The organism is Xylella taiwanensis, from assembly GCF_013177435.1.
Lineage (GTDB): Bacteria > Pseudomonadota > Gammaproteobacteria > Xanthomonadales > Xanthomonadaceae > Xylella > Xylella taiwanensis.
In genome coordinates this window covers 2,558,069-2,615,739 of sequence record NZ_CP053627.1, presented here as the reverse complement: position 1 = coordinate 2,615,739, position 57,671 = coordinate 2,558,069, and the positions used below count along the sequence as shown (strand labels likewise).

Below are 57,671 nucleotides of genomic sequence, written 5' to 3'. Positions count from 1 at the left end.
GCAGCTTTGGATTTCCGCCCGTGAGCGAGCGATCATCAATGGACGACAAATGCCAGCAACCATTCTTAACAAATTCGTACACCATTAAATCATCCTTGCCAGGTTTGGTTAAGATCGCTCTCCTGGTTTCATTTAAATATCTTGGACGAATCTTGGTAATATTCAGCGATTTCTTCTCCCGTTCGGCACGCAAAGGCAATACGGGGTGCTGAATTTGATTGCTTTCCAAGTATTTTATGATTTTCCTCACCTCTGGCGCGGCGGACAGATCCAGTGCCTGTTTTTTCAGCGGGTATTCGGTGAATTCCCGCTGGATGCTTGCATCATTGGAGAACTTTTCAAGAAACGCTGCAAAATCCTCTCCGGGGCAGGGCACTTCTATGGCTGTGGTATAAAACCGATCCTCTTCTGACTCCGGCGCCACCGCAGAGACGGATTGAGCCATAAACAACACAGACACCATGAATAATGTCCAGACTCTTTTCATTTTTAAATTCCATTTAAAACCTGATGGGATGCAACACATCGGCATTTCGACTCAGAAACAACGTAAACGATGTGAATCACATGTTTGGGATATTTGCCTCGAAACCTCAAAAAGATTCGCCGCTTGCCGCCGATGATGCGCCCGGCGATGCGGTGATCTTGAAAATACAACACCATCAAAGCGGGCTGGTTTCTCTGGACAACCATGCGTTGTTGCCGCGCCGCTTCCAGGCACGGCGCAATCACGATGCACCGCGCAGCACACCCGGGTCTGTGTTGTCAGCAGTAAGCCTGGTTTCATGCGAAGACCTCCCTTTCTGCAAAATGTGTCCTTGCCACGATGCACCACAGCCAAGCGCCTCATTACGACCGATGCAGCAAGCAATTTCATGGTGTGGAGTAATGTGATGCGTGTCGCATCTTAATGAGGCGATTTTGGCCATGCAATACCATCAACGTGTCGCTACCCAAGCGCTCGCGTCCGGAATCAATTGTCCCGTTGGCATCGTCGCCAGCTATACCAGAAGCGGCGCCACCCCCCACACCAGATCACCGCGTCGCTACAGCTAGGATCATCCCCGGCTGACGTATGATTTGCAGCGCTGCGTGCCGCCATTCAGTAACGCTTGCTGGCGCTGCTGCAAAACCTCGACGTAGCCGCCGCACGGAACGTCTCAAACGTCCAGGCCAAGGTATGGTTGCAGCCCCTGGCCGCCGCAGGCGTATTGGGAAACCCAAAGCAGCCGGTGCGCGACATCGTCAAACAACAGCGGTGATTCGAGTCACCGATGCAGACCAAACACACCCAGATGCCGCCGTACGCCGGCATTGCTAGAGGACCACCATGCCGGTGAGCGACCAGCACATCACCCTGAGCCAGCTAGAAAGTCACCTTTGGGAATCCGCCAACATCCTGCGCGGCCCGGTGGATGCAGCAGACTTCAAGACCTACATCTTCCCGTTGCTGTTCTTCAAGCGCATCTGCGATGTCTGGGACGAGGAGTACCAAGAGATCATCGATGAGACCGGCGATGAACAACTGTCCTGGTTCCCAGAGTCGCACCGCTTCCAGATTCCGGACGACTGCCACTGGAACGACGTGCGCACCAAGGCCACCGATGTCGGTACCGCACTACAGCGCGCCATGCGCGAAATCGAAAAGGCCAACCCGGAAACCCTGTATGGCGTTTTCGGCGATGCCCAATGGTCAAACAAAGAGCGCCTTTCCGATGCACTCCTCAAAGACCTGATCGAGCATTTCTCCACGTTGTCGTTTGGCAACAACAACATCCATTCCGACCTGCTTGGCGATGCCTATGAATACCTCATCAAAAAATTTGCCGACGCCACCAATAAAAAGGCCGGTGAGTTCTATACCCCCCGCAGCGTCGTGCGGTTGATGATCGATATCCTTGATCCCAAGGACACCGACACCATTTACGACCCGGCTTGCGGTACCGGCGGCATGCTCCTGGCGGCCATGCAGCACGTCCAACAACAGCAGGGCGATGTAAAAAGACTCTGGGGAAAACTCTACGGGCAAGAAAAGAACCTCACCACCTCATCCATTGCACGGATGAACCTGTTTCTGCATGGCATCGAAGACTTCCACATTGTCCGCGGCGACACCCTGCGCGCCCCGGCCTTCTTCGAAGGCGACCGCCTGGCCACCTTCGATTGCGTCATTGCCAATCCGCCGTTCTCCCTCAAAAAGTGGGGCGAAGAGCTGTGGTTGCACGACCCCTTTGGCCGCCATTTCGCCGGCCTGCCCCCCTCCAGCAGCGGCGACTTCGCCTGGGTGCAACACATGGTCACCTCAATGGCCGACGTCAGCGGCCGCATGGCCGTGGTCCTGCCCCAGGGGACCCTGTTTCGCAAAGGCGTCGAAGGCCGCATCCGCCAGACCCTGTTGCACATGGATCTGATTGAAGCGGTGATTGGCCTGGCCCCCAATCTGTTCTACGGCACCGGTCTGGCCGCCTGCATCCTGGTACTGCGCAAGCGCAAACCGGCCAAGCATAAAAACAAAGTATTGATTGCCGATGCATCACGGCTATTCCGCCGCGGGCGCGCTCAGAACTATCTAGAGCCCGCACACGCCGCCGAGATCCTCCGCTGGTATCGCGGCTATGCCGAGGTACAGGACGCGGTGCGCGTGGTTAGCCTCAATGAGATCAAAGCCGCAGATTGGACCCTGAATATTTCCCGCTATGTCCTGCCGCCCCTCCAAGAAGACATCCCCCCGCTGCCCGACGCCATTGCCGCCTTTAAGGACGCGCTCACCCGCTGCCGCGACGCCGAAGCGCGCCTCACCCAGATCATGACCCAAGGAGGATGGTTGCCATGAACCACCCCAGCACACGCCTCACCCCGCAAGCGCTGCAAAGCTACCTCTGGGGTGCCGCCGTCCTACTGCGTGGCCTGATCGACGCCGGCGACTACAAACAATTCATCTTCCCGCTGCTGTTCTACAAACGCCTCTCGGATGTCTGGGACGAGGAATACCAAGCCGCACTGCGTCACTCCAAGGGTGACCTCTCCTATGCCCAATTCGCCGAACACCATCGCTTCCAAATTCCCCCCGGCGCCCATTGGAACGACCTACGCCAGACCCCGAAACATGTCGGCGCCGTCATCCAAAAAGCCATGCGCGCCATCGAAACAGCCAACCCAGAGCGCCTCGATGGCATCTTCGGCGATGCCCCCTGGACCAACCACGAGCGCCTCCCCGACGCCACCCTAAAGAACCTGATCGAACACTTCTCCACCCAAACCCTGTCCCTGGCCAACGTCCCCGAAGACGAACTCGGCAACGCCTACGAATACCTCATCAAAAAATTTGCTGACGACTCCGGCCACACCGCCGCCGAGTTCTACACCAACCGCACCGTCGTCCACCTGATGACCCAACTACTCGCACCGCAGCCCGGCGAATCCATCTATGACCCCACCTGCGGCACCGGCGGCATGCTCATCTCCGCCCTGGACCAAGTGAAACGCTCCGGCGGCGAACACCGCACCCTCACCCTCTACGGACAAGAGCGCAACCTCATCACCTCCTCCATTGCCCGCATGAACTTATTCCTGCACGGCGTCGAAGACTTCGACATCATCCGGGGCGACACCCTCGCCGACCCCAAGCACATTGCCGGCGACCGCCTCCGCCAATTCGACGTCATCCTGGCCAACCCCCCGTATTCCATCAAACAGTGGAACCGCCAAGCCTGGAGCACCGACATCTGGGGCCGCAATGCCCTGGGGACCCCGCCCCAGGGCCGCGCCGATTACGCCTTTCAGCAACACATCCTCAGCAGCCTCAGCCCCCAGGGCCGCTGTGCCGTGCTCTGGCCACATGGCGTCTTATTCCGTAACGAAGAACAATCCATGCGCGCCAAGATGGTCGCCCAAGACTGGGTCGAAGCCGTCATCGGCCTGGGCCCCAACCTGTTCTACAACTCCCCGATGGAATCCTGCATCCTCATCTGCAACCGCAACAAAGCCGCCGCGCGTCAGGGCAACGTCATCTTCATCGACGCGGTCAACGAGGTCACCCGCGAGCGCACGCAGAGCTTCCTCACCCCCGAACACCAACAGCGCATCCTCACCGCGTACACCACCTGTGCCGATGTCCCCGGCTTCGCCAAGGTCGCCACCCTGGCCGACATCGCTGCCAATGCGGGCAACCTGTCGATCCCGCTGTATGTCAAACGGTTGACTGCTGCCCCGGCCACATCAAGCAATGGCGATGCCATGACATGGCGCGCGACGTGGGACCAATGGCAAAGCGACGCCTGCGCCTTCTGGCAACAGATGGATGCGTTGGTGGAGACGCTGGATGGATTGATCGCCGAGGACAACACGCGTGTTTGATCAGCACAGCACCCCTTTGAAGCCTGGTTGGCGTCGGGTGAGATTTGGCGATGTGGTGCGCCTCTCCAAGGGACGCAGCCAAGATCCGTTGGCCGATGGCTTGGAACGTTACGTCGGTCTGGAACATCTCCAACCAGAGGATGTGCGTATTCGCCGTTGGGGCCATGTCGCTGACGGCGTCACCTTTACCAGCGTGTTTCAGCCCGGGCAGGTGTTATTCGGTAAGCGCCGCGCCTATCAGCGCAAAGTGGCCGTGGCGGATTTCGCGGGGGTGTGTTCTGGTGACATCTACGTATTGGAATCCAAGGACGCCCAGGTGCTGCTGCCGGAGTTGTTGCCCTTCATTTGCCAGACCGACGCCTTTTTTGATCACGCGGTGAGTACCTCCGCTGGCTCGTTAAGCCCACGCACGCACTGGACGAGCTTGGCGAAGTTCGAGTTCGCGCTGCCGCCGATGGAGGAGCAACGGCGGATAGTAGGCTTATTCCTGGAGATTGAACGTAATTCTGACGATTTGATCTCTCTTGAAGGAAGGTCTTCGTTGCTGATAGAAGCGATTTTCCAGCATTACGTGTGGAGTGATGCGTCTTTAATTCAACAACCGATAAGTCAGATTGCTGAGATTAACCCAAAGGTTTCCTCGCTTTCCGAAGAAGATCCATTTATCCCGATGGAGGCAGTTGATCCTTGGACCCAAAAGATCAATCCATCCAAAATCGAAAAGAAAGGTAAAAGAGGCGGTATCAGAGCCCAAGGTGGAGATATTCTGATGGCAAGAATTACGCCTTGCCTTGAAAACGGGAAGATTGCGCAGGTTCCTGTTTCAATCGAGAAATCTGGTGGATCGACAGAATTCATCGTTTTCAGAGCGAAAGAGGGAACGGATCAACAGTATCTCTATCACCTAATTACGTCGCGCGTTTTCCATTCTCAAGCTGCCGGAATAATGTCTGGTTCAACCGGACGGCAGCGAGCATCAGCGAATGATGTTGGCAGGATTCGTGTTCCGATATTGCCACTGACAAAGCAGAGGGAAATCTGCTCTCTGATCAAGCAAATCAGAAAAATCAAAGAGGTCACCAACTTCAGGCTACAGCAGTTGAGCCAAATGAAGTTGGCGGTATTTACTGGAGTCTCAAGGGTATAGCTGTGTCATTTAACGAATCCAACACCATCGAAGCCTATATCCGCGACCTGCTCGCCGGCCCGATCAACGCAACCTCCGCTCACACCATTCAAGAACCCCAAGCCAGCGCTGGCTCCCGCCCCAAAGGCATCGGTTGGCGCTACGTCGCGGCGGCGGCGGTGCCGCGTCAGCTTCAGGAGGTGCTGGTGGAACCGTGGGTACGTGAAGCACTGATCCGCTTAAACCCCGACATCGCTGCTCAGCCCGATCACGCCGATGAAGTGCTCCACAAACTGCGTGCCATCGTGCTATCGGTGCGCTCCGACGGACTGATCCGCGCCAACGAGGAGATGACCGCCTGGATGCGCGGCGAGCGCTCCATGCCCTTCGGCCCCAACAACATGCATGTACCGGTGCGGCTGATCGACTTTGATGATGTGTCGCAGAACCAATACATCCTCACCCAGCAGTACAGCTACCGTGCTGCCGCCACCGAGCGCCGCGCCGATCTGGTGTTGCTGGTCAACGGGCTGCCGCTGGTGTTGATCGAAGCCAAAACCCCGGTCAAGGCGTGCATGAGCTGGTTCGATGCTGCCGTGCAGGTGCATGAAGATTACGAGAAGTGCGTGCCCGAGCTGTTTGTCTGCAACGTGTTCTCCGTGGCCACCGAAGGCAAAGCCTATCACTACGGTTCAATCGGTCTGCCTGTGAATCAATGGGGCCCGTGGCATCTGGAGGGCGCCGCCGCCGCGCGTTCAGATCACCCGTTGCAATCGATCGCCGCATCCGTCCACAGCATGTTGCGCCCCGCGGTGGTGTTGGACATCCTCGCCCATTTCACCCTGTTTGCCACCGACATCCAGAAGCGTCGCAGCAAACTCATCTGCCGCTATCAACAGTACGAGGCCGCTAACAAAATTGTCGAACGCGTGCTGGCGGGTTATCCCCGCAAGGGCCTGATCTGGCACTTCCAAGGATCGGGAAAATCATGGTTGATTGTGTTTGCCGCGCACAAGCTGCGCCTGCATCCCCGGCTGAAGAACCCCACCGTGCTGATTGTGGTGGACCGGGTCGATCTCGATACCCAGATCACCGACGACTTCACCAGCGCAGACATTCCCAATCTGGAAAAGGCCGCCACCTGCCAGACCTTGCAACACCTACTGGCGCAGGATGTCCGCAAAATCATCATCACTACCATCTTCAAATTCGGCGAGGTCAGCGGCGTGCTGAACGACCGCCACAACATCATCGCGCTGGTGGATGAAGCGCATCGCACCCAAGAAGGCGACTTGGGCCGCAAGATGCGCGACGCCCTGCCTAATGCGTTTTTGTTCGGCCTGACCGGCACTCCGATCAATCGCGCCGACCGCAACACCTTCTACGCGTTCGGCGCCGACGCAGATGCGCAGGGCTACATGAGCCGCTACAGCTTCGAAGAATCGCTCCGCGACCAAGCCACGCTGCAACTGCACTTCGAACCCCGGCGGATCGAGCTGCACCTCGACAAGGCGACACTGGACGCCGCTTACAAAGACTTGACCGGCGGCTTGTCAGATCTGGACAAAGACACACTTGCCAAGACCGCCGCCAAAATGGCGGTGCTGGTCAAGATGCCCGAGCGCATCCGTAAAGTGTGTGCGGACATCGTCGCGCACTTCAACACCAAGGTAGCGCCCAACGGATTCAAAGGGCAGATCGTGACCTTTGATCGGGAGTCGTGCCTGCTGTTCAAAGCTGAGTTGGACAAACACCTGCCGCCCGAGGCCACAGAGATCGTGATGTCGGTGCAAGCGGCTGAGAAAAAAGAGTACCCGGAGTACGCCCCCTACGACCGTGCCCGGGATAAAGAGAAAACCCTGCTAGACAACTTCCGCAATCCTACCCACCCACTGAAACTGCTCATCGTCACCGCCAAGCTGCTGACCGGCTTCGATGCGCCGATCTTGCAGGTGATGTACCTGGACAAACCACTGCGTGACCACACCTTGCTCCAGGCCATTTGCCGGGTGAACCGCTGCTACTCCCAGCAGAAGAAGCACGGCTTGATCGTGGATTACCTCGGCGTCTTTGATGATGTGGCGACAGCACTACAGTTCGACGATCAGAGCGTCAAGCAGGTCATCAGCAACATCCAAGACCTGAAGGACACCCTGCCTGAGGCGATGCACACATGTCTGGCGTTCTTTGCCGGTTGCGACCGCCGCTTGCAAGGCTACGAGGGCCTGATCGCCGCGCAGCAGTGCCTGCCCGACCACCAAGCGCGTGACCACTTTGCCGCCGCCTACAGCGTGCTTAACAAGATCTGGGAGGCGCTGTCCCCGGACAGCGTGCTGACCCCTTTCGAAAAGGATTACAAATGGCTGTCCCAGGTCTACCAATCGGTGCAGCCATCCAGCGGCTACGGCAAGCTGATCTGGCATTCCCTCGGCGCCAAGACCATCGCACTGATTCACCAAAACGTGCGCGTGGATGCGATCCGCGATGATCTGGACACCGTGGTGTTGGACGCCGATTTGCTGGAGGCTTTGCTGGCGCATCCTGACCCCAAGAAAACCCAGGACATCGAGATCAAGCTCAAGCGCCGCCTGCGCCGCCATGAGGGCGATCCCAGATTCAAGCCGCTTTCAGAACGGCTTGATGCGCTGAAGGATCGTTTTGAATCCGGACAGGTCAACAGCGTTGAGTTTCTAAAACAATTGCTGGACATCGCCAGGGAGACCCTGCAAGCCGAGCAACACACCCCACCCGAAGCGGACGAAGATCGCGGTAAAGCCGCGCTGACCGAGCTGTTCAACGAGATCAAGACGCCCGCGACCCCCATCATGATTGAACGAGTGGTGACGGACATCGACAACATCGTTCGCCTCGTTCGCTTCCCGGGCTGGCAAGACCGGCTAGCCGGCCAGAGAGAAGTCAAAAAGGCATTGCGCAAGACACTGTTGAAATACCAACTGCACCTGGATCAGGAACTGTTCGAAAAAGCCTACAGCTACATCCGTCAGTATTACTGAGCATTGTGAGCATCGCTGAGTGTTTCAGGATGCCCACGCGGCTCCAAGACAGCGCATCGCCTGCGGCGGGGCGCGTTGACACCCGCCACGCTGGTAGCGCTGCGTAGCGGTGCATCCGCAACGGGTTGAAAACCCCTACAGCGACATGGGTGAATATGGCTAGGCAGTCTCGGTATGACGCAGGGCGGCGGGATGCACACGTGGACAAAAGACAGTGCTTCCCATGCGATGAGGGGTGGCACCAGCAATCGTGTCACCAGCCACCATATTGATTACAGCAACGCTGCTCGGGTGTTCATCTCGAGATCGAACCACCCATATGGGTGGACGTCTTCCCAGAGCAGCGGCGTCAAGGCGGGAGAGCCGCCCAGTGTCCATGTCCCTTGCCAGTGTGGCGGCGCCAGTTTCACCAACGTTGGGGTGTGCACCGTCATCATGCGCCTCAGCATCAGCGGTGAGGCTGCCACAAAAGTGATGGATGGCTACGCCGAGTTCACCCAGGGGCACGTCGCAGTGCCGTGGCGCAACATGCGCAATCGCATGGCCCACGGCAACTGCGACATCAACCTTGAAGTCGTGTAGACAGCGCTGCCGGCGTGATGGCAACAACGGGCTGTCGTGCGGTGAGATATTGATGACGGTCATTTCACCGAACAATGGATGAGATAGCGCGCTGATATGACGTTGGAGCAGCAGATACAGGTGTGGAATGCAGTGGGAACTTGGCTAGCAAGTATCGCCACTTTTTTGGCTATTGTCGTGTCGCTTTACTTGGCTAAAAAATCAGCATCCATCAGCGTAAAAGTAGACGTTGGGATGAGAGTGACTGTGGTGGGGGATGGCGCTAGGGAAGCAACACAAGCGCGTTTGTATACAGCCGTTCAGGGGGCAATATACGCATCAGTGTCCGCAAAATATCGCTCATGGAGAGCAGGCGTTATTCCTGATCTCTTTTAACGAAATGCTAACGTGGCCGGCCTTGTTTACATCTGGGTTTGTTCAAGACACCAGTGATAAAAACCTCAAGACGCTGCGCGCACTCATCTATACATCGGTTGGAAAAACAATCGAAGCAGTTCCAGAAAAGAATCTCTTGAAGAGACTTCAAGCAATCAATACACAGCAGGTCTCGGTAACGTCAGCGTGAGCAGCACATGATGTTGATCGGCGCTGGGCGCGTCTCGACGCAGGATCAGGACCTGGAGCTGCAACGCCAAGCCCTGAGAAGGCTAGATGTAAAAAAGTCTTTGAGGACAACGGCAATGGCACGCCGCCAGACCGTCCAGGCTTGACCAAGATGCTCGACAGGCTCCGCGGGGATGCCCCCTGGGGTGTCTGGAAGTTCGACCGGTTGCGCCGGTCGGTGCAGCCACGGGTTGATCTGCTCGGCGACCTGCCACAAGCAAGGCATCCAATGCAGCCGCGTGACCACACATGACCGCCAGCAACATCAAGTCAGCCCAGCCGCGGTGCGCCAGCGCTGCCCCGTCCCAAGACGTCGCCAAGCAGCGCCGCGTGTCCATGCCGACGTGGGACCGCTGGTGGCCAGCCGCTGCGTGCACGTAGCATGTTTTATTTTCCGTGATCTGAGACGACCCCAACCATGACGCAGCGCTTGCCAACATTCTTCATCTCACACGGCGGCGGCCCTTGGCCCTGGCTGGATGGGATGCTCGCAGGTCCTTACTCGAAGCTGACCACGTCATTGCGACGCATGGCGTCGGATGCGGGCGGGCGGCCGCGCGCCATCTTGATGGTGTCTGCGCATTGGGAGGAACCCGTGTTCACGGTGCAATCCAATCCACATCCACCCATGCGGTATGACTACTCCGGGTTCCCGGAACATACCTACCAGATTCAGTATGCGTCAGCGGGTGATCCCACCTTGGCCGCTCGCGTAGCGGACCTGCTGCGCGAAGCCGGTCTTGGGGTGCGCCTGGACGCTGACCGAGGCTACGACCATGGCATGTATGCCCCTATGGCCATTGCCTATCCGAATCAGGAGATGCCCACCGTGCAACTTTCCCTATTGACCGGACTGGATCCCAAAACACACCTCGCACTGGGACAGGCACTGACCCCGTTGCGCGATGCAGGTGTCCTGCTGGTGGGTAGCGGCTTGAGTTACCACAACCTGCGTGCCTTTGGAGCGGCGGCGCAACATGCCTCCACAGCATTCGATGCTTGGCTACACCACGCCATGGCGTTACCGCCGGCAGAACGGATCCACGCATTGCTTGACTGGGAGCGCGCCCCCGCCGCGCGCCTGGCGCATCCGCGTGAAGAACACCTGCTCCCATTGATGGTCGCTGTGGGGGCTGCCGAACAGGAGACCGCGCGCGCCGTCTATCACGAGCCAGGCTTCATGGGGGGCGTGACAGTGTCTAGCTTTCAGTTCGGTGGCACCGCCCAATGAGCCCCTGCAACGCGGCGTCATGCTGCATCCGTATTGAGTAGCGTTGCGGTGATCGCCATGATGGCCGCTGCCCCCACGGCTTGTGCTCCCCCGGCGTGGTGTGTTGGTACCCGCGAGGCGGTACCGATGATCACAGGTCGAACGGTTGGCCTGCAGGCATCAGCACGCAGATGGCACGTGGCTGCATCGGATGCGTGCCATATGTCCAGCAGCGCGGATCGCGATTGAGTCGTCATCCCTGCGCAGGTATCTGGTTCCCTGCAATCGCTGCGGTGAAGCGGTCTCGGTCATCAGTATCACCGTGATCCGCACGACCACGGAAAACATGAATGACGCGCAGCGGGGCAAGGTGGACGCGGCCAAAGTCAAAGCGGTACGCACGTAGTACTTCTACACGCATCGGGTCATGATCTGGCGTGTGCTGCTTGGCGAATGGAGGCGTGATGCTCCGATCGCGTTCGCGTGCGAAGCCAAGCCGCAGGAGGTGAATGGCGTTCACCATGCCCCCTTGTGGCGAGCGCCTGATGGGATGATGTCTCCAGAAAAGCAGCGCGTCCCGGGGACGGACAGGACATCTACGCGGCACTCGCCTCGCATGTGCCGGGGCGGGATGATGTCCAGCACACGATGGCCGATGCGCCGCCGTGGTCCGCTGTGGGACACAAGACAGGTGTGTGAAAGGATGTGTGACACAGCGACACCGCTTGACCATGGCAGTTGCCGTGCTTTGTTGCTTAGCAACGGTATCAACATCGCCATCCATCGCGCGCGTTTCTCGATCGTTACACCGCATGGCTGATATTCAATGGAGGCTTGTCACGGCGGCGCCCCCATGCGGAACGAGCGCTACCGCGCCTGTTGTGCCCGTGTGCGGGTATGGCGAGCGCGTCAACGTGGTGTCAGGGACCGCCTTGGCCGCGATGGTGTTGGCGTATCCACATCTGCGTACCGCACCGATCCAAGTGCTGCATAACGTAGCTGCGGTACCGGCTGATGATGTGGTCGGCCTGCAACGGGTGGCTGCCTTTGCGCACTTGTTTTTTCGCGCGCCTGTTTCCAAGGGGCGTCGTTTTGAACAGCGCTTTTACTTGCGCACCACTCGGTCATGACGATGGCCTGCTCGGTTTCTTGGTCATGGCGTCAACATCGCGATCCATCACGCGCGTATCTGTCGATCGTTGCACCGCATGGCTGACACCCAAGCGGTGCTCACGGCGCCGATGCCCAGGTTCAGCCCATGCGGAACGAGCGCTACCGCGCCCGTTGTGCCCGTGTGCGGGTATGGCGAGTGGGTCAACGTGGTGTCAGGGACCGCCTTGGCCGCGATGGTGTTGGCGTATCCACATCTGCGTACCGCACCGATCTAAGTGCTGCAAAACGTAGCTGCGGTACCGGCTGATGATGTGGTCGGCCTGCAATAGATGGTTGCCTGCGTGAGCACGTCTCCCGTGAGCGTGTGTCCAATCGTCATCCGCTGCAACGGTAGCCTGGCCTGGTGCCGGCTCATGCGGCGGTGCGATGCAACAAACGGTTGCTGGGTTCGCGGAGACATTTCATCGCGATGGGTTCCAGACACACAGAAAAAAACGGTGCATGCCATATGCAGATGTGACGGGAGTACCCGCTGTTGTTCTATCCATCGCCCAGGGTTCTCCGAGGCGGCGTCATCGAAGCTAGGTGCGCATCGCAGCCGAGGCGCTGTCCCAGTGTATTGATTCATGCTTTAGGGGGATGGTGTTGCTCATGCATCTATCAGCACACGCCGAGGCCGCGTCATCCAAGACAGGCTTGAAGTGCGGCCCACGCAATGTCCCAGGGGATCCGCTCCTGCTCCAGGCGGATGTTGTTGATCAAGGTATTGTGGGTGAAGCCCCCTGTCTTGATCGATTGATAGAGCTGTTGTTCGGTGGCGGTGAGGGATGCAAAGCCGTCGGCAGGGTGCGGTTTTTCTTCTTCCACCCATGCATCGCGATGATTCAGCAGCGTGGCCGCATCCATCAGCACACTGGTGATGTGGGGCAGCTATGTTCTGGCGCGATGCAGCATGGCAAAGCCATGTGTATCGATGTCGCCCCAGTAGAAGCATTGCGCCTGTTGCAGCCATGCCAGCTCACCCAGTACATCAAGCGCATACCCCTGCGCCATGAGCACCACTGCCCCTGCCAGGTCATCGAACGCAAGCCCGGGTTGCAGGTTTTTCACAATAAAGACATGGGTGGGCTGGATGTTGAGCGTGGCGATGTCCGCGTAGGGTGCACAGAGATCGCCAACGCCACCCACAGCGGCGCGCAGCGTTGCGTCCAGAACACGCAAGCGCAGTCGCTTTGGGAGTGGCCGTAAGCCGCAACGCTGCAAAAAGTCGCGCTCGCCTGCCGGGTCGCCCTGGAGCGCGGCCACCAGCGCAGAGAGCAGTCCTTGACGCGATTCCAGCCATTTGGTGTCGACACCGCCACACTGCAACACCGCCGCCGGTACTGCCGTGCGAACATCACCCCGCGGCTGGACACGGCCAAGAGGCTATCGCCCTCCGATTTGAGCACGCTGTGGAAGGATTTCCGCCAACGCTGGCGCGCTGCTGGTCAGCTTCATATCCGATCTCAAAGCCATGTGATGCCGCTGCGCGGTGCTCACCAATCGGGAGCGCGATGACCGGCACGCTGCAACACTGCCGCCGGTACTGCCGCGCGAACATCACCCCGCGGCTGCACACGGCCAAGGGCTATCGCCCGCCGATTTGAGCACGCTGTGGAAGGATTTCGCCCACGCCGGCGCGCTGCTGGTCAGCGGTGCACCCGATCTCAAAGCCGTGTGATGCCGCTGCGCGGTGCTCACCAATCGGGAGTGCGATGACCGGCACGTTGCAACACCGCCGCCGGTACTGCCGCGCGAACATCACCCCGCGGCTGGACACGGCTAAGAGGCTATCGCCCGTGGATGTGAGCACGCTGTGGAAGGATTTCCGCCCACGCCGGCGCGCTGCTGGTCAGCTTCATATCCGATCTCAAAGCCGTGTGGCGCCGCTGCGCGGTGCTCACCAATCGGGAGTGCGATGACCGGCACGCTGCAACACCGCCGTCGCTACTGCCGCGCGAACATCACACCGCGGCTGGACACGGCTAAGAGGCTATCGCCCGTGGATGTGAGCACGCTGTGGAAGGATTTCCGCCAACGCTGGCGCGCTGCTGGTCAGCGGCGCATCCGATCTCAAAGCCGCGTGGCGCCGCTGCGCGGTGCTCACCAATCGGGAGTGCGATGACCGGCACGCTGCAACACCGCCGCCGGTACTGCCACGCGAACATCACCCCGCGGCTGGACACGGCTAAGAGGCTATCGCCCGTGGATGTGAGCACGCTGTGGAAGGATTTCCGCCCACGCCGGCGCGCTGCTGGTCAGCGGCGCATCCGATCTCAAAGCCGCGTGGCGCCGCTGCGCGGTGCTCAATCATCGGGAGTGCGACCGCGTCAAGGTGCAGGTGCTACGCCTGATCCGTGCGATGGCAGGTCAACCCAAACGCCGCCGCTACACCAAGGGATGCAGTCGCATCGTAAGCGTGCTGGGCCGCGATGCCTGCGGTGATCTGTTTGGCCATGTCCGCAGTTTCTACGCCAAGCAGCCGCAGGACACGCAGGTCAAAGCGTTTCAAGAACACCTCACCGCGGACCAGGCCCGCATCGATCTGATGGACCAGGTCATCACACCGTGCGCCGCCGTGTGCAACGCTGCTCGCGATGCCGACGTTGCGGCCATCGGGCACGCCGCGACGCTACCGCGTGGACTTCAAGCATTGGGTGCATCGGGCGTTGCTCTATGTCACCTGTGTGCTGCAGCCACCCCAGCGGCTTGGCGACGTCTTGCCGTCGCGCACATTATCAGTGGCGCAAACGGCTGACCTGCTGCGTGCGGATCACCAAGGCGAGTAGCCACCCGCGCATCGAGACGGATACCGCGTTCACCAAGGAGATTGAGCCAGACGCCTTCAAGAGCGCGCTGCGCGTGCGCATCACCAAGGCCATGAAAAACCCCGCACAGCCCGCGTTGTTGCTGCACTTGATCACGGCATCTATCGCCTGCTATCCAAGCTGCAGATGCTGCTGAGCACGCGCCTCGGCGCCCTGGTCAGCGACGCCAGCAGAACCCAGCCATTCGACCAACGGTCACTGCAGCACGTACTATCGCCGCCTCGGATGGGATGCAGTGGTGTCCTGACGGAGATGCACGCGCGGCTTGGCCAGACTGGCGCGCCCCTCTGGTGCTACGGCATGTCCGCAAGCATCCGGGCGCCAGGCCGCGGGTGTCCTTCAAGGGCAACAACCGCGCCGCTCTTGATCCTGAGGCAGCACGTCCGGTCGCAACGCGACAGGACCTCCACAGTTTCTGACCAAACGGCACACCCGCCTGATGAATGTATTGAGTACCCATTGGAACCTTGACATTGCACATCATCCCCCTTTCCTTGCTACAGCCGCCACGGCGGGAGCGTTGACATCGTGAGCAACACCAAAGAACTCGAACGCGCCGAGCTGCACAAAACCATCTGGCGCATCGCCAATGACCTGCGCGGCAGTGTGGATGGCTGGGACTTCAAGACTTATGTGTTGGGGATGTTGTTCTACCGCTTCATCTCCGAGAACCTGACCAGCTACCTCAACGGGGAAGAGCGTCGCGCGGGCAATGCCGATTCCGACTACGTCACCTTGAGCGATGAAGATGCCGAGTCCGGCCGCGCCGTGACGGTGGATGAAAAAGGCTTTTACATCCTGCCTTCCGCACTGTTTTGCAACGTGCGCGCGCGTGCTGAGCAGGACGACAACCTCAACGAAACCTTGGCGCGCATCTTTGCCAACATCCAACGCTCGGCCATGGGTGCCGCCAGCGAGGCCAACTTCAAGGGGCTGTTTGATGATCTCGACGTCAACAGCAACAAGCTCGGCCCCACGGTCGCCAAGCGCAATGAAAAATTGGTCAAGCTGCTCAATGCCATCGGCGACTTGCCCCTGGCCGGCGGCAGTAACGGATTTGCTGACAACACCATCGATTTGTTTGGCGACGCCTACGAATACCTGATGCAGATGTACGCCTCCACGGCGGGCAAGTCCGGCGGCGAGTTCTATACCCCGCAGGAAGTCTCTGAATTGCTGGCCCGCATCACCCTGGTCGGCAAGACCGAGGTCAACAAGGTGTATGACCCGGCGTGCGGCTCGGGCTCGTTGTTGCTCAACGTCGTCAAGGTGCTGGGTCACGGCAAGGTACGCCAGGGCTTCTACGGGCAGGAGATCAACCTCACCACCTACAACCTGTGCCGCATCAATATGTTTCTGCACAATGTGGATTACGAAAAGTTCCATATCGCCCACGGCGACACCCTGACTGACCCGGCGCACTGGGACGATGAGCCCTTCGAGGCTATCGTCTCCAATCCGCCGTACTCGACCAAATGGGAGGGCGATGCTAATCCCTTGCTGATCAACGACGCGCGTTTTGCGCCCGCAGGGGTGCTCGCCCCCAAAAGCAAGGCGGATCTCGCGTTCACCCTGCACATGCTGAGTTGGCTAGCAGTCAACGGGACCGCGGCGATTGTTGAGTTTCCCGGCGTGCTGTATCGCGGTGGTGCGGAGCAGAAAATCCGCCAGTACCTTATCGATAACAATTACGTGGATGCCGTGATCCAGTTGCCGCCTGATCTGTTCTTCGGCACCACGATTGCGACGTGCATCATTGTGCTGAAGAAATCCAAGTTCGATAACGCCACGCTGTTTATTGATGCATCAAGTTTGTTCGTGCGTAGCGGCAACAAGAACAAGCTGCTGCCCGAACATCGGCAAAAAATACTCGACGCCTGTATCGCTCGCCAGAACAGCGACCACTTCGCACGCTTGGTCGAGAATGCCGACATTGCCGCCAACGCCTACAACATTGCCGTGTCCAGTTACGTTGAGCAGGCCGACACCCGCCAGACCACCGACATCAAGGCGCTCAATACCGAAATCGCCCGCATCGTGGCAAGACAAGCGCAATTGAGACAGCAGATTGATGCCATCGTGGCCGATCTGGAAGGAGACCAGCCATGAGTGAGCTACCCAGTGGTGACATCATCAAACAGCGGCGCTCCCATGTGCAGCCATGGAGCGTCGCCATGCGCGGCACCGCCTGGCAACGCGCGCGCCACATCAGTGACCAGCAAGCGATGGGTAACGTTGCAGTGGACTATCAGCAAGACCGTGCGCACTGCGCCGCCCAGGTGTTTGATGTGGAGGTGGCCTCTTTGGAAACGGTGCAGACGCTGCAGAAAACAATCAGTGGAAAGAAATAGGCATGAGTCGGATTGATGAGTTGATTGCAGCGCTTTGCCCAGAGGGGGTGGAGTTTAAGACACTGTGTGAGATATTCGACATGAAGGCAGGAAAGTTCATTTCCTCCAATGAAATATCCAAAATCCAAGACGAGCATTTTCTGTATCCGTGCTATGGCAGTAATGGTATCCGTGGGTTCGTTCGGCAAAACAATCAAGAGGGCAAGTACATCCTCATCGGGCGAATAGGTGCACTGTGTGGAAATGTGAAGCGAACTCACGGGAAATTCTTCGCAACAGATAATGCTGTTGTCTGCAATGGAAAAGTTGAAGTGGACATGGATTGGGCATTCCATTTGCTTTCCGTCATGAATTTGAATCAGTACGCGACGAAAGCGGCGCAGCCTGCGCTTGCAGTTGGAACGCTTGATCAAGTCAAAGCCCCCCTTCCACCCCTCGAAGTGCAACGCGAAATCGTGAAAATGCTTGATACTTTCACCCAGTTGCATGCGGAGTTGCATGCGGAGTTGCATGCGCGTCGGCGGCAGTACACCTACTATCGCGATGCGCTCTTGACGTTCGGTGAGCGCACGGATGTTGATGCAAGCATCAGGTGGATGACTTTGGGTGAGATTTGCAAATCTGTTTCGTCTGGCGGAACCCCATTATCTACGCGTACCGATTACTACGGAGGTGATATTCCGTGGTTGCGTACTCAGGAAGTCCGATATACAGATATTTTGGATACTGAAATTAAAATCACTGAGAAGGGGCTCAAGGAGTCGGCGGCAAAATGGATTCCGGCCAATTGCGTCATTGTCGCTATATCAGGTGCAACAGCAGCCCGGTCTGCAATCAATAAGATTCCGCTGACTACCAACCAACACTGTTGCAACTTGGAAGTTGATCCGACTCAAGCCAATTACAGATACGTATTTCATTGGGTCAGCAAGGAATACGAGAGGCTCAAGGCTTTGGGGCAGGGCGCGCGAGCCGATTTGAATTCCGGGATCATCAAAAGTTATGCGATTCCCATTCCCCCTCTAGAAGAACAAGCCCGCATCGTTGCCATCCTCGATCGCTTCGATGCGCTGGTCAACGATATTTCCTTCGGTCTGCCCGCCGAAATCCAAGCCCGCCGCCAGCAATATGCGTATTACCGCGACCGGCTACTCACCTTCAAGGAAGCCAGATGAGCGAACCCCGCACCCCGTTCCGTTACGCGCCCATTGCCGTGTCTGACGACAGCACAGTTGTTGCCGAATTTCAGCTCGATACGCTCGGGGTGCGTGAGACGGCGTACCAGTCTGAAGCCGAATTGGAACAGGCGTTTATTCACCAATTGCAGCAGCAGGCGTATGAGTATCTGCGCATCACCTCGGAGGCTGAATTGGTGGCCAATCTGCGCCGCCAGTTGGAAAAACTCAACAAGATCACCCTGTCTGAGGCGGAGTGGGAGCGTTTTTTCAGCACCTGCATCGCAGGCGCGAATGATGGCATCGTGGAAAAAACCGCGCGCCTTCAAGAAGACCCTGTGCAGCTGTTGAAGCGCGACGACGGCACCACCAAGAACATCTATTTGATCGACAAGGACAACATCCATAACAACACCTTGCAGGTGATCAATCAGTACACCGTCAAGGGGGAGCGTGGCAACCGTTATGACGTGACGGTGTTGGTCAATGGCCTGCCGATGGTGCACATCGAGTTAAAGCGCCGCGGCGTGGATATCCGCGAGGCTTTCAATCAGATCACCCGCTACCAGCAGAGCAGTTTTTGGGCGGGCTCGGGGTTGTTTCAGTACGTGCAACTGTTTGTGATCAGTAATGGCACGCTGACCAAGTACTACAGCAATACGGTGCGCGCGGCGCATGTCAAGGAGCACACCGCCAAGCACCGCAAGAGCACCACCTCCAACAGCTTTGCCTTTACCAGTTGGTGGGCTGATGCGCGCAACCAGCCGATTACGGAACTGACGGGGTTTACCAAGACGTTTTTCGCTAAGCATTCCTTGCTAAACGTGCTCACCAAATACTGTGTTTTCCGGGTGGATCGTACCTTGCTGGTGATGCGGCCCTATCAGATTGTGGCCGCCGAACGCATCCTGCAACGCATGGTTACCACCGCCCATCAGAAGCAGTGGGGAAGCGTGGCGGCGGGCGGCTACATCTGGCACACCACCGGCAGCGGTAAAACCTTGACTAGTTTTAAGGCGGCGCAATTGGCGTGTGGCGTGCCTGGGATCGACAAGGTGCTGTTTGTGGTGGATCGCAAGGATCTGGATCACCAGACGATGCAAGAGTACGAGCGCTTCAAGAAAGGGGCGGCTAACTCGAATGCGTCCACGGCGGTGCTGCAACAGCAGTTGGAAGACGCTGATGCCCGCATCATCATCACCACGATCCAGAAGCTGTCTCGCTTTGTTGCCAAGCACAATAAGCACCCGGTGTATGCGGCCCATGTGGTGGTGATTTTCGATGAGTGTCACCGCAGCCAGTTTGGTGACATGCATACCGCCATCATTCGGGTGTTTCAGCGTTATCACCTGTTTGGCTTCACCGGCACGCCGATTTTTGCGGAGAATTCAGCCGGTACGAGTAACGCGCAGCGACGCACCACCGCGCAGGTGTTTGGCGAAAAGTTGCACACCTACACGATTGTCGATGCCATCAACGATAAAAACGTGTTGCCGTTTCGCATCGACTACATCAACACGATCAAAGCGCTTCCGGGGAGCCAGGACACGCCGATATCGGCGATCGACACCGAACGGGTGCTGTTGGCACCGCAGCGCATCACTCAGATCGTGGGCTACATTCGCGCGCATTTCGACCAAAAAACCAAGCGTGCCAGCCACTACAGCCATGAAGGCAAGCGTCTCGCAGGCTTCAACGCCTTGTTTGCTTGCGCGTCCATTGAGGCCGCCAAACGTTATTACGCGGAATTTGCAGCACAGCAAAAAGAGCTTCCCGAGGCGCAGCGGCTGAAGGTGGGGTTGATCTATAGCGTGACTGAGCAGGGGCAGGACAGTGATGGCCTGCTCGGTGAGGAAGCCTTTGAAACGGAGGGATTGGATCAAAGTGCACGGGATTTTCTCCAGGCGGCAATCCAGGATTACAACGCCCTGTTCGCGACTCGCTTCGGCATCAAGGCCGATGAGTTTCAGAACTACTACAAGAATGTGTCGGAGCGTCTGAAAACGCGTCAGTTGGACATTGTCATCGTGGTCAACATGTTTTTGACCGGCTTTGATGCCACCACGCTCAACACCTTGTGGGTGGACAAACCCCTGAAGGCGCACGGCTTGATACAAGCGTATTCGCGCACTAACCGCATCCTCAATTCGGTCAAGACGTACGGCAACATTGTTTCGTTCCGCAATCTGGAGCAGGAAACCAACGCCGCGCTTGCGCTGTTTGGCAACAAGGACGCTAAAGGCATCGTGCTGTTGAAGCCTTATGCGGCGTATTACCAGGACTACACCACGCGCGTTGCGGAACTTGTTACGAAATTCCCACTCGGGAACGCCATCGTCGGCGAGGCAGCACAAAAGGAATTTATCCAGTTGTTCGGCTCAATCCTGAGGCTGAAAAATATTTTGACCTCCTTTGATGATTTTGCCGGTCACGAGATCCTCAGTGAGCGCGATTTTCAGGATTATCAGAGTGTGTATTTGAATCTATACGCGGCATTCCGCAGCACCTCGGAGACCGAGACAGCATCCATCAATGACGATGTGGTCTTCGAAATCGAACTCATCAAGCAGGTAGAAGTCAATGTTGATTACATCCTGTGGCTGGTCGCCCAGTATCTGAAGAAAAAAGGGACGGGCGATGATCAGGACATCCGCAGCACCATTGAAGGCGCTGTCAATGCCAGCCCTGGCCTGCGCCACAGGAAAGACGTGATTGAACAGTTTGTCGATGCGGTCAACACCAAGACCAAGGTGGATGCGCAGTGGCAGGCGTTTGTTGCAGCGAAAAAGACGGCTGAGTTGGAACGGATCATCACGGAAGAAAACCTCAACGCGGAGGCCGCTCGCGAATTCATTGACAATGCGTTCCGCGACGGTGGCGTCTCGACCATCGGCACGGCAATCACTAAAGTTCTGCCGCCAGTGTCGCGGTTCTCGAAGAATAATGACCACGCCGTTAAGAAGCGGATCGTCCTGGACAAACTCGCTGTGTTCTTCGAACGGTATTTCGGGTTGGCGTGAGGCAGGGAGCGCGGCTGCGCTCAATCCAAACCGCCCATGAGGCCATGAGGGCCGCGGTGCGCCGCGAGGCTGAGCGGATCGAGGAGGATGCGACGTACTCCAGCACGGGACATCTCAAGGCCGCGGCGCCCGTGATGTGGATACACCGCCATGATGGGCGGGGTGGTGCGGCTACCGTGCTGGGTGCAATGGTGGGTGCCGCGTTGCTGCAGAGCCAAGCTCAGTGCGCGAGTGGTTGCACCCTGCTGGCATCGTGGCTTACAGCGGTGCTGACGTTTCTAAAACCCAACGCATCTGCAGTGATACATCCGGCGCCCGCAGCGCAATGCCTGTTTCTTAAAAACGAGGCACGTTTGTTGCGTGAGGGTGTGCTGTTGCAGGTGCATCGGTGGGATGCATGGCCTGACAGGTTGTAGGTGCTGGCCGCCCCACGCAATACGTTGCATCGGAAAAGCCCGAGGAGTCCTCGCAGAGCATGCGTTGCCGCGCGTCAGAGAATCGATGAAGACGCAGCGACCTAGCACGTGGACCAGAAGACATGGCAGCTGTGGTTATTGAGAGTGCTGACCGACATTGCCAGTAGCACGCTGTTTGATGAAAGTGCGCCGTGGTCGATCACGACGTCGATTGCAGCACTGCAAGCGCTCCGCATGTCTGCTGCGGCACGATCTTGCCTCGGTGGATGGATGAACATTCAGACATCGATGACATGATCGTGTTGCGTCACACCGCGGCTACAGTGCCGATGTAGGTCAACAGATGGAACAGCTGCGTCGAAAAATGCGATGCGGCATCGCACCTGTATCCATCCAGAGCGACGCTTGTTCTCCAACGCAAGCACATCACGGGTGACGTGGTGCTTGCGATAACACCGCGGTTTGGCGTGTTGCAGATTCGCAACGCGGCGGAGGGTTGAATGATCAGCCATCTGAACGCCTGCAACGCCCCATTGGAAGCAAAAAACCAGGAGAACAACACGTTGCTCAAACCAAGCATTCGGTTGCTGCAATAGTGGAATGCAAGCAGCGGCGTGCGATTCAATTCGTTTGAGATGCAACAATGCATGGGCGCGCAGCGCGTCTGGTCGCTGTCGCATCAGCAGGATGATGTGTTTAAGCTGATCGACCAGCTCAGTATCAAAGCGTCTGATGGCGCAACATGGGTCAATCGTGAAATGTGGCGTACGCAAGCCAGCGTCGCCGCGGTGAAGCGCTACGCAACAGAGCAGCGCCTGGTATCCACTGAGAAGGCAATCAAGCCGTTATTTAAGATGTGAAGGAGCGTGTGATGACATTGAATCTGGGGAAAGCGGTATTGGATTGTTTAAAAGCACGTCCCGAAGAAAAGTGGACGGCAAGGCAGATCGCCGAATGGGTCTTTAGCACCTATCCTGCGGAGTGTCAGCAGAAAAAAGCCAATAGCAAAAACCATAACATCAAAACCGATGGCGATTTGGTGCAGCAGTTGCAGGCGGAAATTGGTTCCCGGCGTCTTGGGTTGCAGAAGCGACACCCGGAGTTGAAGACGACCGAAGGCAAGCCACGCAAGTACTACTACACGGAAAAATCAGATGTTGCGGAAGTGGCGGCGGCTGAAAGTGCCGCCACGGCGACTACGAGGAACACCGATGGCAAGACGCTGGGGGAGCACGCGCTCTATCCACTGCTGTCGCTGTATCTGTGGGAGGAATTTGGGGTGTATTCAAAGCGTATCGACGAGAAGCGCGCATCCAACAAGCGAGGGCCCAACGGCAACCGATGGTTGTACCCGGACGTGGTCGGGGTGGAGGATTTGGGGGCTGAGTGGCACCAAGAAGTCCGCGATTGTGTCAACCAGTATTCCGACAAGCGCACCACGTTATGGTCGTTTGAGGCCAAGGTGCTGATCAACCAGTCGAATGTGCGTGAATGTTTCTTTCAGGCCGTCTCCAATTCGTCATGGGCGAATTTCGGCTATCTGGTCGCCGCGGAGATCGAGGGCCAGCACACGCTCAAAGAATTACGCATGTTGTTCGCGGCGCATGGCATCGGGCTCATCAAACTGGATGTGGAAGATCCGGCAGACAGTCAGGTGTTAATTCCTGCCCGGGAAAGAGATGAAATCGATTGGGACATGGCCAACCGGCTGGCGACCGAGAACCGGGATTTTCTGGAATACGTGAAGCTGGTGAAGCAGTTCTATCAAACCGGCGAAGCCAGATTGGGTGATTGGGATATCCCAGAGACGACGGACTGAGGAAGGCGGTTTAACGGTGGCGCATCAGATTGCAGCGCGGCACATCTGGCTGAAACGCGCCATATCAGGCGTGGCGCGCCTCGTTGCGAGCCCCGCTCACCCGTCACCCAAGCATGCGCACCCGCGCTGCTTGGCTGTGGCGACGTTGGACGTAGCGCACCTGGCCTCGCGCATCAGCGGCGTCGCTGCTGTCTTCATGGCGCACTCAAACCCATCCAGCAGGCTGGTTGGTGAGGATATGTCGAGGCCGCGCAATGGCACCGCGGCGCTGCATGCTGCCTTGCATCAATGGCGCATGGGGCGTGCTTCGTGTTGTCCTGGATCACATGTAAGGAGTTGTTTGGCGGTAAAACCAACGGCGGCGGCATGGTGTGGGATCAGGCGTTGCGAAGCCGCCAAACCGCCGCCGCCTTGCGCCGTGTCAGCATCCTGGCCAGCGTCATAGATTGATCGGCCTTGTTCCGTTGCAGCACAGTGGCCCAATCCTTGGTGGATACGGCGCTGCAATGGCGATGTCTGAGACGCCCAGCCTCAAGATGGAAGATGAAGTCTACGCTGGCGGCGCGGGGCGCTTCCGGCGTGATGGTCAGCACGGGGCCGTCACCCAGGGGTGTCGGCAGCGCCGTTTGGAGGCTGCGTGTTCGATCGGGGTTCACGGTGGCCGCGGTGATGGATGGCGGTTTGGTGTCGCGCAACTGGCTGTCGCCGATTCTCCAGAACATAGCCGCTCAGAGGTACGGATACGGATGCGTGCGGCCCAGATCGTGCTGCGCGATGCGCTGCACTCTCTCGAAGCGCTTCACCAATGCGATGACCATTTGAGGCACGTCGCTCACGACCCCGCCCGGTGGAACACGTGCCCGAGAAACTACACGTCCAGCACCCCGGCCCACAGCGCTTGGTTGGCTTCCGTCCATGCGTGCAGGATGCCCATACCCCGGCCAGCGGTGACGCTGGCCGCTGCGGTGTAGGTCGTGCAGTACAGCGTCATAAACCCGTAGGTGAGCATCGGGATCACCCTGACCAACAGTGCAGCGGCCCCGCGCCCGCTGGAGTGCTGCCCTTGGGGGCGACAGCTGCGCGCCGCGTCTTGATGGATCCGGCCTGCCACGCGGCAGCTGCGCTTGCGACGCGCGCGGCGATCTGCGGGGTGCTGCGCACTGTCTCGCACTCCAACGCCTGGTCCTGTATCACCCGCGCGTGGCCGCGGGTGCTCTTACGGCTGGGCCACTTCAGGACTTCTGGCGCGAGACGGCAACATCTGCCGCGGAGACCACCGTGCCGGGGTCGATCATTGGGCAGCTCCAATCCGCGTGGCGTTGCTGGCAGTACCGGCCAGCAACGCGGCGATTGTGATGATGCTCTGCCACACGGTGAGGTGGCCATGACGCCACGCTTCCAGCAAATGGTGCAACCCGTGGATGTCATGCGCGGCGCGGTCGTTTCCCAGGTCGAGATGAGCAAGACAACGTCCAGCGCCACGCTCCGCGGTGCAGGTGCACAGAGCGTCGCAGTCCTCGCGGCGCAAGAGCAGCATGGGCGCGCTGCGTGTTGTTCGGATGCGTTTATTCCAGAGATGCGAAATCCGCCCGATCCAGGCGCATCAAAGCGGTTTTCAGGGGGCATCGCTGTAGCACGTGGAGGAGGAACGAGCCAAAAAAACCAACCAGGAACCGTTGGTTTTTTGAATAGTGGCGGTGGGGTGATATCCCACACCAAACGACCCTTGAAACAACGCTTGATAAGTCCGGAATCCAAGCGCTGCAAGCTGCGCTGAACCCGTGCGAACGCGATCCAGAAGCCTACCTTTGCCTCATGCGGCAGCGCATGATCAAGCAGGCTTTCGGACCGATGGGTGGCCGATATGCAGCCGCAACATTGGCTGCTTTGCGCAACCAGTTCACATCCACGCACTGGAATCGAACCCGCGTCCCCGCTGACCCGCAGCGCAAGTCGTACCAAACCCTACGGCCACGACCATGCTGGTGCAGCGTGCCGCTTACGACCAGTGCACGGACATGCGGCTTGAGCGTGGTGCGGCTGGCCCTGCTCAGCTTCATGGTCTTGCCGAGCGTCATACGGCCATGCTCGCGAACAAACGCGACAATCTGTAACGACAACTCAGACATCGCCGCTCGTAGGATCTTTTCGCGCTCGACGTTCTCAGCGGGTTCATGGTGCCAGCGCCGCTGCGCTGCTTGGGCGGTAGCGGCCTTATTGTGATGCGACCAGAGATACTCAGAGAGCTGCGATTGTCGCTGCTGTTCTCCACAGTCAGCCGACTATCGAGCAGCCGAGCACCGGCCACGGGTACGCACGTCGTGCCGGTACTGTAGCGCTGACTGATCGTTGGCACCCCGCACAGCTGATCCGGCCACGTACCCACAAATACATCCCATGCATCCAGCAACAGCTCCAGCGCCCCGCGTATTTAAGCCGGGTGCGGAGAGTTTGGATGTGGAGTGTGTGCTGTACTTTTCGAACTGAGCCTGAGTGTTTTTCTGAAGTTGGCGTGAGTGGAATGTCCGCGCACGGCTTAGCACATTTTTACGCTGGCCGGATTAAAATGTGATAAATATCACCTTATCTCATGGAGCATCCCTCACCTGACCTGGGCGTTCGGGATCCTCCCTCATCACAAGGACTATGGATGAACAAGGACCTGTACCGCCTGATCTACAACCGCGCCCTGCGCCTATGGCAAGTGGCTTCAGAACTGGCTGTTCCACGCGGTAGCGCCGCGGGCACCTCACCGCAGCTAGCGCGCCGACAGACCGCGCAAGTGCGTGCAGTGTCCTTTGGATTATGGTTGAGCCTGGGTTGGGTTGGGGTGTGCAGCCTGGCTGGCGCCCAAGTGGTGGCCGATCCCCAGGCCCCCGGGACGCAGCGCCCCACGATTTTGGAAGCGTCCCCTGGTGTTGCCCTGATCAATATTCAAACCCCCAGCCAGGCGGGAGTATCGCGCAACACCTACCAACAGCTAGACGTGGGCGCCTCTGGCGCGATTCTCAACAACGCCCGCACCCAAACCCAAACACACCTGGGCGGCTGGGTACCGGGCAACCCCTGGCTGGCGACCGGCACCGCCCGGGTGATTCTTAACGAAGTAAACAGCGCCCAACCCAGCCAATTGCATGGCATGGTGGAAGTGGCTGGCGCCCGCGCCCAAGTGATCATTGCCAACCCTTCTGGGATCACCTGCAGCGGCTGCGGGGTGCTCAACGCCAGCCGTTTCACCCTGAGCACGGGAGCTCCCGAGTTTGATGCTGGCGGCGCCTTAGAGAGCTACCGCGTTCAAGGCGGTGCTATTCGCCTGGACGGCGCTGGCCTGGACAGCCGCACGGCTGACTACACCGCCCTGATCACCCGCTCCATACAGCTCAACGCTGGCCTATGGGCCCAGCAACTGCAGGGGAGCATTGGCGCTGCCTCCGTGCCGGCTGACGGTAGCGCGGCTGTCTCCCTGCCTGGCGCGGCGGCGCCTCCGGCCTTTGCCCTGGATGTATCGGCCCTGGGCGGGATGTACGCCGGCAAGATCACCCTGATAGGCACCGAACACGGCTTAGGCGTCCGTCATGCTGGCGCCATGACGGCCCAGTCCGGTGAACTGGTGGTCACGGTGGATGGCCGCCTAGACAACAGTGGTCGCCTGCAAGCGGCCACAGACACGCACCTGAACGCGACACAGGGGGTTGGCAACAGCGGCCTGATCAGTGCTGCCCAGACCCTGCACCTGCACACTCAGGCCGACATTGACAACCGCAGCGGCACCCTCAACGCCGCTCGACTGGACCTGAGCGGCGCCACCCTGGACAACCGCGGCGGTCGCCTGGAACAAACCGGCGCCCAACCCCTATCCATCCAAGCCCAGCAGTTCGACAACCAAGCCCAAGGCCGCCTGGGAGCTGTGGAGGGGCCGTCTATCGGGCAGCCTCCCTCCACGGACCTGCCCACCGGCCCCAGCGCCCCTCCCGTCGCCGTTGAGCCTCCTGGCAGCCCCCCCCCCTTCCGTTGCCATTGAACCTCCTGGCAACGACACCTCCCCCCTGCCTGCGTCCCCCCCTGCCATCTCCCTGCTGGCCGACGGTCGCCTGACCCTAGAGAGTGACATTGACAACCGCGGCGGCCTCATCACGGCTGGCGGCGCCATCAACGCCACCCTGAGCGGCCTGGACAACCGCCACGGCCACGCCGCCCTGAACCAACTGACCCTGCAAGGCCAAGGGTTGGATAACCGTCACGGCATCCTGCACCTTGCAGCAGAGGCCCTCATTCACAGCCAAGTGGTCAACAACGCCGCTGGGCAACTCCAAGCCAGCGGCGCCCTGGACCTGAACACCCAACAGTTCAACAACCGTGGCGGCCAATTCCTCCACACCGGCCCCCAGGCGGCCCACCTGCGCATTGATGGCCTACTGGACAACCAACACGGCGTGCTGGCCAGCGCGGCTAACGCTCTGACCCTGCAGACCGGGCAACTTACTAATGACGCCGGCCAACTTCAGGCCAGCGGCGCCCTGGCCCTGAACACCCAACAGTTCAGCAACCGTGGCGGCCAATTCCTCCACACCGGCCCCCAGGCGGCCCACCTGCGCATTGATGGCCTACTGGACAACCAACACGGCGTGCTGGCCAGCGCGGCTAACGCTCTGACCCTGCAGACCGGGCAACTTACTAATGACGCCGGCCAACTTCAGGCCAGCGGCGCCCTGGACCTACAGACCCACCAGCTCAACAACCGTGGCGGCCAACTCCTCCACACCGGCCCCCAGGCGGCCCACCTGCGCATTGGTGGCCTGCTAGACAACACCACTGGCACCCTATCCAGCACCGGCAGCGCCCTCACCCTCAACGCCACCACCCTGGATAACAGCGGCGGCACCGTACAGCACAGCGGGCAGGGGTCCCTGCAGATCGACGCCGCCACCCTTTTCGGCCCCGGCGGCACCCTGAGCAGCCAAGGCGCCCTGAGCATCACCGGCACCCAGACCGACCTGAGCCAAGGCACCACCTGGGCCCAGCACGTGAGCATCCGTACCGGCGTCCTCAGCACCGCCGGCGGCCAACTTACCGCCCAGTCAGACCAAGCCCTCCAACTGGAGGCCCGCACCCGCCTGGACAACCGTGGCGGCAGCATCGCCACCAACGGCGTGCTGGACCTACACACCGCCACCCTGGATAACCGCGGCGGCACCCTGCACAGCACCGGCCCCGGCGCCAGCCGCCTGGAGGCCACCCAAGCCCTAGACAACCGCGGCGGCCATCTATTGCTCACTGGCCCGGCCACCCTGACCACCGGCACCTGGGACAACACCCAAGGCCAGCTGCTGCTCAGCGGCCCTGGCACCCTGCACGCCAGCACCCTGGACAACCGCGGCGGCGTCCTGCACACCGCCACCGGTCTGCTGGACCTGCACGTTACTGGCACCCTCAACAACCAAGACAACGGCACCCTGTCCAGCGGCCAAGACCTGCGCCTGAGCGCGGCCACCGTGTTCAACCAACACGGCACCCTGGACGCGGCCGGCGCAGCGCAGCTGCACCTGAGCGGCCTGCTGGACAACAGCGCCGGCCTGCTGCAGAGTCGCGAAGCCCTCTGGCTCAGCAGCGCCGGCCTGACCAACCGCGCCGGCACCCTGAGCGGCGCCCAAGTGACCCTGTACACCCAAAACCAACCCTTGGACAACCGCGGTGGCCGCCTGGGCAGCACCAGCGGCACCGTGACCCTGCACAGCGGCGTCCTAGACAACCGTGCCGGCCTGGTGCAAGCGGCCACTGCCCTGCGCATCGACACCGGCCCGCACCTTCTGGACAACAGCGCCGGCGGCGCCCTACTGGCTGGCGGCGCCCTCGACCTGCGCAGCGCCACCCTAAACAACCACGGCGGCCAAGTATTCTCCCAAGCCGCCACCCAGCTGCACAGCACCCACATTGACAACACCGCTGGCGGCCAACTTGGCGGCGCCAACGGTCTCCAGATCGACGCCCACACCCTGAGCAACACCGGCGGACGCCTGCACAGCGGCGCGGATGCGCGCCTGCACCTAGACAACCGCCTGGACAACCACGACGGCCTGATCAGCGCCGCCGGGGCCCTGGCGATCACCACCACCACCCTGGACAACCGAACGACCCCTGCGGCCCCGGACCCTGGCTCCCGCCCCCGTGACACCGCCGCCCCGGCCACCGGCCTGCACGCCACCCACCTGCAGATCGACAGCACCACCCTGGATAACCGCGATGGCCACCTCAGCGCTGCCCAAGACATCGCCCTGACCCTACGCGGCGCCCTGCAGAACACCGCCGGACGCCTCACTGCCGGCGGCACCCTACAGCTGAGTGCCGCCCAACTGACCAACCAAGCCGGCACCCTGCTGAGTGGCGGCGCCCAAAGCCTGCACCTGAGCGCCTTCAGCGGCGCCGGCCTGCTGCATGCTGGCACCGCCCTGACCCTGGCCCTGCAGGAAGGTCTGGACAACGGCGGCACCCTCAGCGCCGCCGGCCTGCTCACCGTGCGTACCGCCGGGGCCCTGCACAACCGCGGCCTTATCCAGGCGGCGGACCTGACCCTGCACGCCCAGCGCATCGATAACGTGGCCACCGGGCAGATGGCTGCCAGCGGCCAAGCCCAGCTCAGCGCCGCGGACACCTTCAGCAACGCCGGCCTGCTGCACACCGGCGACCTGACCCTGCACGCCCAGCGCATTGACAACGCTGCCACCGGGCAGATGGCTGCCAGCGGCCAAGCCCAGCTCAGCGCCGCGGACACCTTCAGCAACGCTGGCCTGCTGCACACCGGCGACCTGACCCTGCAGGCCCGCACCATTGACAACGCTGCCACCGGGCAGATGACTGCCAGCGGCCAAGCCCAACTCACCGCGACCGAGACCCTCACCAACAGCGGCCTGCTTCAGGGCCGTGACCTGACCCTGCACGCCCAGAACATCGATAACGTGGCCACCGGGCAGATGGCTGCCAGCGGCCAGGCCCAACTCACCGCGACCGAGACCCTGAGCAACAGCGGCCTGCTTCAGGGCCGTGACCTGACCCTGCAGGCCCAGCGCATCGATAACGTGGCCACCGGGCAGATGGCTGCCAGCGGCCAAGCCCAACTCACCGCCACCGCGACCCTGAGCAACAGCGGCCTGCTTCAGGGCCGTGACCTGACCCTGCACGCCCAGCGCATCGATAACGCTGCCGCCGCCCAGATCCTTGCCAGCGGCCAAGCCCAGCTCAGCGCCGCGGACACCTTCAGCAACGCCGGCCTGCTGCACACCGGCGACCTGACCCTGCAGGCCCGCACCATTGACAACGCTGCCACCGGCCAAATCACCGCCAGCGGCCAGGCCCAACTGACCGCCACTGCGACCCTGAGCAACCGCGGCCTGATTGATGCGGCCACCACCCACCTCCAGGCCGCCACCCTCGACAACATTGGCACCGCGCGCCTCTACGGCGACCACCTCGCCCTCCAGGCCCAGACCCTCACCAACCGCGATGAATCCACCGCCGGCCAGACCCACGCCGCCACCATTGCCGCCCGCGAACGCCTGGACATTGGCGCGGCCACCGTGCGTAACAGCGGCGCCGCCCTGATCTACAGCGCCGGCGATGCCGCCATTGGCGGCACCTTGGATAGCGATCGCCACGCCACCGGCAGCGCCACCCTGCTGGACAACCGCAGCGCCACCATTGACGTGGACGGCGCCTTGGACATCACCACCACCACCCTCAACAACATCCGCGACAACGTCCACCTCACCCAGGCGCCCGGCGTGAGCACCACCGTACGCATGTCCCAACCGGCCTGGCGCGACAACCAACGCAACAATGACGCGGACTTCACTCTCACCAGCAACTACGACGCCCACGAGATCTACTACCTCAACCCCAACGACATCCTCCAAGACGAACCCTATACCACCCCGGACGGCTACATCATCCACCGCGCCGTGGTGCGCCTGACCCCGCAGACCAGCGCCTACCTGTATGCCCGCGGCGGCCTGTATGCCGCCCGCGGCCAACGCCAGCGCCTGGACCTGAGCCAGCGCGAAGGCATCGTCGTGCTGTACTACACCGACCGCCAAGACCAACAACCCAACCCCGACCAAGTCCAAAGCGCCGCCCGGCAGGGCAGCGCCTGGGCCGGCCTGGACACCCCCCAAAAAAACGAACGCCAACAAGACGTCCACATCACCTACCAAGACGAAGTCCTGACCTACGACCCGGCCTACGGCACCTGCCGTACCGACTGCGTCCGGCTGATCACCTGGCGTGACTACACCGACCCGGACCACACCCTGACCCACATGCGCCGCGGCCCCACGGATGTCAAAACCAACGAACAGTACCGCCACGCCACCAAGACCACCGTCGACGACATCCTGCAACCGGGCGCTGGCGCCGCGGCGCTGATCCAATCTGGCGGCGCCATGTTCGTCCAGGTCGACCGCCTGGCCAACCACTACGCCGACATCCTTGCCGGTGGCGACCAGACCATCGTTGGCCTGCCGCCACACCCGCCCAAGGACCCCGAAAAAGCCCCGGAGTACAGCAAAGCCAGCCTCATCGACAACCTCACCGCTGAACTGTCGCGCACCACGCAGTTCAACAACATCAGCTACACCTACGCCGGCGCCGCCGAGACCTGGACCATGCCGTCCCAGCGCTACACCATCGGCCAAATTGGCGGGCGCATCACCAGCGGCGGCCACCAATACATCGCCGCCGTGGATGTCAACAACCGCCTGCAATCCCTGCATACCACCACCCACGTCGAACACCCACCCCTGGGCGACCTGCACACCAGCCCCCCGATGCCGCTGATGCCCGAGCTCACCCCGGCTCCGACCACGGACCAGTCTGCCGAGGAGCCCGCCTTATCCGTGGAGAGCCAGCTCCCGCTGACCATCCCCGACACCACCCTGCAGGACCTGGCGGACGCCCGCCTACCGACCCTGCACACCGACAACGCCCCGATCAGCGTGGCTGCCCCGTCCTGGGCCACCGCGACCACCGTTCCTGGCCCCCTGATCCTGCCCAACAACCGCCTGTTTACCGTCCATCCCGACGCCGCCAGCCTCATCGTCACCGACCCACACTTTAGCGGCGGCAGCGACCGGACCACCGCCGACCGACAACTTCAGGCCCTGAACGACCCCCTGGCCAGCATGCACAAACGCCTTGGCGACGGCTTTTACGAACAACGCCTGATCCGCGAACAAATCGCCCAACTCACCGGGCGGCGCTTGCTGGACGGCTACGCCAACGACGACCAACAATACCGCGCCCTGCTGGACGCCGGCGTCACCGTTGCCCAGCACTACGGCCTACGCCCCGGCATCGCCCTGAGCGCTGACCAAATGGCCCAACTCACCAGCGACATCGTCTGGCTGGTGGAACAACCCGTCACCCTGCCCAACGGCACCAGCACCACCGCCCTGGTGCCCCGTGTCTACCTACGCCCGCGCCGCGGGGACCTGAAGACCGACGGCGCCCTCATGGCCGGTGCCCGCCTCACCATGGACCTATCGGGCACCCTCACCAACACCGGCACCCTCACCGGGCGCGACCGCCTCACGATTGACGCGGACAACATCCACCAAGAAGGCGGCCAGATGGACGCCGACCACGTCAAAGTGCATACCAAAGACACCCTCACCGACATTGGCGGCACATTCAGCGCCCGCAGTTCACTGGATGTCACCGCCGCTGGCGGCCTGATAGCCCGCAGCACCACACGCGGCTACAGTACCTCAGGCCAACGTCACTTCAGCCGCACCGAAATCGACCGTCCATCGACCTTTCGCGTCACCGGCCCCGGCGGCACCCTGCACGTGACTTCCGACAAAGACATGACCCTGCAAGGCGTCACTTTCAGCAACACCGGCCCGGGCGGCACCAGCAGCGTCACCGCCGCCGGCAAACTCAACATGGCCACCGTGGCCGTGGGCGAAACCAACACCGCCACCCTAGGACCGGGCAACAGCATCCACAGCACCCGCGACAGCGAAGTAGGCACCCGTATTACTGGCACTGGCAACGTCACCATCAAAGGCGAGGGTGGCGTCATCGGGCGTGCCGTGACCCTGGACAGCCGCCAAGGCAAGCTGAACATCAGTTCTGCTGACGGCACCGTGGCCCTGGTGGCCGGCCAAGAACGGCGCAGCGGCCAAGAAGAACGCACCAGCCGGCGCAGCGGCCTATGGGGCTCCAGCCGTAGCCACAGCACCGCCAGCAGCCAAGACACCATTGCCCTGGGCAGCGTCCTGGGCGGCACCAAGGTCACCGTCACAGGCGACAAGGTTTACAGCGTTGGCACCGACTTTATAGCCGATGGCAACCCCCACATTGAAGGCACCCACGGCGTGGGCATGTTCGGCGCCCAAAACACCCACAGCTCCAGCTACAGCACCACCCAGCGCCGCAGCGGCGTGTTCGGTTCTGGCGCCGGCTTCACCGTGGGCTCCCAAAAAGCCAGCCAACAAGGCAGCCACCACGCCACCTACTTGACCGGCAACACCGTGGCCGCCCTCAATGGCAACATCTTCATCTCCTCCAGCAAAGGCGCCGTCCAGGCCCCTGGCATCGACCTGATTGCCCCGGAAGGCAACATTGACATCCACGGCAAAAAAGTAGCCATTGTCGAAGCCCGTGAGACCGAGCACACCACTCAGGAAACTAAGTTTCGCCAAAGCGGCCTGACCGCGAGCCTGAGCAATCCAGCGATTGCGGCCTTCCAAACCACCCAGCACATGACAGCGGCCGCCGGGCGGACCTCCACCCCCCGCCTCCAGGCCCTAGCGGGAATCACCGCCGCCCTGGCCGCCAGAAACGCCGTAGATGCCATCGGCAGCGACCCCAAGGTCCTGGGCGGCGTAAACCTCACGGCGACCCTGGGCACCACCCAATACCACAGCACCACCACCACCCACAGCGACCGCGCCGTTGCATCCACCCTCCACGCCGGCGGCAACATCACCATCAGCGCCACCGGCGCCGGTGAACAGTCCACCCTGACCCTGAGCGGCACCCAGATCAGCGCTGGCAACGTCACCCACCTCAAAGCCGATGGCGACCTTGTCATGGCGGCGGCCAAAAACACCGAACAGATGACCCGCGACAGCCGCGGCAGCGGTCACGGCGTGGGAGTGGCGGTGAACCTGGGCACCGGCGGCGCCAGCGCCGGCTTCACCGTCCAGGGCAGCGCCTCCAAAGGCAGCGGCGCCAGTACCGATGTCACCTGGACCAACACCCGCGTGCAGGGCGGTCGCTTGCTGGTGCTGGAATCTGGGGGCAACACCATCCTACGCGGCGCCGTGGCCAGCGCCCCCCAGCTGATGGCCACCATTGGCGGCAACCTAGACATCGAAAGCCTCCAAGACACCCACCAGTACCGCAGCAAAGATCAAAGCATCGGCGGCAGCTTCACCGCTGGGGTTGGTGTTTCTGGCAGCGCCCACCTCAACCATCACACCATCCGCAGCGACTACAGCAGCGTTACCGAACAAAGCGGCCTGCTGGCTGGTGATGGGGGCTTTCAAGTGACCGTGGGCGGGCACACCACCCTGATGGGCGGCCTGATCACCTCCAGCGCCGCCGCCGCCCAAGCGGGCCTGAACGTCCTGGACACCGCCACCCTGAGCGAAACAGCGCTGGACAACCACGCCTCCTACAGCGCCAGCCACGTGAGCCTAGGCGGCGGCTACAGCCGCGGCCCCGGCGGCGTGGGGACCGACCAACAAGGCCGCGCCGCCACCGCAGAACAGGTGCCTGGCACCCAACTGCCGGGCTATCACGGCGTGAGCGTGGCTCCCCCCGGCGTCATCAACGCCCGCGACGCCAGCCACAGCACCACCCAAAGCGGCATCAGCGCTGGCGCCATCACCATCCGTGACCAAGCCGGCCAACAGGCCCGCACCGGGCAGACCGCCGCCGAGACCATCGCCGCCCTCAACCACGACGTGCTCACCGGCCAAGACACCAGCCACACCCTGCAGCCGATCTTCAACGAACAAGAGATCAAAGCCGGCTTTACCATCGTCAGCGGCCTACAGCGCGAAGTCGGCACCTTTATTAACAACCGCGCTCAAGAAGCCACCCAAACCCAACAGGCCCTAGACAGCGAACGCGCCAAACCCGAACACCAACGTGACCCGGCCCTGATCGCGGCCCTACAACAGCGCCTCCAAGACAACGCCACTTGGGCCCCCGGCGGCACCTATCGGCAAATCACTACCGCCTTAGCCGCCGGCATCAGTGGCAATGCCAGCGCTGCCACGCGCGAGGTAGCTAACACCATGCTGGTGAACTACGTACAGCAACAAGGCGCCTCCTATATCGGTCACCTGGTCGCCAACGGGCAACTCACCGAAGGCACGCCCTTACACGCGGCCTTGCATGCCATCGTGGCGTGCGCCGGTGCTGCGGCCAGCCAGCAAGGCTGCGGCAGCGGGGCCACGGGCGCGGCGGCCTCCAGCGTACTCACCGGTTTATTCAGCGCCACCACGCCCGATGAAACCGCCCAGCAGCGTGAAGCAAAACGCAACCTGATTCTTTCCCTGGTCACGGGCATTGCCAGCGCCGGCGATGCCCATGCAGCCAGCGCCACCCATGCAGCCACTGCGGCGCTGGATAACAACTGGCTTGCCACCCAGCAAAACGCGCAAATGAATCAGGAGCTTGCAGCGGCCAATGGCCTCTTGGAATCGCTGCAAGTGGCGGCCAAATGGGGTTCCATTTATGCAAGACAAGAAGGATTAACGGGCGTTGGATTAGTCAAAGGCTTAGCCGAATCAGGCCTCAGCGATATTCAAGGACTGGTGCAATTTCTCTCCAACCCCATGGCTGGCCTTCGTGGCCTGAAGGAGCTGATCACCAACCCAGAAGTACGCCAGCAATTAAGCGACAGCGTTTTTCAGGAGATAGATCACAAGATTGATCGCATGCAGACGGCCCTGACCGTTGGAGGTAATCAGCATGCCGAGCAATACGGTCGCGATCTTGGCACCCTGGTCTGGGATATTGGTTCAGTTGTCTTGGGGGTGGGCGGTGTGGCCAAAGGCGGCGCGGCCCTTACCAACGTAGGCATCAATCTGAGTAAAGATGTCTTGGAAGGCATGGCCGCGTCTAAGGCCTATCAGCTGGGCCGTGCGGAGGCGATTGCCAGTGCGCAACAAGCTCAGCACTTCTATCGAGATGGTGCCGCTTACCTCTTGCCGGCAGAAATCAGAACAACCAGTGGTGTGGTCATCAAGGCTAATCCTGATAAGACCACCACGGTGCTCGGAACCTTTAAAAATGACACTGATCGCATCATCACGGAACTGAGCTTGCCCAAGTCAATGATTATTGATGGCCCCACACAACCTGGCTCGTTTAATTTACTGAATACCCCAGATAGTCTGTACGCCGCATTAGGCCCAGAGAAATTCTGGCAACAGGTCAATAAACCCTTCCTTGATGCCGCTATAAAAAGAGGAGATGACATTGTGCTGGCAACAACGCCAAACTACGACCGCTTTATTCCAAACTCCAAGGAATTAGGAAATATTTATAGACTAGATGGAACCCTGACTGGCTTTGGCCGTGAAATGGAGTATCTCGGAAAACATGGATATGTTTATGACGCAGCTACAGGAAAAATGGTGAAGCCATGAGCAATCAATCTTTCACAGTGGAAACAGTGGAAAAATACTGGTTAAAACAAGTTGAATGTCATCGCAAGTTTGCTGAGTTTGGTTTTGTTGAAAGTTATCCTGTAGATCCAAGGGGAAGACTGAAAGAAGCCGAGTTTTCATCAAAGCATTTCATTTTTGTCATTGGCATTGATCTGCTTCTGAATGAGCCATATGGACAAACCCTTGATGCGGACACCCGGATGACGGTGCCGGAACTGGGATTAGCGCTGTGTTATTTTTTGCCAGAGATTGACACCCTCATCGCTCGATATGAGGGTAATCGATATGAGGGTAAAGACAATATAGAGCAGTACTTCGACGTCACGGTTGCTTTATATCGAGAAAATCCCTGGGTGATTCACTCCAAGGCGTGGACATTAGATCAAGAATTTCTTGATGCCATTAAAAAAACTCAACAATGGGTTTATAACGAAATGCGGGGTGGAATGCGACCTTTAAAGCGCTGGGAATTTAAAAGAAGGCTGCATTCATACCGTAAGCCAGAGACGCAGATTCCAAGTGAGGTGCGTTAGAAAAATCATGCATTGAGTAAAAGAACTAAATCTGAGCTGCGCTGCCGCCCAAGGGTAGGGCGGCGGTAGCCTGACCCGGCCCTGATCGCGGCCCTACAACAACGCCTCCAAGACAACGCCACTTGGGACGTAGGCGGCACCGGCAGAACGATTGTGACCGCCCTGAACCTGGCCGCCGGCAGCCACGTGACCGGCAGCGCCACCCAAATGCTTCAAGGCGCTGCGGTCAACTACCTGCAAAGCCTAGGCGCCAGCCAAGTCAAAACACTGGCCGACCAACTAGACAGCGAACCAGCCCGTGCGGCCCTGCAAGGCCTGCTGGGCTGCGCTGGTGCTGCCGCCCAAGGCCAAGGGTGCGGCGCCGGCGCGACTGGCGCGGCGGCGGCCGTGGTCATCAATAACCTACTGGACCGCGCCACCGGCGCCGACGTCGCCAGCCTGAGCGCCGCGGAAAAACAACAGCGCACCGATACCGTCACCAGCCTGGTGGCCGGCATCACCGCTGCCGCCGGTGGCGACGCGGCGGTGAGCAGTGCAGCAGCCCGCCTAGAAACCGAAAACAACGCGGTCTTCGTCCCCGTGCTTATTGGGGCCCTTTGGTTAGCCGATAAAGGCCTGACCGCCTATGACGCCTGGCAAGACATCAAAGCGATTCGTTCAGGGGAAAAGACCATAGAACAAGTGGCCCTAGAAAAAGGCGAGGAATACATCGCCTCGGTGATGATCGGCAACCTGGCCAAATACGGCGTGAGAGCGGCCAAAATCGGCGGTCGCTGGATCTCCGGCAAAGCCGATGACATTGCCAAAGCCGAGAAACAAGCCCTTGATCAAATTGCACACAATCCTAAAGGGCCGGATTTAACCTCAAAGCCGCTTGGCAGTGTTCTGGCGCAGCAGCAAAAAAAGCGATTTGACGAGTTCAAAGATTTCTTTGGCAAGCGTAACTCAAAGGATGAATTAGTCGTTGCAGGCATAGAGGTAAAAATCACCCCGCGCGGCTCTTCAGGGGGAAGTAATAGGAGTGGGACGACTAAGGTGTTGGATTCGCAGAAGTTAACCGATCAGAACATCAGAGACTATGCACAGCAATTAGCCGGAGATGTCCCTTTAAAGCAGGTGAGTCCAGGTGTTTATATGGCTAAACTCAGTGATGGAACTAGGGTGCATTTGAGGTCTGTTTCTTCTTCACAAAAAGAGACCGCAGCGAGGTGGACTATTCAAGTATTAGACAATCCATCTCTGAAGGGTGTTGTAAATCAAAGATCTGTTGAACTTAAATTTAGGTGATAGGTGATTTTGTGTTAACCCAAGAGCAGATAGATTTTATTGCTGACAGTGACAGGGCAGGGGAGCCTTTGCATTTTCTTTGGTTTCATATAGGGGATGCGTATGGACTTTCTACTGATCAAGCGGAGCCGGATTCATTTGAGGAAAGAAAAAACGATTTCCTGTTTATCATCGGGAAATTAATGGATGAGGGTCACCTTAAGCTTGGTCATAGAAAGGACGAGCGTATCTTGGAGGGTTCCATCGAGGAGCTAGTGGAGCGATTCAGGCAATGTTTTCCTGCTTCAGATGAAGAGATTGATCAGGAAGTGGGAGGACTCTGGTTCTTTACAGATTGTCCATTCGTTGCCGTCTGGGTATTAAAAGGCGTAGGAGAACATGGTGAGGATGATTACGATTGGTGTTTTTGATGATGCTTCAGTAATTGCACTGCCTCTTGAGGTGAGCGGTGTTGCTGCACCCGTGCCGTGTCCCTAAAGGGGGCGGCGCCGGTGCGGGTATTGCCGTCTATCCTGGTGTTTTATTTAAACGTTGTTGAATAAATTTATAGTGTTTTTGATTGGTGTCGCCTAAATAATAAATAGTTTATTTCTGGTATCAATCTAAAACATATCTCGCCCTGCTCCGAAGGGGGAAGTAATAAAGCGGGTCATGTGAAGGTATTTGATTCTCAGGCCTTAACCGACCAGAAAATTAAAAACTATGCACAGGAATTGGCAGGAGACGTCCCTTTAAAGGAGATGAGGCCAGGGATTTATAGGGCCGACCTGAATGATGGAACCATTTTACATTTGAGGTCTGTTTCTTCTTCAAATGAAGTGACAGGAGCAAGATGGACAGTTGTTATAGAAAATAATCCTTCTTTGAGAGAAATTACAAATCGAAAAGTTGAACTTAAATTTAGATGATAGGTGATTTTGTGTTAACTCAAGAGCAGATAGATTTTATTTATGAGGATTTAAGGGCGGGGTTTCATCATGTTTGGGATTATGTAGGGGAGGTGCATGGAGTTTCTTCTGTGGATGTAGATCCGAACTCGTTTGAGGAAAGAAGAAACGATTTCTTCTTTGCATTGGGGAAATTACTTGATGAGGGCAAGCTTAAGCTTGGTCATAGAAAGGACGAGGTTATCATAGAGGGTCCCACCGAGGAATTGGTGGAGCGGTTCAGGCAATGTTTTCCTGCTTCGGATGAAGCGCTAGAGGCAGGACTTTGGTTCTTTGCAGATTGTCCATTCGTTGCAGCCTGGTTGTTTACAAGAGAAGTAGAAGGAGAACCTGATGAGGATGATTACGGGTGGTGTTTTTGATGATGCCTCAGTAATTGCACTGCCTCTTGAGGTGAGCGGCGTTGCTGCACCGGTGCAGCGTCCCTAAGGGGGTGGTGCCGGTGCGAGTGTGACGGTGAATACCCATCAAGGTGTTTTATTCAAGGCTGTTGAATAAAGTAGGGTGTGTTTGGGTCGCGTCGCCTAAATCATCAATGGATTATTTTTGGTTTAAATCTAAAATCAACCCTATCCGGATATAAAGCGGGAAGTCATAAAACGTCGTCAGCGGCCTACAGCGCGAAGTCGGCACCTTTATTAACAACCGTGCTCAAGAAGCCACCCAAACCCAACAGGCCCTAGACAGCGAACGCGCCAAACCCGAACACCAACGTGACCCGGCCCTAATCGCGGCCCTACAACAGCGCCTCCAAGACAACGCCACCTGGGACGTAGGCGGCACCGGCAGAACGATTGTGACCGCCCTGAACCTGGCCGCAGGCAGCCACGTGACCGGCAGCGCCACCCAAATGCTTCAAGGCGCTGCGGTTAACTACCTGCAAAGCCTAGGCGCCAGCCAAGTCAAAACACTGGCCGACCAACTAGACAGCGAACCGGCCCGTGCGGCCCTGCAAGGCCTGCTGGGCTGCGCTGGTGCTGCCGCCCAAGGCCAAGGGTGCGGCGCCGGCGCGACTGGCGCGGCGGCGGCCGTGGTCATCAATAACCTACTAGACCGCACCACCGGCGCCGACGTCGCCAGCCTGAGCGCCGCGGAAAAACAACAGCGCACCGATACCGTCACCAGCCTGGTGGCCGGCATCACCGCCGCCGCCGGTGGCGAAGCGGCGGTGAGCAGTGCAGCAGCCCGGCTGGAAACCGAAAACAACGCGGTCTTCGTCCCCGTGCTCATTGGTGCCCTTTGGTTAGCCGATAAAGGCCTGACCGCCTATGACGCCTGGCAAGACATCAAAGCGATTCGTTCAGGGGAAAAGACCATAGAACAAGTGGCCCTAGAAAAAGGCGAGGAATACATCGCCTCGGTGATGATCGGCAACCTGGCCAAATACGGCGTGAGAGCGGCCAAAATCGGCGGTCGCTGGATCTCCGGTGCAACCGATGTTGTCGCCCGGCGTCAGGCATTGACTGATCAGTTAGCCAAGCGGGCCGATGTCAGCCAGGTCAAACAAATCACCACAGGCAGCAAGAACACTGGTTGGGATAAAGCGGTCAATGGTTCTCTGGAACCTAAGACAGCCTATGTGTTGGATAACGGTCATGGGTATGTGACAGACACAGCAGGCCGAGTAAAAAATGTGCAAGCAGATTTGATTTCAAAAAAGATGGATCGCAATACCTACCAGCAACGCTGTGTCGGTAAATGTGGCGAACTGGGCGATGAAGGCGGGCATTTGATTGCCTCCAGCCTAGGCGGAGCTGGTGATAGGATCAATCTCGTGCCGCAGGCAGAGATTTTGAACCGAAGCGGGTGGAGAAAAATGGAACAACAGTTGCATCAAGCATTGCAGGACGGTAAGTCCGTGAGTGTAAATATTGATGTTTTATATCCGGCCACTGGTGGTGTGAGGCCGAATAAGTTTGTGGTTAAAGCAGAGATTGACGGGAAAAAGATTTCAAGGGAATTTAACCAATGAATCATGAATTTCAAAATGTAGAAGAGGCTTATCAAACAATTGGAGAAGATCTTATAGCCTTTGCAGGTGAGCGTGCTTGGGATGAGGTGGTGGGTAAATATGAGGTTTATTCAAAATTGGTTTCATCTGAATGTTGGTTATTAAAAGACGGGTGTGTGGATAAGAAAAATATCGGTGATTCTGATGGTTTTAGTACTCGTAGTTACTTTGCTGTTTTATATCTTAGAGATGATCTTATAAAGTGCACTGGGCATCGTATCTGGGGTTTGACATTTACTGTCTATCCCACAGGTAAAATCAATATAGATTATGATTACAACAGACCCGAGGATTACGAGGATTATGATGATTACGAAGAGTGCGAAGATATAATCACAGTGGACGAGGTCAAGAAATCTTTGCGTAATTTGTTTGGATAAGCATCAAGGCCGCTGGTGATATGGTGTTGCCAGCGGCTAGTTAAATCAGCCCAATCATGAATGAGTGATTGCAGGCGTGGAGTTCAAAGCCATCCCGTATGACCCCAAAGTGAAAGGGGGAAGTAATAAAGCGGGTAATGTGAAGGTGTTTAAATCAGAGGCCTTAACTGATCAGGATATTAAAAACTACGCGCAGCAATTAGCCGGAGATGTGCCTTTAAAGCAGGTCAGCCCAGGGGTTTATCTGGCTAAACTCAGTGATGGAACCAGTGTGCGTTTGAGGTCTGTGTCTTCTTCAGAAGCAGCGACTAAAGCGAGGTGGACGATTGATATAGAAGATAATCCTTCTTTGCGAGAAATTACAAATCAAAGAGTTGAACTTAAATTTAGGTGAGAGGTGATGTGATGTTGACTCAAGAACAGATAGATTTTATTTATGAGGATTTGGGGGGGGGGTTAATTTATCTTGGAGTTATATAGGGAATGCCTATGGAGTTTCTGCTGCGCAAGTAGATCCGGACTCGTTTGAGGAAAGAAAAAACGATTTCCTGTTTTTATTGGGTAAATTACTTGATGAGGGCAAGCTGAAGCTTGCCAAAAAAGGTGAATTTATTACGGGCACCATCGAAGAATTAGTCGATCTATTTAGAAAAGCGTTTCCTGCTTCAGATGAAGGACTCGAAGTCGGAATTTGGTTTTTTACAGATGAGTGTCCGGCAGGAGCGGTATGGGTGTTTAAAGGAGAAGGCGAAAATGGAGAAGATTATTATGAGTGGACGTGAGGTTGTTTGATTGGCTTGACACTGCGTCAGTGAAATCATTAAACGCGATGGATTTTCTTCTTTTAGGTGCTTGCATGCGATGTTGCTGCAAGCATCGCTGTTGAATCGAAGCAATGTCAATGTCAAAGCCACCCCGTATGACCCCAAAGTGAGAGGGGGAAGTAATAGGAGCGGCACGACTAAGGTATTTGATTCCCAGGTCTTAACGGATCAGGATATTAAAAACTATGCACAGCAATTAGCCGGAGATGTGCCTTTAAATCAGGTAAGCCCAGGGGTTTATCTGGCTAAACTCAGTGATGGAACCAGTGTGCGTTTGAGGTCTGTGTCTTCTTCAGAAGCAGCGACTAAAGCGAGGTGGACGATTGATATAGCAAATAATCCTTCTTTGATGGAGATTACAAATAAAACAGTCGAACTTAAATTTAGGTGATAGGTGATTTTGTGTTAATCCAAGAGCAGATAGATTTTATTTGTGACAGTGAAGGACAGCCTTTGCATATTCTTTGGGAGTATGTAGGGAGGGCACATGGAGTTTCTGATACTCAAGTGGATCTGGACTCGTTTGAGGAAAGAAAAAACGATTTCTTGTTGATCATCGGGAAATTACTTGATGAGGGTCGTTTCAAGCTTGGTAATAGAAAGGACGGACTTATCATGGAGGGTCCCACCGAGGCGTTGCTAGAGATGTTTGGAAGCTGTTTTCCTGCTTCGGATGAAGCGCTATTGAATGGAATTTGGTTAGTGATCGACGAGTGTCCATTCGTTGCCGTCTGGGTATCGAAAGGAGTAGGAGATCATGGTGAGGATTATTACGATTGGTGTTTTTGATGATGCCTCATTGACTGCACTGCCTCTTGAGCTGAGCGGTGTTAATCCACTGGTGCCGCGTCCCTAAAGGGGGCGGCGCCGGTGCGAGTGTGACGGTGAATACCCATCCTGGGGTTTTATTCAAGGCTGTTGAATAAAATAGGGTGTGTTGTTAATTAGCGTCGCCCGAATGATCATTGATGGCCCCACACAACCTGGTTCGTTTAATTTACTGAATACCCCAGATAGTCTGTACGCCGCATTAGGCCCAGAGAAATTCTGGCAACAGGTCAATAAACCCTTCCTTGATGCCGCTATAAAAAGAGGAGATGACATTGTGCTGGCAACAACGCCAAACAAAGCCCCTTTTAATCCAGATCGAAAGAAATCAGGAAACATTTATGGACCAGATGGAACCCTGACCGGCTTTGGACGTGAAATCGAGTATCTCAAAAAGAATGGATATGTTTATGACGCAGCTACAGGAAAAATGGTGAAACTATGAGCAATCCATCCCCCACAGTGGAAAAAGACTGGTTAAAACAAGTCGCATGCCATCGCAAGTTTGCTGAATTTGGCTTTGTTGAAAGTCACCCTGTACATCCACACGGAAGAGTGAAAGAAGCACGCTTCTCATCAAAGCACTTTATTTTTGTTATTAGCATTGATCTGCTTCTGAATGAGCAATCTGGTCAAACCCTTGATGCGGACACCCGGATGACGGTGCCGGAACTGGGATTAGCGCTGTGTTATTTTTTGCCAGAGATTGACAGCCTCATCGCCCGATATGAGGCTGCAAAAAATGTAGAACAGTACTTCGACGTCACGGTTGCTTTATATCGAGAAAATCCCTGGGTGATTCACTCTAAGGCGTGGACATTAGATCAAGAATTTCTTGATGCCATTAAAAAAACCGAACAATGGGTTTATAAAGAAATGCATGGTAAAACGCATCCTTTAAAGCCCTGGGAATTTGAAAGAAAACTGCATTCATACCGTAAGCCAGAGACGCAGATTCCAAGTGAGGTGCGTTAGAAAAATCATGCATTGCATTGAGTAAAAAAACTAAATCTGGCCGACGCGGCCCGCCCATGCCATGCACCAAGAGGGCGGTCGTGTCGATTTTTAAACCGCTGTGGTGTCTGCGTGAGCGGTGTGGTTTCGTTTGGTTGGGCAATGCTTCGATCCAAGCGTTTGATTTGTCCACGTGTAAACCGTTGCTCTGTAATGGTCGTGTTTGTGGCCTTTGCGGACTTCGGGTGCATTCAGGAGAAAAAGGACGGCGGCCTAGAATGGGGCCGGATGCCAAAGTCCGCAGGCTTCCGTACGAATCCCCGCGAACACGCGGGAACCGGGGTGATCTGGCAAGAAAAAAACCCCAACCGAGAACGATTGGGGTTTAGTGATTGGTGGAGGTGGGCGGAATCGAACCGCCGTCCGAAAGTACTCCATCCCCGGCCCTACATGCTTATCCTGCCGTTAAATCTTGCCGCCGGGCAGCACGACAGGCAAAGCGCACCCGGAAACCAGTCTGCTGGATTTAACGGATGGTGGGCAGACGGCCAGCATCAGCGATTCCGTGATGATGACTCTACGCTGCGAGCACGGATACAAGCAGTTTCGAGGCTTAGGCCTTAAGCGGCCAGAGCGTAGTTGTCTTCGTTGGCAACTATAAGTGTGCTGCTGGATTTACGAGGAAAGCGGCCCCCTCGGCATGCACCAAGCGATTTTGTGACCCCCGTCGAAACCAGTGCACCCCCGGTGATGCGATGAACCACAACGGTTCAGAGTGTCTTGCTGAGCAGACGTTGGCTAGAAGTGCGCTAGGTCGGCAGATTCTATGGGATCGAGGTTGAATTGTCACTCAGTGCTCTGCTTGTTGTTGCAGGGTGATGGGTTTAATGAAGGGGCTGTCGTGACGGGTTTAACAGGTTGATATGAGGGTGGTGAATGCGTCCTGTGCGTAGGAGTTTTAATTTTTTTAAGGAGTGATCCAACTCTATGGTGCGTTCTAAAGAACAGCGAAGTTGAATGGGCATATCGGGATGTTAAGGTGTGCGTTGGGCGAACGTGTCTGGTGGCTTGTCTGCTCGCCTGTGGGCATTGTCTGGTCAGTGAAAGGGGCTGTGTGCGCTGTTCACGGGGAATGTGTCCTTAATATTGTTCTCTTTGGATGTATCGCCATCTTGTTGTCATGCCATGCGCTGTATTGATGGGTGGATTGCGCAGCCTGCGGTGATCGCCATCCAGCATCACTGTGCTGTGTGCGCTTTGGAATGCGTAGGAGTCAAGTACAGACTTTTGAGCACACGCCCTGTTGAGAACATGGTGCTGCTGTTGGATCGCCTTTTAGGGGGTGCTGAGGGTAAGCAGTCCCGGTATGTGCCATCTATGGCAATGCGTTGCATGTGCTCTTTAACGTATATGGGTGTGATGTATCAGCTCTGGGCAGAGCGATGCAGCAGGTAGAAATATCGGTCGGAGAAGGGTGGTGGATGTCATTTGTTTGCGCCGGTTTGATTGACTTGACGTGCATCATGCGCTGCAGCGGTCATGAATGTGGTGGGTGATGTGTGTTGGATGTTTTCCCACTTTTGATGGGGTGCTCTCAAGGTTGATGTTGGTGACGTCTATAGTGATGTCACGCAGCTGGTTGCCGACGCTGTGCGTGGTTTATGGTGTCTTGTCCCGTATTGATGAATGGGAGTACCTATTGATACGGAAGACGTAGGCATGTTCGCCTACTGGCGTGTTGGGCAGATGCAGGTGCAGGCCGTCGTTGTGTTGTTCAAATGGCACTGTGCGGTTGTCTGCCAGCAGCGTTACGCTGGACACGTTGTCGGATGCTTTGATGGAGTGGATCACTGCGTGGCCGTTTGTCGGCCATCCCAATTCGATCGCGTATAGGGAATTGCCGTGCACGGTGAAACGGAAGTCTGCCGCGGTATAGGGTTTGGTTTTGGTGTCTTGGAACGTGCCGCTGGCGACTTCAGTGGGACCTTCGCCATAGGTACGCCAGGGTTGCGTGTCGTAGATAGCTTCACCGTTGATGTTCAGCCATGTGCCGATGTTGAGCAGGATGTTGCGTTCGTTGTCTGGGATGCTGCCGTCGGCGCGTGGACCGATGTTGAGCAGCAAGTTGCCGTTCTTGGCGACGACGTCAGCGAGCATGTGGATGATGAAGGCGGGTGACTTATAGCTGTCGTTTTCGATGTATCCCCAGGAGGTATTGCTGATTGAGGTGTCGGTTTGCCAGTGGGTGGGATGGATGCCAGTGAGTTGGCCACGCTCGATGTCCAAGGTGCCGGCGCCATCAGGGAATGCGCCGAGTTTGTAGTTGACCACGACGCCGCATGGAGAGGGTGGTGTGCTGGAAGAGGTCAGGTGTGTCACGTGGATTGATGTGGCGGGCTCAAGCGATGTGGCGGGAACTGTGGTGTTGCTGTGGGTTTTCAAGGAGTGATGCGGTGGGCGTCCCTCAGCTGAGGGTGTGTTTTGAATGGTGATGCCGCAGGAATGTTGAGCTGCGCCGTGGTTGTAGTAGTAGGCCAGCATGGTGGGCAGTGTATTGCGGAATGTCGGGTGCGCAATCCACCAGTCGAAATAGATCAGTTCGGGGGAGTAGCGGTCGATCAGTTCTATCGTGCGCGCCAACCAGTCGTTGAGCCAGGCTTGGGAAACGGGTGTCCAGTCGTTGGCGACGTCTTCGTCGTTCTTGCCTGCCAAGCGCATCTGTGCTGGGCCGTATAAATCGGCGTAGCGTGGATCGTTGACATCTGAGTCAAACTGACGGCCACCGTCAAAAAACCAATTGTGTTCGGCGCGGTGGGAGGATAGGCCGAAGTGTAGACCTTCGGCTCGGATTGCTTTGGATAGGTCGCCAAGCAGATCACGTTTGGGACCGATCTTTACTGCGGTCCAGTCCGAAAGGTGTGAGTCGTACAACGCAAATCCGTCATGGTGTTCGGCCACTGGGACCACATAGCGGGCACCTGCCTGTTTGAAGAGCTTGGCCCAGGCCTTTGGGTCAAACTTGGATGCGGTGAACTGCGGTATCAACTCTTTGTAGCCGAATGTGGTGTGCGGGCCGTAGCTGGCAAGATGGTGCTGATATTCCTTCGAGCCCTTTTGATACATGTTGCGTGAGTACCACTCACTGCCGAATGCGGGGACGGAGAAGACACCCCAGTGGATGAAGATGCCGAACTTTGCGTTGTTGTACCAATCGGGGGAGCGGTATTGTTGCAGCGATGTCCAGTCGGGGCGGAACGGTCCGTGTGTTGCACCATCGTGTGCAGTGTGTACGAGATGATTGCGTTCAGACGCGTATTGAGCGGTGGCTTGCAGCCACTGTTGATCGAGTTGCTCAGGGGAGGCAGTGGTTGCGGTTGGTGTTTGGGTTGCAAATGTGGACAGCGGCAATAGGGTGAGCAGCAGGACCAGTGCGTGTGTTAAGGGTGGGTGTGTGGTTCTGGTATCGCGGCTGGATGTGTCCATGGGAAGACGGGAGTCGAGTGTCATGGGATGGTGCTCCTGTGATCTCCGATGCCCTGATTGGAACGGCTTGCACCCGGAAAGCGCGCCACTTTAAGCAGTGGCGCGCCGGTGACAGCATCAGAATTTGAAGTTCATCTGTGCTTGGTAGCCACGGCCATTTTTGTACATGCCGATCGGGGCGTACTTCACCTCGTTGTACCAGTAGTAGGTTGAATTCAGCAGGTTGGTGGCGCTGATGCTTAGGCTGACCCAATCGTTAAATTTGTAAGAGGCGGTCAGGTCGAGTTCCTTGTAAGCATCTGTGAAAATCTTCGAATTTAGCCGTCCGATTTGGGTGAAGTACTTTGATCGGTAGCTGTAGTTGAGGCGCACTGCCCAGGGCCCCTGTTCCCAATAGGGGATCACGTTGTAGGTGTTCTTGGACAGGTAGGGTAGGTTCAGACCATCGTTGGAGCTGGATCGAGCATAGGTGTAGTTCGTCGCTAGGCCAAAGCCATAGGCGAATGCGTGCTGGTAGTTCAGCGAAAGGCCGGTCACTTTGGCGCCGGAGGCATTCATTGGGCGGGTGACGGTGTACGTTTTGTTGAAGATGTTGTTTGATGGGTCGCTGAGTGTTTCGGTGGTGGTCGTGCTGACGATGTAAGAGCTGATGTCGCGGTAAAACGCTTCCGCCGACAACATGCTTGAGGGAGCGAAATACCACTCAGCGGCCAGGTCATAGTTGGTGGATTGGTAGGGTTTCAGGTTCGGGTTGCCGCCGCTTGCCGTGAGATCATCCGAGGTACTGTTCAGCGAAAAGGAGCCAGCTAGGTCAGCGTAACGTGGACGGGCGATGACGCGGGCCGCCGAGAAGCGCAGCACGCTGTCGTTGGTTAGGTCATAGGCAATGTTGAGGCTTGGTAGCGGTTTGGAATAACGCTTGGAGTCTTGTACCGGGCGATAGTTGACGGTGTCGTTCACTGTGGTGCTTTGCCAGTACAGGATGTTGTCCTTGGTGTCCACGTAACGAACACCGATGTTGCCGCGCCATTTGCCAGCATCGAAATTCAACTGTGTATACAGGTTATTGGTGATTTCTGTGACGTTGAATTGCTGGTCAGACTTGGTTTCCAAGATGGCTGGCGGCAATGTGTTGAGATAGGAGAGGACCGAATGAAGGTTGGCTGTCTGCCAGTTGACCAGATCACCGCTGGCACCGAGTCCGTCGTACAGCCCTCCGGGCGTCATGCCAGGATTAAACGCGGTTAATAGGACATCTTGGTTGGCAAATAGTGCGTTACCGCGCGAGGTTTGGCTGTTCTTATGGTCGATGTATTTATAGCCGAATTGCAGTTTGTTTAATGGGCCCCAGTTGAGGTCGCGTGCGGCGTCGAACTGGAAATAGTTTTCCTGGTCGTTAGTCTTGGTGTACTCAAGGCCACCCGCTTGCTGATCACTCTTTAGGGCCCAGTTGGATGCGCTGTTGTTATCGTAAGTAACCCCGGTATTTGTGCCATCGTAATTGAAGCGATATCCGCCTTCTTGCAGCAGAAACTTCATCAAGTATTCGGGATCTTTGCCGCCAGTGGCTTTTGTCGTACCAGCCTGGGACGTGAATACCCATTTGTTTCCGGACCAGTTATGGCGCAGATTCAAGCTCTTTGTGGTGACGGTGCTCATACGGTAATTCGCATCGAGCTGTGCGTAAGGCTGTCCGGCTGTGCCGTCTGAGACCGTGGCTGAAGTGATGTAGCCGTTTTGTACATTGGCTGTGGAAACTTTGTTTAAGTCATTGTTGCAGGCCGGGCAGATATAGCGTGACTCGCTGAAATTGTTGTATTTGCCTTTGATGTAGATGCCGGTCAGGTTGAATTCGTTTTGCTCGTTCGGCTTCCACTGGAGTGCGCCTTGCAGACCGTTGCGCTCGCGGGTTTGTTGAAAGAACGCGCTGTTGATGCCAGCCGGTATTTTTGCAGTTGTTGCACTGCTGCCGTCGCCAGTGATGGTCGCATTGGGGGAAATATTTGCACCGGTGGTATAGCCGAAGAACTCAATGCCTGCGCGTGCAATGTCTTGTTTGTCGTGGGTGGCTGAAACCAATGCACCGAAGCTCTCACTGTCGTTTTTCCAACTCCATAATACTGAGCCGCGTGGATTGCTTTTTTTTGAATGGTCGTTGTAGTTGTAGCCGAGTGAGCCGCGTATGGTGTTTTTCGGCAGATCCAGCGGTTGACGTGTATGGACGATCACGGTGCCGCCGATCGAGCCTTCGTCAATGCGCGCTTCCGGTGTTTTATAAACCTCCATCAGACCGATGATTTCCGGAGACAGTAGGGTGTAATTGAAGGTGCGGCCGCTGGTGTCGGTCGGGTTGCCACCCCAGTCACCTGAGGCGATGGTTTGGCCGTTGAGCAAGACGCGGTTTAGGGCTGGATCGGTGCCGTTGATGCTGATTTTTTCGCCTTCGCCGAACTGACGGTCCACGCTGATGCCGGGTAGATGGGATAACGATTCGGCAGCATTGGTGTCTGGAAATTTGCCGATATCCTCGGCGCTGATCGCATCAACGATCGAATTGGTGGAGCGTTTGATCGACTGCGCCTTCTCCAGTGAGGCGCGGTAACCTGTGACGGTGACGGTGTCCAGTTTGGTTACGGTGTCAGGGGGTGAGGCTGCCATTGCGGAAGCGGCCCAATAAAGTACTGATGAAATACAGAATGCTAGCTTTGTCGTATGCTTATACATTGCTCAATCTCGTTGAGTAAATGAGTACTTAGGTAGTACGGCGAGCGGCCGCCGCCGTAGCAACGTCCGCCCAGGACCGTGCCGTTGCGGAGGGATTGCTGCTCCGCGGGTCTGATTGCTGCTGGTTTATTACTTTCATCCCTGACCGATTGATTCGGTGGGGGCCGGTCTCAATCGCACGTCTTTCTAAAACCGGGTATCTACCGCTTTTCACTTGGCTGTCCGGCTAGGTTTGAATTGAGTGTTGGATACTGTTGATCGTGTTGTCAATAATAATTTTACAGAATCTTCATGTGGTTATGACTTTTCGTGATGAATGGGGCTGTTGTGCTTTGAAGACGTGTGTTGCTTGACTAGAGTGGCCTATTTCCCAGCTTCTTGGACATGTCGATGACAGTGCAGATGAAGATGCGGTGGGGTGTTGTGATGCTGCATCATTTTGAAAATTCACAGTGGTGCCTGACTCAGTGTGAGTGAGATCGCTGCATGACGGGGGTGTCTCTCATGTGATGGTGGCATGTCTGTTCTGTTGATATCTGTCTTGCGTGCTGTCAGCACATGTGTAGGTGTGACGTGTCGTCGTGCGAAGTAGGGGGGGGGAGTGCTCGTTCACAGTTCTTCCTTTGTTGCCGATGTCGGCCACACTCAAAATTTATTATGTATATGAGCTGCCTCGGTGTGTTCTAAGTGGCAATTCCGCAACCGATGCCTAGATGTGTGCGGCGATTGCGCATCTCAATCACGTGTGCAGGAGATCGTTGAGAATGAAGCGAATGTCCTGCTATCACTCCAAAGAGCAGTTAAAAAATTCAGCATCGTTGCGAACGTGCATGACATGCACGTGGTAGCAGGGCTAAACAGTGTCTTGGGTATTACCTGCTTGAGTTTTAAAGGACTTTTGTGAGTTGTTCTAAAGTGTGCCTGCGGTAACAAACGAGGTATGAGGAGCTGATTCAAGCTGGTGTTGCGGAACAATGGAATGTGCATCGTGTCGGGTTGATGGGCCCGAAGTTGGGGATGTGCTCTGCCGGGATATCACCGCTACGGTATTGGAGTGTTGATTCATTGCAGTGTCCGAATCACTGGCGTTGCGATTGTGTCCGATATCGGGAGACCTGTGAGTGCTCAGGTAGGTCGAGTGCTGTTTGTACTTCCCAGTGCGCGCCCGCGCTGTGTGGCAGCGTCTATCGCTTTCGCGACAAGTGTTTCGAAACCACCCTCTTGAAATGTCGCGATCGCTGCTGCAGTGGTCCCGTGAGGTGAAGTGACGTGGTGGCGCAGTTCGGCCGGTGTTTCACCGGACTCGGTCAGCATGCGTGCGGCGCCCAACACGGTGTGCTGGACCAGGGTGCGTGCGTTCTGGGGAGACAGTCCCTGCATGATTGCTGCTGCTTCCATCGCTTCGGCGAGCAAAAACACGTAGGCTGGCCCGCTGCCTGACACGGCAGTGATGGCGTCCAGCAACGCTTCGTCGGTGATCCAGATGGTTTTGCCTACACTGCCCAATAGTCGCTCAGCGAGGGTACGTTGTGTGGCAGTGGCTTGTGAGGTGGCGAACAGTCCGGCCACGCCGGCACCTAGTAGGGCTGGGATGTTCGGCATGGCGCGTACAATCGCACATGTGTCACCGAGCCAGTGTTTGAGTGTGGATGTGGTGATGCCTGCAGCGATTGAGATAATCAGCGGTGCGTTGCGCTGCATCTGAATGGGCAGTGCGGCACACACGTCAGGCATTGCTTGGGGTTTCACTGCGAGCACCCATGTGGTGGCGTCAGTGACAGCCTCAGCGGCTGCGGCGACGGCCTTCACGTTGAAGTCGGCGATGAGTGCGTCCCGCCGTGCGGCGACGGGTTCGATGACCCGGATCGACGTGTTCGGTGCGCCTTGGCGGATCATCCCTGCGATCAGGCTGCGTGCCATGTTGCCGCCGCCGATGAATGCTATTGATGATGTGACAGGAAACGGGGAGGTCGGCGGCATAGCAGAGATGGCGATGAGGTGTGGTCATGGTAGCCCTTGTTGACGGTCGATGGTGCAGGGGCTGTCGACCCTTGTCTTGATCGGACATGAGAATCAGATTGCAATGCGAATTGCTGGGGCGCGTTGATTTTGTCGATGTATTGGTGCTGGAGGCATAGGTGGGTGTGGCATTGGATCTGCTGCTCATCGTCTTCAACATGATTGATGCGCTGCAGTCGCAATCTGAGCGTGAGCAGCTGACATCATGCCTTGCGTTGATGGGTTGGGCGGGCATATTGGAGCTCGCTGATAATCGTACTGAACTCACCACATGAGCTTGCATCGGATGGCAACGACACAAAACGACACAACACGTGTTGATCGATCCAAACATCACATATGGAACAGCAGCGTCTAGCGCTGCAACTGCAAGCGGGGCGCCCAAATCTTTCAGTGTGCAGGGGACGTTTGATTGGCCAGGCGATGTTTGATGGGTGCAGGGTGCGCAATCATGGCTGATTGGAGGTGTGATGCTAATGAGGCAGTTTGACTTGGTAGTGTCGATATCCTGTCAGTCCCGTGTGTGATCAAACACTGACCACAACTGAGCATATTCCATATAGCGCAACGCTCATTTTGACAGTGAAGTATGTGGTCAGCCGGCAGGGATTTCGATGCGAGTCGCGTCTTTCAATGTCATTGAGAGGTGCAGCACGTTGTGTGGTGTTGGCCACACTGCCACGCTTGAAAATGCCTACGTTGAGTATCTCAGGAAGTGAACGTGGCTTTGCTGTGACAAAGTACCGTGTGGTGTGTCTCGTTGCAGGTGTAACAGTGAGTTGCGGTGCTGGAGCAACTGTGATTTAGTCGGGGACCAGGCGATTTATTCAGAACGCTCCACGGCAAGAGCGGCGGATAAGGTATTGCCGCTTTCCAATGATCGCAATAAGGCATCCATGGTTTCCCACATCCGTCAAGGAATTGAAGACAGTATGCTGTATGACGTCAGCGACGAGCGTGACGCATGCGGCTTCGGCATGGTTGCGCAGTTGGACGACCAGCCTTCCCGCGCGCTGATTGAGATTGCCATTGCTGCGCTCTCGCGCATGACGCATCGTGGCGGTGTTGCTGCCGATGGACTGACCGGTGACGGCTGCGGCCTGTTGATGCGTAAACCTGATGCTTTCCTGCGTGCGTTGGCCTGTGAGGCCGGTATCGCGCTCGGTTCCCGTTATGCGGCCGGTATGGTGTTTCTGCCGTGTGAAGGTGCAGCTGCGGCACAGTGTCGTCACGTGTTGGAAACTGAATTGCAACGTGTGGGCGTGCAACGGTATGGCTGGCGTGTGGTGCCAATCGATCACAGTGTGTGTGGTCAATTGGCACGTGACACGTTGCCGCACATCGAGCAGTTATTCGTCGATGTCGATCCTGAACAATGTGAGGATGCGTTCGCGTTGGCGTTGTTCCTGGCGCGTCGCCGTGCCGAGCAGCAGCTGTGCGACTACCATGATTTTCACGTCACTACGCTTTCACCGTATGCGGTTTCTTATAAAGGCATGGTGTTGCCGGATAAATTGCCTGTGTTTTATCCGGATTTGCAGCGCAGCGACCTGTCTTCCAGCGTGATCGTGTTCCATCAACGCTTTTCGACCAACACCTTGCCGCGCTGGCCGTTGGCGCATCCATTCCGGTTGCTTGCCCATAATGGTGAAATCAACACGATCGAAGGCAACCGCCGCTGGGCGCAGGCGCGCAGTAAGGTTTGGCGAAGCGTGCGTTTCGACATGGCCGAGTTCGATCCGGTGATTTCGATGAAAGGCTCTGACTCGCAGAGTCTGGACAACATGCTTGAACTGTTGATCGCTGGTGGCATGGACCTGTTACAGGCACTGCGCATTCTGGTGCCGCCGGCGACCAGGACGCTGGAATTCAAAGATGCCGATTTGGCAGCGTTCTATGAGTTTTATGGCCTGAATGCGGAGCCGTGGGACGGTCCAGCCGGTATCGTCGCCTACGATGGCCGTTATGCGGCTTGCATGCTTGATCGCAATGGGCTGCGCCCGGCGCGCTGGGTATTGACTGCCGATCGTCATTTTCTTGTCGCCTCTGAGGCCGGGGTATGGGAGTTGCCGGCTGAGCGTGTGATCCGTAAGGGCAAGCTTGGTCCCGGCGAGATGATGGCAATCGATCTGAAGCGCGGCGATCTGCTCGATTCCGAGGCGATCGACCGTGTCAACCGCGCGCGCGCGCCCTACAAACAGTGGTTGCAACAGGGTGTGACCTATCTGCAAACCGAATTGATCGATCCATCTTTGGTCGAGGAGCCGTTCTCCGAGCAGACATTACGCAGCTATCAAAAACTGTTTCAGCTCAGCACCGAGGAAGTGGAACAGGTATTGCGCCCACTTGCCGAAACCGAGCAGGAAGCGACTGGCTCAATGGGGGACGATACCCCAATGGCGGTGCTCAGCGTCCACATCCGACCCTTGTACGACTACTTTCGGCAAGCGTTTGCGCAGGTCACGAATCCGCCGATCGATCCGTTGCGCGAAAACATCGCAATGTCCCTCACGACCCAGCTTGGCCGGGAGACCAACATCTTCCACGCGGGTCCGGAAACGGTCAATCACGTCATTCTCGATTCGCCGGTACTCAGCCAACGTAAACTGCGTCAGTTGCTGAGGATGCCGCAATATCTTGAAAAGAATCGACTCATCGACCTTTCTTACAGTGTTGGCGAAGGTTTGAAGGCTGGGCTCGAGAGGATGTGTGATGAGGCGGAACAAGCGGCGCGCGATGGCATCGTGATGTTGCTACTGTCTGATCGCTACCCGGTTCCGGAGCGGCCGATGGCGCATGCATTACTTGCGACCGGTGCGGTGCATCAGCACTTGCGCCGGGTGGGGTTGCGTTGCGATGTCAACCTGATCATCGAGACAGGCACGGCTCGCGATCCGCACCATATGGCTTGCCTGCTGGGCTTTGGAGCGACGGCGGTATATCCGTACCTGTCCTACCAGACGCTGTTTGACTTGGGACGACGGGGCATCCTGAAGCTGAAGAAGGGAGGTGAGCAGTCGCAGATTGGTCGCAGCTACCGTAAGGGGATCTACAAGGGGCTGTCCAAAATTATCTCCAAGATGGGTATCTGTACGATTGCCAGCTATCGTGGCGCGCAGTTATTTGAAATCGTTGGTTTAGATCCGGAGGTGGTTGCGTTGTGCTTCCCGGACACTCCGGCGCGGATCAGCGGTGTCAGTTTGATGCAGCTGCATGCTGATGGATGTGAGCTGACCGCACGCGCTTGGAACGATCAGATCAAACCCGAGGTTGGTGGTTTGCTGAAGTACGTGCATGGCGGTGAGTACCATATGTACAACCCGGATGTGGTGATGGCACTGCAACAGGCGACACGGACAGGGGATGCAGCCGACTGGCACCGCTATAGGGAGGCTGTACATACGCGTCCGCCATCGGCATTGCGTGATTTGCTGCAATTGAAGCAGGCGGATACGCCGACCCCGTTGGATCGAATTGCTCCGGCGACTGATCTCCTACGCCGTTTCGATACGGCGGCGATCAGCTTGGGTGCATTGTCACCGGAAGCGCATGAAGCACTCGCCATTGCAATGAATCGTCTGGGTGGGCGTTCCAATTCCGGTGAAGGGGGAGAGGATCCTGCACGCTATGGCACCGAGAAGCGTTCAAAAATTAAACAAGTCGCTTCAGGCCGCTTCGGCGTCACCCCGGAATACCTGATCAATGCCGAGGTACTGCAAATTAAGATTGCCCAGGGTGCCAAGCCGGGTGAGGGAGGCCAGTTGCCTGGCCATAAGGTCAATGACCTGATCGCACGGTTGCGCTACGCCAAACCGGGCATTGGTCTGATCAGCCCACCGCCGCACCACGATATTTACTCGATCGAAGATCTGGCACAGTTGATTTACGACCTCAAGCAAGTGAATCCGCAGGCCCTGGTGTCAGTCAAATTGGTCTCGCACGTTGGCGTGGGCACGATCGCGGCGGGTGTGGTCAAGGCGGGGGCTGACCTGATTACGGTCTCTGGTCACGATGGCGGTACCGGTGCCTCTCCAGTGAGTTCGATCCGCTACGCTGGTGTGCCGTGGGAGTTGGGTGTGGCCGAGGTACATCAGGCACTGGTTGCCAATGGCTTGCGTGAGCGCACCATCTTGCAGACTGATGGCGGTTTGAAGACTGGTTTGGATGTGGTCAAGGCAGCGTTGTTGGGTGCCAACAGCTTTGGCTTCGGCACTGCGCCGATGATTGTGCTGGGCTGTAAGTACCTGCGTATCTGCCACCTCAACAATTGTGCTACCGGTGTTGCGACGCAAGACGAACGTTTGCGTAGCAACTACTTCACCGGTTTGCCCGAGCGCGTAGAGAATTTCT

General features: G+C 57.5%; 51 protein-coding genes, 1 other RNA gene and 3 pseudogenes (2 of these 55 running past the window's edge). 43 read left to right on the top strand and 12 right to left on the bottom strand.

Annotated features, from left to right (window positions below; translation table 11 throughout):
* Positions 1 to 487 carry the 5' portion of a hypothetical protein gene (locus tag PLS229_RS11010; protein ID WP_038272792.1) on the bottom strand. Its footprint begins 404 nt before the window's first position, so only the first 487 of its 891 coding nucleotides appear in the window; it begins with the start codon at positions 485 to 487; its stop codon lies off the left edge, out of view.
* Between the two features lie 2 nt (positions 488 to 489).
* Positions 490 to 732, bottom strand: coding sequence for a hypothetical protein (locus PLS229_RS11005; RefSeq protein ID WP_160165223.1), 243 nt, complete (start codon positions 730 to 732; stop codon positions 490 to 492).
* Between the two features lie 380 nt (positions 733 to 1,112).
* Between PLS229_RS11005 and PLS229_RS10995 the strand changes: the two genes are divergently transcribed.
* The 5 genes from PLS229_RS10995 to PLS229_RS10975 all read left to right on the top strand — a co-directional run bounded on the left by PLS229_RS10995 (position 1,113) and on the right by PLS229_RS10975 (position 8,496).
* On the top strand, positions 1,113 to 1,262 hold the full coding sequence (locus PLS229_RS10995) for a hypothetical protein (RefSeq protein WP_200866214.1): 150 nt from the start codon (positions 1,113 to 1,115) through the stop codon (positions 1,260 to 1,262).
* A 68-nt stretch (positions 1,263 to 1,330) separates the two neighbouring features.
* On the top strand, positions 1,331 to 2,833 hold the full coding sequence (locus PLS229_RS10990) for a type I restriction-modification system subunit M (protein WP_038272787.1): 1,503 nt from the start codon (positions 1,331 to 1,333) through the stop codon (positions 2,831 to 2,833).
* Positions 2,830 to 4,356, top strand: a complete 1,527-nt coding sequence (locus tag PLS229_RS10985) for a type I restriction-modification system subunit M (RefSeq protein WP_038272784.1) — start codon at positions 2,830 to 2,832, stop codon at positions 4,354 to 4,356. The genes PLS229_RS10990 and PLS229_RS10985 overlap by 4 nt, the downstream gene beginning before the upstream one ends.
* Positions 4,349 to 5,503: a restriction endonuclease subunit S gene (locus PLS229_RS10980; protein WP_081755486.1), complete on the top strand. Its 1,155-nt coding sequence runs from the start codon at positions 4,349 to 4,351 to the stop codon at positions 5,501 to 5,503. Before PLS229_RS10985 ends, PLS229_RS10980 begins: the two co-directional genes overlap by 8 nt.
* A gap of 2 nt (positions 5,504 to 5,505) precedes the next feature.
* Positions 5,506 to 8,496 (top strand): type I restriction endonuclease subunit R, encoded by a 2,991-nt coding sequence (locus tag PLS229_RS10975; RefSeq protein WP_038272782.1) that lies wholly within the window; start codon positions 5,506 to 5,508, stop codon positions 8,494 to 8,496.
* A gap of 159 nt (positions 8,497 to 8,655) precedes the next feature.
* On the opposite strand, the gene PLS229_RS10970 is transcribed toward PLS229_RS10975, so the two are convergent.
* Positions 8,656 to 9,141 (bottom strand): hypothetical protein, encoded by a 486-nt coding sequence (locus tag PLS229_RS10970; protein WP_038272779.1) that lies wholly within the window; start codon positions 9,139 to 9,141, stop codon positions 8,656 to 8,658.
* 193 nt (positions 9,142 to 9,334) lie between these two features.
* Here PLS229_RS10970 and PLS229_RS10965 point away from each other — a divergent pair, with 193 nt between their 5' ends.
* From PLS229_RS10965 to PLS229_RS10955, 4 genes and pseudogenes are all read left to right on the top strand, one after another.
* Positions 9,335 to 9,643, top strand: a complete 309-nt coding sequence (locus tag PLS229_RS10965) for a hypothetical protein (RefSeq protein WP_038272777.1) — start codon at positions 9,335 to 9,337, stop codon at positions 9,641 to 9,643.
* A gap of 7 nt (positions 9,644 to 9,650) precedes the next feature.
* Complete coding sequence (locus PLS229_RS12345; RefSeq protein ID WP_230428255.1) at positions 9,651 to 9,788, top strand: hypothetical protein; 138 nt, start codon at positions 9,651 to 9,653, stop codon at positions 9,786 to 9,788.
* A pseudogene (locus tag PLS229_RS12340) lies at positions 9,782 to 9,934 on the top strand (recombinase family protein); the annotation flags it as partial. The gene PLS229_RS12345 and the pseudogene PLS229_RS12340, both read left to right, overlap by 7 nt.
* Before the next feature lie 165 nt (positions 9,935 to 10,099).
* On the top strand, positions 10,100 to 10,912 hold the full coding sequence (locus tag PLS229_RS10955; protein ID WP_038272775.1) for a DODA-type extradiol aromatic ring-opening family dioxygenase: 813 nt from the start codon (positions 10,100 to 10,102) through the stop codon (positions 10,910 to 10,912).
* A gap of 17 nt (positions 10,913 to 10,929) precedes the next feature.
* On the opposite strand, the gene PLS229_RS10950 is transcribed toward PLS229_RS10955, so the two are convergent.
* Together PLS229_RS10950 and PLS229_RS10945 are read right to left on the bottom strand one after the other, a co-directional pair.
* Positions 10,930 to 11,148 carry a hypothetical protein gene (locus PLS229_RS10950; RefSeq protein WP_038272773.1) on the bottom strand — a complete coding sequence of 73 codons (219 nt, stop codon included), beginning with the start codon at positions 11,146 to 11,148 and terminating at the stop codon, positions 10,930 to 10,932.
* On the bottom strand, positions 11,145 to 11,411 hold the full coding sequence (locus PLS229_RS10945; RefSeq protein WP_152536660.1) for a hypothetical protein: 267 nt from the start codon (positions 11,409 to 11,411) through the stop codon (positions 11,145 to 11,147). The genes PLS229_RS10950 and PLS229_RS10945 overlap by 4 nt, the downstream gene beginning before the upstream one ends.
* Before the next feature lie 292 nt (positions 11,412 to 11,703).
* On the opposite strand from PLS229_RS10945, the gene PLS229_RS10940 reads away from it, so the two are divergent.
* Positions 11,704 to 12,021 carry a hypothetical protein gene (locus tag PLS229_RS10940; protein WP_160199317.1) on the top strand — a complete coding sequence of 106 codons (318 nt, stop codon included), beginning with the start codon at positions 11,704 to 11,706 and terminating at the stop codon, positions 12,019 to 12,021.
* A gap of 78 nt (positions 12,022 to 12,099) precedes the next feature.
* The gene (locus tag PLS229_RS10935; protein WP_038273245.1) at positions 12,100 to 12,279 is read left to right on the top strand and encodes a hypothetical protein; all 180 of its coding nucleotides are present in this window, start codon (positions 12,100 to 12,102) and stop codon (positions 12,277 to 12,279) included.
* A gap of 406 nt (positions 12,280 to 12,685) precedes the next feature.
* Here the strand turns inward: PLS229_RS10935 and PLS229_RS12335 are convergent.
* Positions 12,686 to 13,309 (bottom strand): annotated as a pseudogene (locus PLS229_RS12335) (Wadjet anti-phage system protein JetD domain-containing protein).
* Positions 13,310 to 13,535: 226 nt separating this feature from the next.
* Here PLS229_RS12335 and PLS229_RS10925 point away from each other — a divergent pair.
* From PLS229_RS10925 to PLS229_RS10905, 5 genes are all read left to right on the top strand, one after another.
* Positions 13,536 to 13,724, top strand: a complete 189-nt coding sequence (locus PLS229_RS10925; protein WP_114867197.1) for a hypothetical protein — start codon at positions 13,536 to 13,538, stop codon at positions 13,722 to 13,724.
* Positions 13,725 to 13,758: 34 nt separating this feature from the next.
* Positions 13,759 to 13,965: a hypothetical protein gene (locus PLS229_RS10920; protein WP_162814111.1), complete on the top strand. Its 207-nt coding sequence runs from the start codon at positions 13,759 to 13,761 to the stop codon at positions 13,963 to 13,965.
* Entirely contained in the window at positions 13,962 to 14,168 is a 207-nt protein-coding gene (locus PLS229_RS10915; RefSeq protein WP_114867196.1) for a hypothetical protein, read from the top strand. The genes PLS229_RS10920 and PLS229_RS10915 overlap by 4 nt, the downstream gene beginning before the upstream one ends.
* Before the next feature lie 177 nt (positions 14,169 to 14,345).
* Positions 14,346 to 14,801, top strand: a complete 456-nt coding sequence (locus PLS229_RS10910; RefSeq protein WP_038272991.1) for a hypothetical protein — start codon at positions 14,346 to 14,348, stop codon at positions 14,799 to 14,801.
* An 8-nt stretch (positions 14,802 to 14,809) separates the two neighbouring features.
* Positions 14,810 to 15,007, top strand: coding sequence for a hypothetical protein (locus PLS229_RS10905; protein WP_038272989.1), 198 nt, complete (start codon positions 14,810 to 14,812; stop codon positions 15,005 to 15,007).
* 21 nt (positions 15,008 to 15,028) lie between these two features.
* Here the strand turns inward: PLS229_RS10905 and PLS229_RS10900 are convergent, their stop codons facing one another.
* Entirely contained in the window at positions 15,029 to 15,355 is a 327-nt protein-coding gene (locus tag PLS229_RS10900) for a hypothetical protein (protein WP_160165231.1), read from the bottom strand.
* Positions 15,356 to 15,399: 44 nt separating this feature from the next.
* On the opposite strand from PLS229_RS10900, the gene PLS229_RS10895 reads away from it, so the two are divergent.
* The 10 genes from PLS229_RS10895 to PLS229_RS12835 all read left to right on the top strand — a co-directional run bounded on the left by PLS229_RS10895 (position 15,400) and on the right by PLS229_RS12835 (position 25,429).
* Positions 15,400 to 16,980: a type I restriction-modification system subunit M gene (locus PLS229_RS10895; RefSeq protein WP_038272985.1), complete on the top strand. Its 1,581-nt coding sequence runs from the start codon at positions 15,400 to 15,402 to the stop codon at positions 16,978 to 16,980.
* Positions 16,977 to 17,222: a hypothetical protein gene (locus PLS229_RS10890; RefSeq protein ID WP_038272984.1), complete on the top strand. Its 246-nt coding sequence runs from the start codon at positions 16,977 to 16,979 to the stop codon at positions 17,220 to 17,222. The genes PLS229_RS10895 and PLS229_RS10890 overlap by 4 nt, the downstream gene beginning before the upstream one ends.
* Before the next feature lie 2 nt (positions 17,223 to 17,224).
* Positions 17,225 to 18,397 carry a restriction endonuclease subunit S gene (locus PLS229_RS10885; protein WP_038272982.1) on the top strand — a complete coding sequence of 391 codons (1,173 nt, stop codon included), beginning with the start codon at positions 17,225 to 17,227 and terminating at the stop codon, positions 18,395 to 18,397.
* A complete protein-coding gene (locus PLS229_RS10880; protein ID WP_038272980.1) occupies positions 18,394 to 21,417 on the top strand; it encodes a type I restriction endonuclease subunit R in 3,024 nt (1,007 codons plus the stop codon). Before PLS229_RS10885 ends, PLS229_RS10880 begins: the two co-directional genes overlap by 4 nt.
* Positions 21,418 to 21,461: 44 nt before the next feature.
* Complete coding sequence (locus PLS229_RS10875; protein ID WP_200866219.1) at positions 21,462 to 21,833, top strand: hypothetical protein; 372 nt, start codon at positions 21,462 to 21,464, stop codon at positions 21,831 to 21,833.
* Positions 21,834 to 22,468: 635 nt separating this feature from the next.
* Positions 22,469 to 22,693, top strand: a complete 225-nt coding sequence (locus PLS229_RS10870) for a hypothetical protein (protein WP_152536668.1) — start codon at positions 22,469 to 22,471, stop codon at positions 22,691 to 22,693.
* An 11-nt stretch (positions 22,694 to 22,704) separates the two neighbouring features.
* The gene (locus PLS229_RS10865) at positions 22,705 to 23,652 is read left to right on the top strand and encodes a COG2958 family protein (protein WP_038272973.1); all 948 of its coding nucleotides are present in this window, start codon (positions 22,705 to 22,707) and stop codon (positions 23,650 to 23,652) included.
* A gap of 309 nt (positions 23,653 to 23,961) precedes the next feature.
* Positions 23,962 to 24,102 carry a hypothetical protein gene (locus PLS229_RS10860; RefSeq protein WP_162814110.1) on the top strand — a complete coding sequence of 47 codons (141 nt, stop codon included), beginning with the start codon at positions 23,962 to 23,964 and terminating at the stop codon, positions 24,100 to 24,102.
* Positions 24,099 to 24,623 carry a hypothetical protein gene (locus PLS229_RS10855; protein ID WP_162814109.1) on the top strand — a complete coding sequence of 175 codons (525 nt, stop codon included), beginning with the start codon at positions 24,099 to 24,101 and terminating at the stop codon, positions 24,621 to 24,623. The genes PLS229_RS10860 and PLS229_RS10855 overlap by 4 nt, the downstream gene beginning before the upstream one ends.
* On the top strand, positions 24,509 to 25,429 hold the full coding sequence (locus PLS229_RS12835; RefSeq protein ID WP_160165228.1) for a hypothetical protein: 921 nt from the start codon (positions 24,509 to 24,511) through the stop codon (positions 25,427 to 25,429). The genes PLS229_RS10855 and PLS229_RS12835 overlap by 115 nt, the downstream gene beginning before the upstream one ends.
* 25 nt (positions 25,430 to 25,454) lie before the next feature.
* Here the strand turns inward: PLS229_RS12835 and PLS229_RS12015 are convergent, their stop codons facing one another.
* Positions 25,455 to 25,781, bottom strand: a complete 327-nt coding sequence (locus tag PLS229_RS12015) for a hypothetical protein (protein WP_201745751.1) — start codon at positions 25,779 to 25,781, stop codon at positions 25,455 to 25,457.
* 521 nt (positions 25,782 to 26,302) lie between these two features.
* On the opposite strand from PLS229_RS12015, the gene PLS229_RS10840 reads away from it, so the two are divergent.
* The 15 genes and pseudogenes from PLS229_RS10840 to PLS229_RS10770 all read left to right on the top strand — a co-directional run bounded on the left by PLS229_RS10840 (position 26,303) and on the right by PLS229_RS10770 (position 45,116).
* Positions 26,303 to 27,673 (top strand): two-partner secretion domain-containing protein, encoded by a 1,371-nt coding sequence (locus tag PLS229_RS10840; protein ID WP_114867153.1) that lies wholly within the window; start codon positions 26,303 to 26,305, stop codon positions 27,671 to 27,673.
* Positions 27,633 to 37,310, top strand: a complete 9,678-nt coding sequence (locus PLS229_RS10835; RefSeq protein ID WP_171898066.1) for a hemagglutinin repeat-containing protein — start codon at positions 27,633 to 27,635, stop codon at positions 37,308 to 37,310. Before PLS229_RS10840 ends, PLS229_RS10835 begins: the two co-directional genes overlap by 41 nt.
* Positions 37,307 to 37,864, top strand: coding sequence for a hypothetical protein (locus PLS229_RS10830; RefSeq protein WP_038273296.1), 558 nt, complete (start codon positions 37,307 to 37,309; stop codon positions 37,862 to 37,864). The genes PLS229_RS10835 and PLS229_RS10830 overlap by 4 nt, the downstream gene beginning before the upstream one ends.
* A 153-nt stretch (positions 37,865 to 38,017) precedes the next feature.
* Positions 38,018 to 39,151 (top strand): DUF769 domain-containing protein, encoded by a 1,134-nt coding sequence (locus PLS229_RS10825; RefSeq protein ID WP_114867194.1) that lies wholly within the window; start codon positions 38,018 to 38,020, stop codon positions 39,149 to 39,151.
* A gap of 11 nt (positions 39,152 to 39,162) precedes the next feature.
* The gene (locus PLS229_RS10820; protein ID WP_038273203.1) at positions 39,163 to 39,561 is read left to right on the top strand and encodes a DUF596 domain-containing protein; all 399 of its coding nucleotides are present in this window, start codon (positions 39,163 to 39,165) and stop codon (positions 39,559 to 39,561) included.
* A 243-nt stretch (positions 39,562 to 39,804) separates the two neighbouring features.
* Positions 39,805 to 40,059, top strand: a complete 255-nt coding sequence (locus PLS229_RS10815; protein ID WP_230428252.1) for a hemagglutinin — start codon at positions 39,805 to 39,807, stop codon at positions 40,057 to 40,059.
* Positions 40,060 to 40,070: 11 nt separating this feature from the next.
* On the top strand, positions 40,071 to 40,460 hold the full coding sequence (locus PLS229_RS10810) for a DUF596 domain-containing protein (RefSeq protein ID WP_038273210.1): 390 nt from the start codon (positions 40,071 to 40,073) through the stop codon (positions 40,458 to 40,460).
* A 434-nt stretch (positions 40,461 to 40,894) separates the two neighbouring features.
* The gene (locus PLS229_RS12010; protein ID WP_205395219.1) at positions 40,895 to 42,070 is read left to right on the top strand and encodes a DNA/RNA non-specific endonuclease; all 1,176 of its coding nucleotides are present in this window, start codon (positions 40,895 to 40,897) and stop codon (positions 42,068 to 42,070) included.
* Positions 42,067 to 42,489 (top strand): hypothetical protein, encoded by a 423-nt coding sequence (locus tag PLS229_RS10800; protein ID WP_038271223.1) that lies wholly within the window; start codon positions 42,067 to 42,069, stop codon positions 42,487 to 42,489. The genes PLS229_RS12010 and PLS229_RS10800 overlap by 4 nt, the downstream gene beginning before the upstream one ends.
* 64 nt (positions 42,490 to 42,553) lie before the next feature.
* Positions 42,554 to 42,883 carry a DUF769 domain-containing protein gene (locus PLS229_RS10795; RefSeq protein WP_038271224.1) on the top strand — a complete coding sequence of 110 codons (330 nt, stop codon included), beginning with the start codon at positions 42,554 to 42,556 and terminating at the stop codon, positions 42,881 to 42,883.
* 11 nt (positions 42,884 to 42,894) lie between these two features.
* Positions 42,895 to 43,271 (top strand): annotated as a pseudogene (locus PLS229_RS10790) (DUF596 domain-containing protein).
* Between the two features lie 79 nt (positions 43,272 to 43,350).
* Positions 43,351 to 43,704, top strand: a complete 354-nt coding sequence (locus PLS229_RS10785; protein WP_051482311.1) for a DUF769 domain-containing protein — start codon at positions 43,351 to 43,353, stop codon at positions 43,702 to 43,704.
* An 11-nt stretch (positions 43,705 to 43,715) separates the two neighbouring features.
* Positions 43,716 to 44,102 carry a DUF596 domain-containing protein gene (locus PLS229_RS10780; RefSeq protein WP_038271280.1) on the top strand — a complete coding sequence of 129 codons (387 nt, stop codon included), beginning with the start codon at positions 43,716 to 43,718 and terminating at the stop codon, positions 44,100 to 44,102.
* A 169-nt stretch (positions 44,103 to 44,271) separates the two neighbouring features.
* On the top strand, positions 44,272 to 44,586 hold the full coding sequence (locus PLS229_RS10775) for a hypothetical protein (protein ID WP_038271281.1): 315 nt from the start codon (positions 44,272 to 44,274) through the stop codon (positions 44,584 to 44,586).
* On the top strand, positions 44,583 to 45,116 hold the full coding sequence (locus PLS229_RS10770) for a hypothetical protein (protein ID WP_038271225.1): 534 nt from the start codon (positions 44,583 to 44,585) through the stop codon (positions 45,114 to 45,116). The genes PLS229_RS10775 and PLS229_RS10770 overlap by 4 nt, the downstream gene beginning before the upstream one ends.
* A gap of 372 nt (positions 45,117 to 45,488) precedes the next feature.
* On the opposite strand, the gene ssrA is transcribed toward PLS229_RS10770, so the two are convergent.
* The 4 genes from ssrA to proC all read right to left on the bottom strand — a co-directional run bounded on the left by ssrA (position 45,489) and on the right by proC (position 53,282).
* Positions 45,489 to 45,841, bottom strand: a transfer-messenger RNA (tmRNA) gene (gene ssrA / locus PLS229_RS10765).
* Between the two features lie 913 nt (positions 45,842 to 46,754).
* Positions 46,755 to 48,524 (bottom strand): alpha-L-fucosidase, encoded by a 1,770-nt coding sequence (locus PLS229_RS10760; RefSeq protein ID WP_425511092.1) that lies wholly within the window; start codon positions 48,522 to 48,524, stop codon positions 46,755 to 46,757.
* Between the two features lie 171 nt (positions 48,525 to 48,695).
* Positions 48,696 to 51,302, bottom strand: a complete 2,607-nt coding sequence (locus tag PLS229_RS10755) for a TonB-dependent receptor (protein WP_114867192.1) — start codon at positions 51,300 to 51,302, stop codon at positions 48,696 to 48,698.
* A gap of 1,125 nt (positions 51,303 to 52,427) precedes the next feature.
* Positions 52,428 to 53,282 carry a pyrroline-5-carboxylate reductase gene (gene proC / locus PLS229_RS10750; RefSeq protein WP_038271228.1) on the bottom strand — a complete coding sequence of 285 codons (855 nt, stop codon included), beginning with the start codon at positions 53,280 to 53,282 and terminating at the stop codon, positions 52,428 to 52,430.
* Between the two features lie 170 nt (positions 53,283 to 53,452).
* On the opposite strand from proC, the gene PLS229_RS10745 reads away from it, so the two are divergent.
* Complete coding sequence (locus PLS229_RS10745; RefSeq protein ID WP_160165173.1) at positions 53,453 to 53,596, top strand: hypothetical protein; 144 nt, start codon at positions 53,453 to 53,455, stop codon at positions 53,594 to 53,596.
* Positions 53,597 to 54,217: 621 nt separating this feature from the next.
* Positions 54,218 to 57,671, top strand: the 5' portion of a protein-coding gene (gene gltB, locus PLS229_RS10740; protein WP_038271229.1) for a glutamate synthase large subunit. 1,016 nt of this gene lie beyond the right edge of the window; the window shows 3,454 of its 4,470 coding nt (coding positions 1-3,454); it begins with the start codon at positions 54,218 to 54,220; its stop codon lies beyond the right edge, outside the window.

Bases quoted from the DNA above. Each gene is read 5' to 3' on its own strand.
- PLS229_RS10990 (WP_038272787.1), top strand. From the start codon at position 1,331: ATGCCGGTGAGCGACCAGCACATCACCCTGAGCCAGCTAGAAAGTCAC.
- PLS229_RS10985 (WP_038272784.1), top strand. From the start codon at position 2,830: ATGAACCACCCCAGCACACGCCTCACCCCGCAAGCGCTGCAAAGCTAC.
- PLS229_RS10970 (WP_038272779.1), bottom strand. From the start codon at position 9,141: ATGACCGTCATCAATATCTCACCGCACGACAGCCCGTTGTTGCCATCA.
- PLS229_RS10965 (WP_038272777.1), top strand. From the start codon at position 9,335: ATGGCGCTAGGGAAGCAACACAAGCGCGTTTGTATACAGCCGTTCAGG.
- PLS229_RS12345 (WP_230428255.1), top strand. From the start codon at position 9,651: ATGATGTTGATCGGCGCTGGGCGCGTCTCGACGCAGGATCAGGACCTG.
- PLS229_RS10955 (WP_038272775.1), top strand. From the start codon at position 10,100: ATGACGCAGCGCTTGCCAACATTCTTCATCTCACACGGCGGCGGCCCT.
- PLS229_RS10950 (WP_038272773.1), bottom strand. From the start codon at position 11,148: ATGACGACTCAATCGCGATCCGCGCTGCTGGACATATGGCACGCATCC.
- PLS229_RS10940 (WP_160199317.1), top strand. From the start codon at position 11,704: ATGGCTGATATTCAATGGAGGCTTGTCACGGCGGCGCCCCCATGCGGA.
- PLS229_RS10935 (WP_038273245.1), top strand. From the start codon at position 12,100: ATGGCTGACACCCAAGCGGTGCTCACGGCGCCGATGCCCAGGTTCAGC.
- PLS229_RS10920 (WP_162814111.1), top strand. From the start codon at position 13,759: ATGACCGGCACGTTGCAACACCGCCGCCGGTACTGCCGCGCGAACATC.
- PLS229_RS10915 (WP_114867196.1), top strand. From the start codon at position 13,962: ATGACCGGCACGCTGCAACACCGCCGTCGCTACTGCCGCGCGAACATC.
- PLS229_RS10900 (WP_160165231.1), bottom strand. From the start codon at position 15,355: ATGATGTGCAATGTCAAGGTTCCAATGGGTACTCAATACATTCATCAG.
- PLS229_RS10890 (WP_038272984.1), top strand. From the start codon at position 16,977: ATGAGTGAGCTACCCAGTGGTGACATCATCAAACAGCGGCGCTCCCAT.
- PLS229_RS10885 (WP_038272982.1), top strand. From the start codon at position 17,225: ATGAGTCGGATTGATGAGTTGATTGCAGCGCTTTGCCCAGAGGGGGTG.
- PLS229_RS10880 (WP_038272980.1), top strand. From the start codon at position 18,394: ATGAGCGAACCCCGCACCCCGTTCCGTTACGCGCCCATTGCCGTGTCT.
- PLS229_RS10875 (WP_200866219.1), top strand. From the start codon at position 21,462: ATGAGGGCCGCGGTGCGCCGCGAGGCTGAGCGGATCGAGGAGGATGCG.
- PLS229_RS10870 (WP_152536668.1), top strand. From the start codon at position 22,469: ATGCAACAATGCATGGGCGCGCAGCGCGTCTGGTCGCTGTCGCATCAG.
- PLS229_RS10865 (WP_038272973.1), top strand. From the start codon at position 22,705: ATGACATTGAATCTGGGGAAAGCGGTATTGGATTGTTTAAAAGCACGT.
- PLS229_RS12015 (WP_201745751.1), bottom strand. From the start codon at position 25,781: ATGTCTGAGTTGTCGTTACAGATTGTCGCGTTTGTTCGCGAGCATGGC.
- PLS229_RS10840 (WP_114867153.1), top strand. From the start codon at position 26,303: ATGAACAAGGACCTGTACCGCCTGATCTACAACCGCGCCCTGCGCCTA.
- PLS229_RS10830 (WP_038273296.1), top strand. From the start codon at position 37,307: ATGAGCAATCAATCTTTCACAGTGGAAACAGTGGAAAAATACTGGTTA.
- PLS229_RS10800 (WP_038271223.1), top strand. From the start codon at position 42,067: ATGAATCATGAATTTCAAAATGTAGAAGAGGCTTATCAAACAATTGGA.
- PLS229_RS10785 (WP_051482311.1), top strand. From the start codon at position 43,351: ATGTTGCTGCAAGCATCGCTGTTGAATCGAAGCAATGTCAATGTCAAA.
- PLS229_RS10775 (WP_038271281.1), top strand. From the start codon at position 44,272: ATGATCATTGATGGCCCCACACAACCTGGTTCGTTTAATTTACTGAAT.
- PLS229_RS10770 (WP_038271225.1), top strand. From the start codon at position 44,583: ATGAGCAATCCATCCCCCACAGTGGAAAAAGACTGGTTAAAACAAGTC.
- PLS229_RS10755 (WP_114867192.1), bottom strand. From the start codon at position 51,302: ATGTATAAGCATACGACAAAGCTAGCATTCTGTATTTCATCAGTACTT.
- proC (WP_038271228.1), bottom strand. From the start codon at position 53,282: ATGCCGCCGACCTCCCCGTTTCCTGTCACATCATCAATAGCATTCATC.